This window comes from Pseudofrancisella aestuarii, assembly GCF_003574475.2.
In the GTDB taxonomy this organism is placed as follows: Bacteria; Pseudomonadota; Gammaproteobacteria; order Francisellales; family Francisellaceae; genus Francisella; species Francisella aestuarii.
This window is the reverse complement of sequence record NZ_QLIS02000003.1, coordinates 344883-402219: the sequence shown is the minus strand read 5'-3', so window position 1 is coordinate 402219 and position 57337 is coordinate 344883. Positions and strand designations below refer to the sequence as shown.

Genomic DNA, 57337 nt, shown 5'->3' with positions numbered 1-57337 from the left:
TTTTATTGTTTCTGATGTCTTATCTATTAACTCGGTTAAAAGATCTTCTAAGAAGTCGGCTGCACTAACTGGCCCAGCACCTTGCTTTAAATTTTCTAATATATTGTTAATACTTGATAAATTCCTTCTCTGAACACTTATAATAATGTTATTTTTCATCCATAATCTCACTGAGATCATATCTTCTGGTGCAGATTTTTTATTTAAATTTATGCCTCGAAAAGTTGCCAATAAAGCATCTTTATAAACTAATACCCTAGGCCTTGTTTCAAGTGCTGACAATGAATCTTTTACAAAGTCTGGCTCATCTGGAAGAAATTTTTCGAAGAAAGGTTTCACCTCTCTAGGAGTTAATCTTATCCATATTAAATCTTTAATTTCAGCTAAATTAGTATCATCAATAATACTATCCTTAAGCCCTCCTTGCTGATCCAGACAATAGCAATGCTTACTCATAATATCGTTTACTAAAGACTTTGAATCCTTTCTTCCTTGCATTTCTAGTAAAGCTTAAATGTGGGGGTTTTAATAAATTATAATCATTTTTAAAAACTAATTGTTAATTATATACTCCAATGTTTATCTATTATTTTCTAATAATCCAAACGGTATCAACTAATCTTTAGAGCTCTTCATTTATAATAAAGATTAGATATTGATTTTCAGATGTAGTAAAATTTTCTTAAAATTCGTTTAGGTTGTTTTAAAAAAATGAGCTCTTTAGATAGAATAAATCAACACTTTGAAGATAGCATCCAAGCTAAAATTGAAACTGCCAATATATTACCTCCAGCAATTGTACAAGCAGCTAAAGCAATGGTTTCTTGCTTAGAGAATGGTGGTAAAATCCTTGTTTGTGGAAATGGTGGGTCAGCCGCTGATGCTCAACACTTTTCTGCAGAATTACTAAACCGCTTCGAAATGGAGAGGCCTCCTCTTCCAGCTATTGCCTTAACCACTGATACATCAACGATTACATCAATTGGTAATGACTATGACTATTCACAAATATTTTCTAAACAAGTAGCTGCTCTTGGTAATGAAGGTGACATTTTATTTGCTATTTCAACTAGTGGAAACTCAAGCAATATTGTTAAAGCAATAGAAGAAGCCCATGACTTAGATATGCAAATAGTTGCTATGACAGGAAAAGATGGTGGAGTTATGCGCACTATGTATAAAGATGGAGATATTGAGTTACGAGTTCCTTCTGATGTTACTGCGAGAATTCAAGAAAACCATATACTAATAATTCACTGCCTTTGTGATATTATCGACCAAAAGCTATTTGCTGGCTTAGAAGATTAATAAATAAATATGAAGAAAAAATATTTTATTATATCTCTTTTAGCAGGAACTCTAACGCTATCTTTAAGTAGTTGTTCATGGATCCCTGCCTACACAGCCCCTGTTTCTCAAGGTAAAGAGTTTGATAATGATAAAATGCTGGAAATTAAGCCAAACATGACTAAAGATGAAGTCAAGTATTTGCTTGGATCACCAGATATAATCGATACTTTTAATCCAAATCAATTTATCTATGTAAGTACATATAAAGGACGTATGCAATATACCGAATTTAATGAATTAAAGCTTATTCTAACTTTCAACAATCAAGATAGACTAGTTGGAATTTCAGGAAACTATGCTCCTCCTACGAAAGAGCCAGTATTCTAATTGAAAATATAAATAAATTAAGCTGCTGCAGAAAGAGCTTTGATTTTAGCGTTTAAACGAGCTTTATGTCTAGCAGCTTTATTTTTATGAATAAGGCCTTTAGCAGCATATCTATCTAATAAAGGAACCGCTTTTGCAAAGTTCTCTTTTGCCACTTCTAAATTTCCATTCTCAATAGCGTATGCTGTTTTCTTCAAAAAAGTTCTCATCATAGAACGACGAGCAACATTATGCTGACGATTTTTTTCAGCTTGAACTATTCTTTTTTTTGCTTGTTTTGAGTTAGCCAATTTTCTTCTCCAATTTATTCTTAAATATTTAATTCTATATATCGTTTCTTGGGGAATATATAACAAGAAACTAATTTTTATTATAAATAGCTCCACTATTTTGCATATAATCTCTTTTTTTGTCAACAATAAATACTCAAATGTGTATAAGTTAAAGCCTCTATAAAGTCATAAGTTTCCTTTTTATAGGAGAAAGCTTAAATGAAACAAGTGAGAAAATAATGATTGCCAAACCAATATAGAGAAAAAAGTTTGTATAATTTATCAAAGACATTTGTTGTGTCATTACAGCAACTTTACTTTTATCTACTGCTGTTAGTTGAGCTATTAATCCACCAAGTATTGAAGCAAATGCTAAGAAAACCCACCATACGCCTATCATAAAACCATTAAATTTTGCAGGTGCCAATCTTGCGAACATAGATAGCCCTATTGCTGATATTAAAAGCTCACCTAAAGACTGAAAACCATAGCTTGCTATCAACCAGTAAGCTGATACAACTCCATCTACAGCTGCAAATTTTGAAGCATATAATAAAACATATGAAAACCCTATCAAAAATAATCCCGTAGAAAACTTACTATATAAAGTTAAGCCAAATTTAGTTTCATTTGAACGAACATAGTAAAAAGCCAATAAAGGACTTAATATAAATATCCATAAAGGGTTAAGTGCCTGAAATGTCTCTGGCGCAATAGAAATACCAAAAACAGAATGACTAGCATTTTTAATCGTAAATAGATTTATAGATGAAGCCATTTGTATATATGAAATCTTATAAACGATAGCCTCTCCCATTAATATCAAAGCCAACATCATTTTATAGAAGAAACCTTCTTTCTTATATAAAAAGGCTATATATAAATAAACTAACAAACATATAAGAAATGTTATAGTGACAATCAATTTAGCAACAATTAAATAGCCTAATAAATATTTAGTGATGCATATCATTATTACCACGCCAACTACTACCCAAAACAAATATTTATAATTTAACTTTTTACTTCCGGCATGCGTGGAAAGATTACTCATTGTATAATAGAAGCCCACAAAGGTAGTTATAGCAAGAACAAGAGCTAATGCTATAACGATAAAACTTGTTGAATAACCAAAGCTCTTAGCTAAATTTGGAATAAGTATTATCCCAAGTAATGAACCTATATTAATAGACATATAAAATAGAGTAAACGCATTACTAATCATGCCATAGTCGCAACCATGGTAACACTTTGATAGTAAGCTTGTAGGATTAGATTTAAAAAGTCCTGTACCAATACAAATAAATGATAACCCCCAAAAAGTTGCTTCTTGAGTTTGTAATATTAATAAAAGGTAACCACATAAAAGTAGAATAAGTCCAAAAACTATAGTCCTTTTGGCTCCAAGTACTAAATCACCGATATAACCGCCTATTACAATAAATGCATACACTAAAGCAGCAAACGTTGCATAAGTCGCTATTGCCTGACTTTCACTTAATTGAATGTTGCCAGTTTGAAGATATACTACTAATATGGAGATTAAAGCTTGATAGCCAAATCTTTCCCATATTTCTAGCATAAAAATAGTATAGAAAGCTTTTGGTTGATTAAAAAAATTTAACATGATTTTTTATACAAATTAAAAACACATTTGATTATTATATAACTTTTTTCTAAAGCTTGGTATTTCTCTATTTAAACATCAGAATATAACCATTATTCACTTAACTTATAAAGCCTAGTTTATATATTTTTATCCTAATTCATTAATCACTTTATTTTATTAAAGCTTAGCACCTACATTTTAATTACGATTTATAGCATAATAGATAACTAATTAGTTATCAGACTACATATAAAATTTATACATAATGAAAAATATTAGAAACTTCTCAATTATTGCACATATTGACCATGGCAAATCTACACTTTCTGATAGGTTTATACAGGTATGTAATGGACTTTCAGAAAGAGAGATGAAAGAGCAAGTTCTTGACTCTATGGATATAGAAAGAGAAAGAGGTATTACAATAAAAGCCCAATCAGTGACCCTGGATTACCTTGCAAAAAATGGTGAAACATATCAATTAAATTTTATTGATACTCCTGGTCATGTAGACTTTTCTTATGAAGTATCTAGATCTTTGGCTGCTTGCGAAGGAGCTCTTCTAGTAGTCGATGCTGCTCAAGGTGTAGAGGCTCAAACAGTTGCTAACTGTTATACAGCAATAGAGCAAAATTTAGAGGTCATTCCTATATTAAATAAAATAGACCTCCCATCAGCAGATCCTGATAAGGTTTGTGAAGAAATAGAAGAAATAATAGGTATTGAAGCAACTGGTGCTACAACATGTAGTGCTAAAACAGGACTTGGTGTTGAGGATGTTTTAGAAACTATTGTTGCAAAAGTGCCCCCACCTCAAGGTGATGTAAATGCAAAATTACAGGCTCTTATTATCGACTCATGGTTCGATAACTACTTAGGAGTAGTATCATTAGTTAGAATTAAAAATGGCACACTAAGAGCTGGCGATAAGATAAAGGTTATGTCAACTGGTGTTTCTCATCAAGTTGATAGAGTCGGAGTTTTTACTCCTAAAATGAAGGACTTAGATCATTTAAAGGCTGGTGAAGTTGGTTTTATCGTAGCTGGAATAAAAGATATTCATGGGGCACCGGTTGGAGATACTTTGACTTTAACACATAACCCAACAGATAAACCGGTGCCAGGATTTAAAAAAGTCCAACCTCAAGTATATGCTGGCATGTTTACTATAAGTTCAGATGACTATCCTGCTTTCCGTGAGGCTTTAGAGAAACTTAGCTTAAATGATGCTTCTTTATTTTTTGAACCAGAAACATCTCAAGCGTTAGGTTTTGGATTTAGATGTGGCTTCTTAGGAATGCTTCATATGGAGATTATTCAAGAAAGACTTGAAAGAGAATATGACTTAGACCTTATAACATCTGCTCCAACCGTTGTTTATAAAGCCGTTAAGAAAGATGGTGAAGTTATCCAGGTTGATAACCCATCAAAACTTCCTGATCCAGGATCAATTGATGAAATTCAAGAACCTATCGTTCGAGCTAATATTCTTGTTCCTAAAGATCAGGTAGGAAGCGTTATAACTCTTTGTATAGAGAAAAGAGGTATACAAGTTGATATGAACTATGTGGGTAGCCAAGTATCTATTACTTATGATCTTCCTATGATTGAAGTAGTTTCAGACTTTTTTGATACTTTAAAATCTGTAACAAAAGGTTATGGTTCTTTAGACTATGAATTACATCGTTATGAGCCAGCAAACATGGTGAGGCTAGATGTACTTATTAATGGAGATAAGGTTGATGCTTTGGCTAGTATTGTTCATAAAGATCAAGCTAAATACAAAGGCAGAGAGTTAGTAGAAAGGCTTAAAGAGCTAATCCCAAGGCAAATGTTTGAAGTTGCTATACAAGCTGCCATCGGAGGCACAGTTGTCGCAAGAAGTACTGTAAAAGCGCTTAGAAAAAACGTACTTGCAAAATGCTATGGTGGAGATGTTTCTCGTAAAAGAAAACTTTTAGAGAAGCAAAAAGCAGGTAAAAAGAGAATGAAGAATATTGGTTCTGTAGAGATTCCTCAAGAGGCTTTCTTATCTGTTTTAAAGAAATAAGTTATAAATATAAAGTTTTGCTATTATCATAAATCTATTTAATAATTAGCTTTTTTATTATATTTATATATTTTAGTATCGTTGTTAGCTATGTAAAAGTTTGTAGTCAATCAATTTAATAGTGTTTTTATTATAGCTTATATTTTCTATATTATATTTAATGTCTGCTTTCGGCTTGCCATCAACAGAGATTATAGCTTTACATACCCTAGTATCTTTAGAAAAGCTAATCTGAGAATAACCTGAAAAGCTAAATAAATGCTTAACTCATTGGTAACCCAATAATGATAATTACTATAATGATTGAACCAATACTTTCCCAAAGTCTTGGTCTTTTAAGTCTTAATTTTTTAATAATCCCTTTTTGTAGCTCATTAAGCGCTAAAATAATACCAGCATAAAGAATGCCAAAAGCATTGCTAGCAATAAGAAGACTATTACAAATTTAATTGTTTTTAAGCGATTCTTTTTTATTGATTCCGTAGCATTCTCCATTTAATAGGACCTCCTACATAATTTACTAATGTATAAATTTTAATATATAATCTTACACAATAAATTTTTATAAATATTAACTAATGTCAAAAAAAGTAATCGTAGGAATTTCTGGGGGCGTAGATTCTTCCGTTTCAGCACTTTTATTAAAACAGCAAGGTTACGATGTAACTGGTGTTTTTATGAAAAATTGGGAAGAAGATGATACAGATGAGTTTTGCTCAGCCTCAGAAGATATAAAAGATGCTGAAGCTGTTTGTAATTCTATCGGCATTCCTTTCAAGAAAATAAATTTTGCTGCTGAATATTGGGATAATGTATTTGAGCATTTCCTAACTGAATATAAAGCTGGTAGAACTCCAAACCCAGATATCTTATGTAATAAAGAAATCAAATTTAAAGCATTTTTAAGTTACGTGAAACTACTTGGTGGAGACTATATTGCTACTGGACATTACGCAAGATGTCAAAAAGCAGAAGATGGAACTTATCAATTAGTAAAAGGGCTTGATGACAATAAAGATCAAACCTACTTTTTATACACTCTAGGACAAGAGCAACTTTCTCAAACATTATTTCCTATTGGCGAGATATGTAAGGATAAAGTTAGAGAAATTGCTAAAGAGAATAGCCTAGTTACTTTCGACAAAAAAGATAGTACTGGCATCTGTTTTATAGGTGAGAGAAAGTTTAAAGAATTTCTATCTAAATACCTTCCTGCGCAACCAGGTGAAATACATGATGAGAATGGTATCAAAATAGGTACACATGAAGGACTTATGTATTACACAATAGGTCAAAGGCAGGGATTAGGTATTGGTGGAGTCAAAAATCGCCCAGAGGTTCCGTGGTTCGCTGCAAGTAAAGATTTAAAAAACAATATTCTTATAGCTGTTCAAGGACATAATCATCCTTTACTATTTAAACAAAATTTACATGCGATTAACTTAAGCTGGGTAGCTGGTAACTCTCCAGCAAAAAGTTTTGAGTGTTCTGCAAAAATCAGATATAGACAAAAAGATCAAAAATGTACAGTTCTATTAAATACTGATAATTCTGTAAATGTTGAATTTAATGAGCCTCAAAGAGCTATTACCCCAGGTCAATCTATAGTATTTTATGATAAAGATATTTGCTTAGGTGGTGGAATAATAACTGACTAATTCAGAAAAGAGTTAAAAAATTAAGATTGAACAACCTCTTCACTACTTCCGCTAGAAACTACTTTAGTTTGTGCAGTTGAAACCTTAAGATTGGCTGCAGCTTTCTCTGACTCTGTTTCATTAGTATTTGCTGGCTTACCATCTACGATTTCTCCTAAATAGTTAGTAACTTCTTTTTTCACAACAGTATTTTTCTTCTCTATTTTTGTCTGAAGTTTTTTAACTTGCTTAACCGCTGAGTTAGTCATATGTAAATATAAATATTCTGGATCAACTATAAATGGCTCAAGAATAGTATTAGCATTACTACTCTCAGCGATAGCTGGGAAGCTGACAACATAGAATACTTTAATTTCTCTATGTCCATTAGTTGAAACTATTGTACCCACTAAGTCTGCAGCTAATTTATATTTATCCTTAACTAAAGCATATTCTTTCTCTCTATCTACAATAACCTGTTTAATAGGGGTCGCTTTAATAGTTCCTATATCAATAGACTTTCTAATAGTTGTAATACCAGCCTTATCTAAGTCATTAATTCTTTGATTACCATAACTGTCTTGGGCAAGTTTAGTATCTATATCTATCATTTTAGCTAATGCTTGCTCTCTAAATTGCTCAGCCTCTTCTAATGTAAAGGCAATACAAGTACCAGAATAGTCCCTCTCAAAACATCCATGTCTTTTATCAACCAACATAAACATCTTTCTTGTTTTATCATAATACAATTGATAATTAGGAGTATTAACCCCATGGCCAAGATATACAAACTTATCTTTGGTTAATAAGTTCCCACAAGATGTTAATCCTAACAAAAAAAGTGAGAATAATAATACTTTAAATAAATTCCTCATAAATTCACCTCTTTAAAAGTGAGACATTCCTCCTAATTCTTGCTTAGTAGAAAACAAAAGTAAAGTAAAAACCTAATTTTAAGGCAAAGAATCTCTATTATTTAAGATGAAGAATTAGTTACCATTAGTTTCTTATATTTTTTTTCTATCATTTGTCTCTTTAATGGGCCTAAATGATCAAAATATGTAATGCCATTTAAATGATCTATTTCATGCTGAATACAACGAGCTAAATAACCTTCTTTCTCTACAATATACTCTTCACCAAATTCATTTAAAGCTTTCATTTTTACTTTAGTAGCTCTTTTAACTTTTGCTGAAACGCCTGGAAAGGATAAACAACCTTCTTCATCAATTATTGTTCCTTCTTTTTCTATAATTTCTGGATTTATAGCTACAACAATATTTGGAGAATCTGTTTCTATATTATCAAGCATTATAAAAAATCTTTTCTTTATACCAACCTGAATAGCCGCTAACCCAACGCCTCTAGCATCATCCATCAATCCAGCCATCTCATTAAAAACTTCTCTTAATGAATCATTTATTTCTTCTTTTGATATAGATTCTGCAACCTCTTTCAAAAAAGGATGAGGATACTCTAAAATTTCTAAAGCCATCTTTTTCCTCTATTTTTTTATTATCTCTTCTTTTATTTTAGCCATTGTAATAGCGGCTTGTACACAGTATTTACCCTTATGTCCTTTTTTACCACCCACTCTTTCTAAAGCTTGCTCTTTATTATGAGTAGTTAAAATACCAAATATAACTGGCAGATCATACTTAAGCATGACCTCTTGAGTACCATAACTAACTTGATCACAGACATAATCATAATGGTCTGTTTCACCACGAATTACACAACCAAGTAGTACAACCGCATCATATCTACCAGTTTTTGCTAAAAGGTTTGCAACAAAAGGCAGCTCTACTGCACCAGGGACTTTTCTAACTTCAATTTGGCTATCTGCCAAGCCCTGAATTCTTGCTTCTTCTAAAGCTCCCTCTAACATTTTATCTGTAATTAAAGAATTAAACTCACTTACTACTATTGCTAATTTATTCATATCAAAGACCCTTAATTTTATGCTGCATCCTATCTATTTTCGTTTTTAGATAATTTTCATTATGTTTATTTATAAAAGATTCACTTTCTGTAAGCTCTACCGTTATACCAGCCCATTCTAAAGCTTCTTTCTTTTTGGGATTATTAGAAAGCAAACGACATCTGTCCACATTATTAAATTTTAAAACTTGGACAGCTAAATCATACTTTCTAGAATCTATAGGAAGACCCAATGCAAGATTTGCATCTATCGTATCTAAGTTCTCATGCATTTGTAAGTTATATGCTTTTAATTTATTGATTAAACCAATACCTCTTCCTTCTTGCTCAAGATATATTAAAAAACCACCCTCATTACTTATTCTTTTTAAAGCATGATGAAGCTGTGACTGACAATCACATCTTAAAGAACCAAATAAATCTCCTGTGATACAAGATGAATGCATTCTAACTAAAGGGTTATTTCCTTTATACTCTTTAGATAAAACTACTACTTCTTCTTTAGTATATTTATCTTTATAAACAGACATCTCTAAATCACCAACATCTTTTAAAGGAATTGTTGATGAAGCTTCTTTTTCAACAAAAATCTCTGTTGCTAATCTGTACTGATATAGCTCCTCTATGGTTAATAGTGGTAGATCATACTTCTTAGCAAACTCTATTAGTTGTTCACCTTTCATCATGGTACCATCTCTATTCATTAGCTCACATAGAACACCGGCACTATTAAAACCACTTAGTCTCATTAAATCTACAGTTGCCTCAGTATGTCCATTTCTGCCAAGCACTCCTTTATCATTAGCTATAAGAGGAAAAATATGGCCAGGTCTTGCCAACTCTTCTGCTTTAGCATTTACTTTTGAAGCTACCTGTATGGTATGAGCTCTATCTTTAGCAGATACTCCTGTTGTAACCCCTTCTTTAGCTTCTATAGTAACTGTAAAAGGTGTAGTAAAAGTACTATTGTTTTGATCTGCAGCAACCATAGGAGTTAAGTTTAATTTCTTTGCATGAGTAGAGTCCATCGCCAAGCAAACAATACCGCTAGTATGCTCCAACATGAAAGCAATATTTTCAGCTGTTGCCATTTGCCCAGGAAATATCATATCTCCTTCATTTTCTCTATCATAATCATCTAGCACAACTATAGGCTTACCTACCTTTAGTGCACCTATGGCTTTTTCTACATTTTGTTTTATTTGATTAAACATTTTTTAATCCTTTAACATATTTATAAATATATTTACCTGTCGCATCCGCTTCCAAATTCACAGAAGAATCTTTCTTATAGTTTTTTGCTATAGTTACCTCAACAGTATGGGGAATTAAAGTCACAGTAAAGCTATCTTTCAACACATCGACAACTGTAATACTCATACCATCAATACTTACAAACCCTTTAGGTATAAGATAGTTTATGAAGTCTTTGGAAGCAGATATCTCAACTATCCACGCACCGCCAACATCTTGTATATTTTTTATAATACCTTTTTCATCAACATGGCCTTGCATCATATGGCCACCAACAAGATCTCCGTATCTAATAGCTGTTTCTGTGTTTACTAAACTACCAATCTCTAAACTATCTAAATTTGTTTTTATTAACGTTTCTGGTACAGCATCAAAACTTGCCATTGAATGATCTGCATTAAAGTCAGTCACTGTAAGACATGTACCATTTATAGCAACACTATCACCAATACTACACTTATGACAATTTTCAAAAGCTATATACAAAGTCTTAACCTTATCTTTAATATTTATCTTTTTTACTGTTCCTAATCCCTGAACAATACCACTAAACATTAATTATCTCCCTTCACTTTAGCATTTACTAAAATATCTTTATCAAGCCTACTAACAGAATCAAAAGATAACTTTTGCTTATTTTCAAAATCTGCTATTAGAACAGGTGATATGTATACCATAAATTCATCAACCAATTTTTGGTTTATAAAATCATTTAGAAGTCCTTTGCCGCCTTCAACTAAGATACTTGAAATTCCTACTAACCCTGCTTTTTCCAGAAACTTTTCTAGATATACTTTCCTACTGTCTTCAGCTGCTGGCAATAGCCAGAAATCAATATTTAAAGAGCTTAGTTTTTCCTCTGCTTCACTAGAAATATCCGTACATACGAATATGGTCTTAGCTACTTTTTGATCTAATACATGCCAATTGGAATCTATTTCATTTAGTTTAGAAAAAACTATAAATCTAATCGGGTTTAAAATATCTAAAACCCCAACTCTTACATCAAGCTTAGGGTTATCTCTTAATAAAGTATTTTTACCTATTACTATTGCATCACAAATATTACGGGTCTGATGTGTATATTCTCGAGATTTTTCTGAACTTATTTGCTTACAATCATTGAATTTAACTGATATTTTTCCATCTAAAGACATTGCCCACTTAGCAAAGACATATGGTTTTCTAGTTTGCTGGTAGTGAAAGAATATTTTATTCAAGTGCTTAGCTTGTTCTGCAAGCACTCCTACCTCCACTACTATTCCAGCATCCGTAAGCTTAAAGACTCCTTTTCCTGCAACTTTAGGATTGGGGTCAAGAGTTGCTATAACTATTCTTTTAACTTTTGCAGCAATTAAAGCATCAGTACATGGACCAGTTCTACCTGTATGACAACACGGCTCTAATGTTACATAAACCGTTGCACCATGAGCTTTCTCTCCTGCCATCTTGATAGCATAAATCTCAGCATGCGGCTGACCTGCTTTTTGATGCCAACCCTCTCCTACTATTTGACCATTCTTTACAATAATGCAGCCAACCATAGGATTTGGAGAAACAGTTAGTCTACCTCGGCCTGCAAGTATTAAAGCTTGATGCATATAATAAAGATCTATATTCTTCATTTATCCTCTTAATAGCTACAAAAATTTTTCAGGAAAATAGAAGGAATAAAAACAATAGACATAATTTGCCACAAAATAGCAAAATACATAAAAACTATTATTAAAACAACCTTCTTCCATCCAGACTATACTGTCGGCTTTGGATTCTCACCAAATCTGCTGACCTTTTTGAGTTAACAAAAAGCGCTCGCGGGCTTCTATAAGAATAGTTACCGCCGGTAGGGAATTTCGCCCTGCCCTGAAGATTGTTAAAATTATAGCATATTAGTTTTTTTGAAACAGTATTTGTAAAAAATATTAGTGAGTCGTAGGCTTTTTCTCATTAAACTTCTTTTGCCAATCACTCGCTGCATTAAGTTTAATCACTCCTGTTTTAGTATCTATAATATAATTTCACTATAAGAAAGTTGATACCTGCCAACCATCCGCTATTACTAGAGTTGGAATATAACAAAGCGTTAAACAAACTATACTTATTTTAATTTTCTTACTTAACATAGATATCAACCATACATTTCTTTAAGATGTTTATTAAAGAATTCTAATGTATCAGAATAATCATATTTTCCAGTTATAACCTCTATATAAACACCACTTGTATGCTCTCTAGCTTTTTTCAATGCTTCAGCTAATTCTTCACCTGTTTTAACTTTTATAGTTAGCCAGTCATTGCACCCAAAGGCTTTTGGCAAATCTTTATAGTTTAATTGAGCAAGATCATCGTAACTTGGATCAGGATCTATCTCTAAAGCCCTTTCAACCATAAATCCATCATTATTTATACATAAAATAATAGGATTTACTTTATATCTTCCCATTACTCCTAACTCATTAAGTGTAAGCTGATGTGACCCTTCGCCTGTTATCAATATAGTTCTAGAATCTGGATTAGCTAGTGCCACCCCAAAGGCAGCAGGAGTAGCCCAACCAATAGAGCCCCATAAAGTTTGATTATAATACTTCACACCTTCTGGCAATGGTAGCTTCGGCATATTAAGTGATGAAGAACCAGTTTCTACTACAAGGCTGTCTGTACTTTTTAAGAATTTTAAAACTTGGTTATAAAATACTCTTAAAGTTAGGTTTTCTTTTGTTACTGGTAAATCTTGTATCTTCATTTGAGAAATATTTGGCTTATAATTTACACTTCCAACTTTTTCCAATAGAGCATCAAGTAATTCTGATAAGTAAACATCTGCTAAATAAGATTTTTTATCCTCAACAAATAAAGGCGCTAAATTTAATACTTTGTTTATATCTAAATTATTAGTAAATCCAGACGTGTTAAAATCTGACCATAGAGCATCTCCTAAATTAATAACTAGATCTGCTCCTTCTACTATTTCAGCAGTGTTTGGATCAGATAATAAACCAGCATAAAAACCTACATAATTAGGGTGAGTTTCAGATATGACACTCTTATCATGAGGCATAATAGCAAAAGGTATATTTAATTTTTCTATAAGCTTGATAGCCTTTTCAGTCACTCCAAACCTATCTAATTTTACAGCCGGTATAGCTACAACTTTTTTAGTTTTATTTAAATGCTCTAGTACTAGGTTTACAGCCAATTCAAGCTGATGTGAATTACTCTTTAAATAACTACAGTCTATATCATCTGGAGTTATATCTGTTACAGGACGATTTCCACCATCTAAAGATACACTTATATAAGCTGGTTTACGATATTTGAATGCTTCAGCTATAACCCTATTCATCTCTCTACGAGCGTTTTCTGGCGTAATGATGGCTGAAACACAAGCTGCTGAGGCTGATAATTCAAAAAAATTTCCAAAGACTCCATCACCCAAAGTATGATGAACTTGCTTCTTCTTTCCTACTGCTCCATCACTTGGGCTACCAACTAAATGAAAAACAACTAAGTTTTCTGCTTTTGATCCCATAACTCCATTTAATGCACTTAACTCGCCCACAGCATAAGTAGTACACAGAATAGATGCTCCATTAACCCTTGCATAACCATCTGCAGCATAACTAGCGTTAAGCTCATTAGCATTTACTATATTATTAAGTTTTCGATTGTTAATAAGAGCATGATCTAATGCAAAGGCAAAATCTCCAGGTACTGAAAAAGAATGATCTATTCCCAAATCTACCAATCTCGAAACTACATATTCTGCCACAGTTGATGCATTACTTACAGTATCAAAGATTTTTTTACCATCTATATTTTTTTTCACCACTTCTTCCTCTTTTGTTAACGACTACTTATTTATATGTCTACTTACCATCATCAGATCATCACAGCTTTCTATAATAAGGTCTGGTGACATTTCAACGCACTTACTGCTATCTCCATATCCATATTTAACAAATATAGAATTTGCTCCACAATTTTTAGCAAAAATAATATCTGTTTCTGTATCACCTATTATATATGTTTTTCCAAGGGTTGCATGCTTATATATAGTCTTTATATATTCATAAAGCTCTACACTTGGTTTTTTATATTTAGCTGAATCAGCTCCAAATATATCTCCGATATATTTTCTCAAACCATGAAAATTAAGGATTTTTTCAATAGCAAGAGAACCTTTATTGCTAACAATAATAATATTAACCCCATCAAAAAATAATTTCTCTAATAGATCTTTTATGCCTTTATATAAATAGGTGTTTTTATAGGCAGTTTCATTGTATATCTCTCTATATAAGAGCACTAAACTAGCAACATCTATATCTAAATTAAGTGACTCATTTATATGTATTAAAGAATTTTCTAAGGTTATACCTTTTTTAAGTGTTTCTGAAATAATCTTATCATTTACTTTTACTGAGTATTTTAAGTATGTATCTTTTATAGAATAAAAAACACTATCTTTAGTATCACAGATAGTGCCATCAAAGTCGAATATAGCTAATTTCATTTATCCCTTAGGCTTACTAAAAACATATTTTTCTACAATCTCACCTCCTATTAGGTGCTTTTGTATTATTTTTTCCAAAACCTTCGGTGTACAAGAGTGATACCAAACATTATCAGGATGAACTACAGCTATAGGCCCATCTTGACAAACTCTTAAACAATAAGTTTTTGAACGATATACATTACCATTCTGAGAAAGCTTTAATTCTTGTAATCTCTTTTTCAAATACTCCCAAGATTCTAAAGACTCTTTACCTTTACAGCACTTTTGTCTCTCTTGGTCACAACAAATAAAAATATGCCTTTTTATATTATTTAATCCAAGCTTTTCAGCTTTTTCATCTAGTGACTTACTCATTGCAAAAATCTCCGAAATATTTTGGTGTTTTTAACTAATTAAAATATTAAAATAGCTTTTAGAAATATCATAACAAAAACTCAAAAATAATGGCAGATAACATAAGCAATGAAACTTTAGAAGAATTAGCTAAAGTTCATATAAGAGATGTAAAAAGTAAAAGACGATGGAGATTGATATCTCGTATTATTATAGCTTTAGTAGTTATATTTTTTATAATATCGGCTTTTTTAAGCAAATCAGATGACCTATCTCCACATATAGCCTTAATAAAAGTTTCTGGAATAATTGCTGAAGACTCAGAAGCTAATTCATCTAGAATTATAGAAAGCCTAGATAATGCTTATAAAAACAGTAATGTAAAAGGAGTTATCGTTCAAATAAATAGCCCTGGAGGATCGCCTGTTGAGTCCGATGACATATATAACCATATGATATATTTACAAGAAAAGCATCCAGATATCCCTATGTATGCAGTCTGTACTGATTTATGTGCTAGTGGTGGTTACTATATCGCAACAGGTGCTAAAGAGATTTATACAAATAAAATGACTATAACAGGCTCTATTGGTGTTATTGGAAGTGGCTTTGGATTTACAGGTCTTATGGACAAAATAGGTGTAGAAAGAAGAACTTATACAGCTGGGAAAAATAAGGGCTTTTTAGATCCATTTACGCCTCAAAATCCTGAACAGAAGAAAGAATTTGAAAAAATATTAAAACAAACTCATCGAGTATTTATGGACGCTGTTGAAAAATCTCGAGGTGATAGATTAAAAGATAGATCTCTAGAAACAACTTTCTCTGGTGAGCCTTTTAGTGGTATAGAAGCAAAAGATTTGGGACTTATTGATGGATTTGCCTCTGTTTCAGAACTAAAAAGAAATAAGCTTGATGATTTGCCTATCATTGATTACACTCAGCCTTTAGATTTTTTCACCAACTTATCAAGTAAAATAGGTAATGGTGTATATTATAAGGCTTTGTCTGAAAGTGGTGTTAGCTTAAAATAATAAGGTAAATTCTATTGAAACACAGAAAAACATCGCTATAATCGATAGTAATATGGTTTCACTAATTAATAAACAAATAAGGAATTTAATTATGAAAAAAACTATCTTGGGTACAATAATCGCTGGTGGTTTAATGTTATCTGCAACTTCAGCTCTTGCTGGTGGCGTAGGTTTTGCTAATGTTCAAGATATTTTTGAAAAGTCTTCTTTAGGTAAAGCTAAAGTGACTGCTGATGAGCAAAAGCTTAAGCCTCAAATGGACAACCTTAAGAAAAATATTACAGCTCTTCAAGAAAAAATTAATGCTTACGAGACTGATAAAGATGCTGTAGAAGCTGATAATGCTAAAGGCGATACAAAAGATGCTCAAGCTGCTGACCAAAAAGAAGCTGCAGATAAAGCTCAAGCTAAAGCAGACTTACAAAATGCTATGAAAGATTACCAAGACTTAATGGGTCAAGTACAACAAATGGCTAGTGATGATGCTGATGCGTTTAAAGATTCTTTAACTAAAGCTTCTCAAGATGTAGCTAAAGCTAAAAACTTAGATGCTATATTACCTGCTGAAATGAGCTTATATAATGCAGATAGCCTAGATGTTACTAATGACATCATTGCTAAAATGAAATAATCTTTAATTAATCTTTCTTTTTTTCTACAATCCCTTTTAACTTTTTTTTATTCCTAAAGCTATGTATAATCTACATAGCTTTAAATATGTATATATAATAAAACATGGAAAATTTATCTTATTTTGTTTCACAAAACTTAGTTTTTTGTTTGTCATTTATTTTACTTTTGGCTATCTATATAGTTTTTGAATTAACACAGTCAAAACATAGTCAAACTAGCTTAAGTGTGCAAAATGCAGTAGCAGAAGTTAATAAACATAAAGGCGTTTACTTAGATGTTAGAGCTCCTGAGGATTATAAAAAAGCTCATGTTATCGGAGCTATAAATATACCTTCTGAGAAAATAGAAGAGAGTTTAAAGAAATTACACAAACATAAAGACAAGCCTGTGGTTATTTATGGAAATAGTCATTCAGATAAGACAAGAAATATTCTTCGTAAAGATGGCTTCGAAAAAGCATATTCTTTAAAGGGTGGCTTTAGTGCTTGGCTACAAGCTGGTTACCCCGTTAAATCTGAAGATGCAAATAAATAAGGATTAAACTATGAGTAATGATAATAATTTACCACAATTTCAAATACAAAAAGTTTACGTTAAAGATGCTTCTTTTTCAGTTCCTAATGCTGATAAAATTTGGATGTCGGAATGGAAACCTCAATTAAAGACAGACTTAAACGTTTCTGCCTCTAAACTTCCTGAAGAAAATACTTATGAAACTGTAATAACATTAGAAATTCATGTAGAAAGTAATGGAATAGAAGCTTTTAACTGTGAAGTCAAACAAGCAGGAATTTTTACAGTTCAGAATATGACAAATGAGCAATTAGAACATGCAAAAAATGCTTTCTGTCCAAATATATTATACCACTATGCAAGAGAAGCTATTTCTGACTTAGTCATTAGCGGAGGATTCCCTCAGCTTTGTCTTTCTCCTGTTAACTTTGATGCTATGTATCAAGATTCATTAAAAAAAACAGCTGATAATAAACAGCATTAATAAGGTTTAAGAATGAGTAAAGAACAAGCTTTAAAATCAGCCTTATCACAAATAGAAAAACAATTTGGTAAAGGCTCAGTAATGAGACTTGGTGATCAAGAAGCTAGCACAGATATAGAGGTAATTCCTTCTGGAATAATTAGCCTTGATGTTGCTCTTGGTATCGGCGGCTATCCTAAAGGGCGTGTTATAGAGATTTACGGTCATGAATCATCTGGGAAAACCACTTTAACATTATTAGCTATTGCCCAATGTCAAAAACAAGGTGGAACAGCTGCTTTTATAGATGCTGAACATGCTTTAGATCCTAAATATGCAGCTTTACTAGGTGTTGATATTGAAAACCTTATTGTTTCTCAACCAGATACTGGAGAACAAGCTTTAGAAATAGCTGATATGTTAGTTCGTTCTGGTGGTGTTGATGTTGTTGTTATAGATTCAGTAGCTGCACTTACTCCTAAGGCTGAAATAGAAGGTGATATGGGAGATTCTCATATGGGCCTACAAGCTAGACTTATGTCCCAAGCTTTAAGAAAGCTAACAGCTAATATTAAACGTTCAAATACTTTGGTTATGTTTATTAACCAAATAAGAATGAAAATTGGTGTAATGTTTGGCAACCCTGAAACAACTACTGGTGGTAATGCTCTAAAATTCTACTCTTCTGTAAGATTAGAGGTGAGAAAAGGCAGCCCTATCAAAGATGGTACTGAAGTATCTGGAAATGAAATAAAGGTCAAAGTAGTAAAAAATAAAGTTGCTCCCCCATTCAAACAAGCTGAGTTTGAGTTAGTTTATGGAGAGGGTATATCTCTAGAAGCAGAGCTTGTTGACCTTGGTGCAAAACACGATATTATTGAAAAATCTGGCGCCTGGTATAGTTATAAAGGTAAAAAGATCGGTCAAGGTAAAGAAAAAACTAAAGACTATCTAAAAGAGCATACTGATGAAAGAGATGAGATAGAGAAAGCAGTCCTTGAACTACTTTTACCTCAAAAGTATGCAAAAAAAGACTCAAATAAAAAAGAAAATAACTCTCAAGATGAGCTTATCTAAAGAAAGACAATATATACTTTATCTCCTATCTAAACAAGATTATTCTCGAAAGCAACTCACTGATAAACTCTATAAAAGAGCTAATATTTCAAATCAAGAAATAGAGGATTTATTAAATGATTTTGAAAATAGAAAATGGCTTTCTGATGAAAGATTTATTCACTCTTTTATCCAAAGTGAAGTAGCAAAACTCAGAGGAAAAAAAAGAATAGTAAATACAGCAATATATCAAAAAGGTCTATCTGCAGAGCTAGTAGAGGAATATTTAAACACTCTTGAGATTAACTGGTTTGATCAGTGTCAAAAATGTTTAAATAAAAAATATAAAAATGTCCCTAAACTTCAGAAAGATCTAAAACTTAAACAAAAAGCTATTAATTACCTTGTCTATAACGGATTTAATTTTGATGAAATAAATGGGGCTTTGGCTTTTTTATAGTTTGACTTCATATTTTATAGTAGATAGACTATGTCTACCCAAATGGGGGCGAATATGGTTTCGACATGAATGTCAAAGTCCTAGGTGCATGTCGAGGAAGTACAGTACCTCGTAAATAACAGTACAAATGCCAATAATAACTGGCAATAAAAAAGCAAATCGCGTAGTAGCTAACGACAGCAACTTTGCTGCTGTTGCAAAAGCTGCTTAATCTAGCTTAATAACCTAGATACGCACAGATATGATAAGTTATCTTATGGACTTATCTATACATCTGTTCATATTTTGCATAAGACGGTTTTTGCTTCCGTCTGAGAGTAAGAGCTGTATATATCAGACTCGCTTACCTCTACCCTGACTAACTGGGGAGAGGTCAAGTCAAACTTTTAAATAAGTTAGTCTAAGCATGTAGATCCAAAGATAGAGAGTTTATGGACGCGGGTTCAAATCCCGCCGCCTCCACCAAACTTAAATCCCAACTCATCCCAAATAGACCCACAAAGCCAATAAAATAGAACCTCTTAGAAGATTTATTGTCCCAAGTAGTCCTAAATCATGTCATGAAATCCCGCATAAAAGTGTATACAAAACTGTATACGAGATATAAAATTTAGTTAATTTCTCACTCTCGTATACACCTATATGGCTGGAAAACTTACTACATCAAAGTTACAGAGCTTAAAAGCAACTGGCAAAGATTATAAATTATGTGATGGTAATGGCTTATATATTAGAGTCGATACTAAAGGAAACAAGACTTGGCAATTTAGATATAAGAATAAATGGGAGCCTCTAGGTAGTTATCCTACAATATCTTTAAAAGCTGCTAGAGAAGAAGCATTTAGAGCTAAACAACTACTATCCAATGGTAAAGACCCTAAAATAGAAAGAGAGAAACAAAAATATCAAGATGAGTATATATTCTTAAACCTAGCTACTAAGGCTATAGAAAGTAGACACCCTACTCAACCTTATGGCTGGGATAGTGAAGAAGTATACAAAAGAAACCTATCTATACTTAATAGACTAATACTACCTAAGCTTAAGACTCTAAATATTAAAGATATAGAGCCATATCAAATAGCTAAAGTATTAGAGGGTAATACTCCTAGTAATCAAAACAAGATGAAGAACTTATTTAACCTCATATTTAACTATGCTATTGGTAAAGGATTAATTAAATACAATGTAGCTAGAGATATAAAAGTAGATAAGGCTGATACTAAGGGCTTTGAATTTATAGACCCTGTAGAAGACAAATATCATTTTAGTGAACTACTAAGAGATATAGATACTTATAAAGGACAATATAATATATCTATGGCTTTAAGATTAGCTGTACTAGTAGGCTTTAGACCTAGAAACATAGTAGAGTTAAAATGGGAAAACATTAAGTCAGTTAAACAAGATGGTCAAGAAATCAACTTTATATCTATTAAAGCAGAAGATATGAAGATGAAGAGAGATTTTAGACAACCATTAAGTAAACAAGCTTATGACTTACTAATGGAAATAAAAGAATACAATGGTGGTCATGCTCATGTGTTCCATTCTACTAACTCTAACACTAGATATATATCTAAAGAGAGCTTATCTAAGGCACTAAGAGAAACTCTAGGCTACAATGGAAATAGTAAACCTAAACAGCATACTCATGGCTTTAGAAAGTCAGCTAGGACCTATATAAGTAGCATCAGAAGTAAATACAACTGGTGTGATGATGCTGTAAGAATGATATTAAGCCATTCAAAAGCTAACTCTATTGATGAGATATACGACAAGAACGACTTCTTAATAGAGAGGGCTGAAATGCTACAGCTATGGGCTGATTATGTAGATCATATAAGGGTTAATTCTAATGTTACTAAGATAGATAATGTGGGTTAGTTTTTAGATTTTTCTTGTTCTTGCTTCTCTTTTTCTTCCCTTTCTCTTCTTATTTCATCTATAAAAGATGCCCCTATTAAACCACTTGGTATTGCAAATACACCTATACCAAGAATAGCTAGCCCAGAGGCTACTAATTTACCTAATAGTGTAATTGGATACATGTCACCATAACCAACCGTTGTTAGAGTTGCTATACCCCACCATAGTGTATTAGATATACTTGAGAATACTTCTGGCTGTGCATCATGTTCTGCATAAAACATTATCACACAAGATATTACTAATATTACGAACATTAAACTGAAAGATACAAGAATCTCTAAGTATACTTTTTTTAATACCCTTACTATTCTATTGAGTATAGTTGTGTTCTGGAATATCTTAAATATTCTTAACAATCTTAGAACTATTAGCTGTTGAGAGTTAACTCCAAATATATCTAGGATTAGAGGTATAAATATAGCTATGAAATCAATAATGTTATAAAAACTAAAAACGAATTTTATTTTACTCTTTGAGGCTATCAGTCTGATACTGTACTCAGTACAAAACAGTAAAGAGAAAGATACATTTATATAATGAAGAAATAGCGTATTTCCAATATCTATTTGAGCTATAAGCGTCACAGTATTTAGCATTACTAATGAAACAATAATGAACTGATAAATTCTCTCTTTATTCATATGCCAGCCTCCAAAACATAGTTAATATGTATATTTAGAAAATATAATCTAATAATACTTAAAATAGGCGCTCGAGTTAATTAAAATAATTATCCCAGCAGCAACAAAACCCTCTTCTACAAATTAAATCTCTATAGTGCTATTATTAAATAATTAAGCACAGTCTAGGCTCGCTACCGAAAGACATATCCCAAGTGTTTGGCTGTGTTTAAGTTATTGGGAACACTGTGGGGGTGTAGTTTGGATAAGAAGAAACTGATCTTATTGAAAGAAGAAATTAATCTTGATGAAATTATACATTTCTTTGGAGATCTTGACTTTCATGATATTTTAGAGGAAATTTTTTACCATCAAAAAAAGGGAAACTTAAAACTGTATATTTCTGATGTACAATATATACATCTGGATAATTTCCCTGAGGGCTACTTTGAAAGTAAAGACTATCATCTTAAATTTAAAGATGAAGAGGTTTTTTGGAATAAATATGCAGAAAGTCGCTATCTAGAAAATGATTCCTCAAAAGAGCTAATCCCATATGATAGTATTGAGGAACAGAGTTTAGAGCTTTATGAAATTTATTTGCTAAGATGCTACAAAATTCCTAAAATTGCATGTCATAAAGTTATCTACAATAATCAGCTTCATACTATTGCGATGAAAAATTTTCATGGCGATAATGAACTATTTTATATTAATCCTTTTGAAGAGTTTGCTGCAAAGTATCCTCTTATAGAGGAATTTGGATGCGTCTATGTTAAAAGTTCTGAATTTATATCCTTATTTAAGGATGCATTAAATTTAGAGCCTTATATAACTAAAAATCATATTGAAATAACTGATAAACAATTAAATGATGACTATCAATTGAGCAGATCTCTAAATCTATACAATGATATCATTTTAGCTTTTAATAACAGTGAAGATTACAAAAAATACGGAGAAGCTACACAATCTATCAAGCACATACAACCATGGCTTAAAGAAAATTATTTAGATAAGAAAATAATCAATACTGACGACTTTAGAGTATTAATCAAGTTCATTAAGAGTCACTATAATATAAAATAGTGGCATATCTTTAAGCCTTATAATTCAATACATACAGATAGCATGGCATATAGTGGCATATAAAACATGGCACTATTGGCATATTTTTTATTTCTAGTTTAGCTCTTATATTTATCCTACCAGCAACTCCTATATAGTCCTAAATCCTACTATTTAGGCTGATGCTAAAGTTAATTGTCGACAATTTTAAATAATAACCCTAGCTAGGTTTACAGTTAACAAGGAATAAATTATGGGTAATAAATATAAAATAATGAGAATTGGTGAAGTTATAGAACTTACAGGAACATCTGAAAGCACAATCTGGCGATGGGTTAGTGAAGGTAACTTCGTTAAGCCTATAAAACTCACACCTAAAACTACTGGCTGGATATCCACAGAAGTCGAAGCATGGCTAGATTCTAAAATACAAGCTAGAAATATGGGGGTGTAGGTATGGAGCTAGTAAACTTTAATTTTAAAGATAAAGAAGTTAGGACCATTAATCAAAATGGTGAACCTTGGTTTATAGCTAAAGATGTAACAGATATTTTAGGATATAAAAATACTACAGACGCATTAAGTAAACATGTCCTAGAGGGTGAACGGGCTAGCGTTTCGCTAGGGCGTCAGGGTAATACTAATATCATTAATGAAAGTGGTATGTATGCACTTGTATTAAAATCTCGCAAGAAAGAAGCTATTTCTTTTAGACAGTGGGTTACTTGCGAAGTATTACCAGACATTAGAAAGCATGGCTTGTATGCTACCAATGATGTAATTAACAAAACTCTTAATGATCCTGATCTTATGATTAGCCTACTTACTGAATATAAGGAAGCAAAATTACAGCTACAACAAGCTCAACCATTAATAGAATTTGCTAACTCTATAGGCACTAGTGCTAAATCAATATCTTTTGATACTTATGCAAAACTATTAGCTAATGATGGGATTGATATAGGTAGAAACAGGTTATTTGCCTTATTAAGAAAGCATGATTATTTAATAAAATCTGGTGAAGACAAAAACAACCCAAAACAGAAGTATATAGAACAAGGATTATTTGAGGTTAAAGAAAGCGTGACAGAAACGGTTAAAGGAATTATTCCCACCAAGAAGACTCTTATAACTGGTAAAGGACAAATCTATTTCTTAAATAAAATCAAAGAGCTTCTAGTTATTGAATCTGCGGAGGTAGCTCAATCATGACTTTACAAAATACTACTAATCTTTTATTATCACATTTGTTGAAGGGCGTGGAAACCCAAATACAGAGTAGTGATATTGCCACTAACAAAAGCAATGATAGTGTGTATTTAAATAATAGCCACGATTGTATAGCTAGAGCTGTATCTATCGTTAGCGAGGCTTATTATGCACATTTAAGATATGTTATTCAATATATCTATCACAACATGGTAAAACTCTTTCGTTTTATCGGGAGGCATGAGGAATACAATAGCTACTTCGGTAGTAAATACTCATGGCTAGGCTCTGTACTAGTTTCCAACCGCCCCGATATATTTTGGAAAACAAAAACAGAAGAGGTAACTAACCATGTCAATTAATTTTAATAAAGATGCTTTCGCATTAGAAATAAGAAGTATTCATATGTCTAATTCTAGCCATGAAAAGAATTTAGATATAGGAGATATTGTCTACTTTGATCCTAAGCTACCTATACAAACTGGTAGAGTCGCAGTCATTAAAAATATGAATGATGAATATAACATAGTGTTGCTGCAAGAAGGCTCTAATAGTGAGTTTATAGGTAAGTATATTCATGAGTATTTTAGTAATAGAGAAATAGCTATTAAAGAAGTCGTAGCAATAGCATTTCGTAGAACTAGAGTAACAGATTTTGAGAATATTAGAGTATTTTAAGAGGTAGGCATTATGAATAATTTAACCCCACAAGTGGTGGATGATAAAGTAGAACATCTGCTTAGCACTCTTAATCTTAATTATACCACGTACTCAGAAGATGAGACTATTAAGTGGAATGTTGAGCGACTAAACAAACAGGCTAAGTTATATGAGCAAGGCAAGATAACACAAGCTAGGTTTGATGATATAAAGAGTAGTGCTTTAAAAGAGATAAATGCTTTCATTATAGAGAGAACTAAGAAGCAGTTTACTCAAGAGCAACAAGAGAAAATAGAAGAAATACATCAATCTATAGATATATTCACTTTAGGTGAGATGGTTTATAACGTTAGAAAAAATATAGGTGAGTTTATTCCTGGTGAGGCTATAAAGTCTATTAGCTGGAAAGAGCTTGATTGTATGGACTTAAGACCAAAGAACCCTATATTAGATCCAGTTATTAAAGAGAAAGACTTAACTATGTTATATGCAGAGCGTGGTGTAGGTAAGACTCATGTTAGCTTAGGTATTGCATGGGCTGTATCGACTGGTACAAGCTTTTTTAATTGGATAGCTACCAAACCATTAAAGACACTATTTGTTGATGGGGAAATGCCCTTACAGACTATAAGAGAAAGATTAAGGCTTATATCTAGAGGAAGTATAACCAATGATAACCTACAGATCATTAGTAATGACATCTTAGCTGATAATGGACAAGCTATGCCAGACCTTGCAACTATAGAAGGACAAGAGGCATTGCAGCAACATACAGATGAGGCTGATTTCATTATTTTAGATAATCTAGCTACCTTATGTCGTACAGGTAAAGAAAACACAGCAGAGAGCTGGAAAGTCACCCAGCAATGGCTATTACAACTTAGAGCTAGAGGTAAGACAGTATTAGTAGTAGATCATGCAGGTAAGAATGGTACCAATAGAGGCTCTAGTGCTAAACAAGATACATTAGATACTGTTATTAAGTTAAGTAAGCCCGGAGATTATGAATCAGAACAAGGAGCTAGGTTTATTGTTAGCTATGAGAAACATCGTAACTTCTATGGTGATGAAGCTAATAGTATAGAAGCACATTTAGTTAATGGAGAGTGGAATATAACCGATGCTAAACAATCTCTAAATCAAATGATTATTTCTTTAAGTGAAGAAGGACTTAGTCAAAGAGATATAGCAGAGGATGTTAACTGTAGTTTGGGTAAAGTTAATAAAGTATTGAGAGCTCATAAAGAACAACAAAGTTATTTGAAAAAATAGTAGTGTTCATTTTTTTTGTACCTAGACACCGTGAACAGTGAACATTTGCAGAACATGAGAGTGAACAGATATTGAACATTGTTTAGTTGCTACAATATAAACCCTTATAAATAAAGGTTTTAACAGCTTTAAATAGTGAACACAATATTGAACAAACCATGAACAGAGGTGTTCATTTATGCGTTCATAAGGGGTGTACAAAATGATATAGCGTGAACACTTTGTTTCATTAATTAAATGGAGATTGAACATGATTACAAACAAGGTATTAATAGATGAAATATTAAATGATATTGAATTAAGTTTTTTAGATTACAAATTTATAAATGCAATGATCTACTTTAAAACTACTAAAGAGAAAAGAGAGATTTTAAGCAAGTATAGGGATATATATTTTGAAACCTATAACCAAACACCACTAGAGTATCAAAAGGACAATAGAGGGCGGTTTAGGGCTAATTGTTGGTTGAGGGAGATTGTAGAAATATGAAATAAACTAGCTTTTAACCAAGGTACTGAGAAAATCTCGCTATAATATATAGGAGGAGTATCCTCTTCTCAAATATAAAAACCAAATAAAATTAAACAGGGGAAAATATGGATATTTTTAAAATAGAAGAGAATAATGAATATTTTATTATTTGTGATGATTATTCAAATTGTAAACTTATACAAAAAGATGATTTTTCTAAAATTCCAGAAAACTTCAATGGTATTGTAAAGAGAGTAGAAATATCAGAAGATAATTACGAATTTCAACTTAATGAGAATGATTGTTTATTTAATGTCAGCAATAAAGATATGTATTTTACTGGTCATTGGAAGTATAATGTACCTTGTCCATTATCAAAAAGACCTACTTTGGAGAAGAATCGGTACATATCTCCTTCTCAAGATGGATATGTATTTAATTTCCAAAAGAATATAGGAAAAGAAATTTACTTATGTATCTCTTAATTAGCGATATTATTATGATATTTAAAATAAGTTTTTACATACTTATATTTATTACCATATTTTTTGCTATCCCAACGTTATATATATGTCATAAATCAAATAACAAAAACTACTTAAAAGTTCTTAACAAAGTAATAAAAAATAACTTACTAATTAGCATATTCGTCATATTTGTAACATATTGCTCTATACAACAATATACTGATAAAGAAAATAAAGAGAATCATCATCAATATGTAGAAATAGAAAAAAATAAGGTAATTTTTGATCTATTACTTCATGGCGTGCAAAGCCAAAAGAACTATACTGAGCAATATAACATTGATATAAAACAAAAACTCTTTAATCTACAAGATGATAAAAATAAATGTTTTAATCAAGCTAATATGGCTAAATGCTTAATTACTCATAATACATTTGATACTCAGACTATAAGTTTCATGAAGGAACAAGCAATTTTATTAACTGTACAACTTATTAATTCTGAATCAATGATTAATCTATATAAACAGCTAGGTTTTAATGATGAGTTAGATAAATTGACTACAGAGTATTTAATTGATCTTAATAATCTTAGTAATATAGATGATTTAAATTTAATAGCAAAACAGTATGCTGAAAGATATGATGATAAAATTAATTATAATGAAGCTTATGGCGATCAAAAGGAAATGTTTAAAGCTAACGTAGCTATAAATATGAATCTAAAGACTATAAATTATATCTATACAAAAGCATTAATGAGATATCTTAAAAGAATAAACGATATCATGTATTAATAAATCTCAAAATCCCACCAATCCCCTCGTTATATAATTACCTCTAACATTACATGATTAACAAAATGTAATACGCTTAATAGCAATCAATATACAAAAAATAAGGATAAAGTAAAAGATCAGGTCCTTATAAACACAGCATTAGAGAATGAAAGTGAAAGGCAAGTAAAAGCTTTTACCAATGAGGTAAATGATCAATTAAGAAGAATGAATAGTCTTGAAATAGAAGAACGCATATTTGCATTTTGCTCATACCTTATAAGAGTCAGTTTACTACTCAAAATCCCACCAATTCAGCTCATTATATAATTACAAATAAAGTTACATAACATTCATTTTGTATGTTGTGTAAAGCTATATGTAATACAAATAACTACTTACCTCCCTTTTTACCACCACTAGTTTCAATCTTTTCCTCTGATCTAAAATTGCCACTTGTTATAGTATTAGCATCTCTAATCTTTACAGTTCCAAAAACCACGCCTATAGGATCTAAAACGTTAGCTTTAGGTATAGAATCCTGCTCTATAGACTCCGCAGCTTTTGCTTTTCTCGTATTTCTCTTATTTATAACAGACGATATTGCCGCTGTAACAAAAGCAAATGCAAGTGAATAAAGTAAAGTATCTAAACCAAACATTTTATAACCTTAATATAAATGAATATAAATAAATTATATTACGTATATTGAAAGTAAGATTTTTCTACCATTTCTAATACTATAGAGACAAAAATCCCACTAAATTCATATCACATATAATTACCTATATGGAATGTTTAATACCACAAACTATACACAGCCATACACTAAATATAGGGGTTAATATGGGTAATATTAGACAAATTGCATGGGAGAATGGTTATCAACTACCTACTAATGCAGAGACTCAAAGAATAGCTTTATATAACTGGTTTGAGAAGTCTAAATATGTAGTAAAGACAGATGACAATACTTATATATTTGGAGACTCAAGAACTGGAGCTAGATATAAAGTATCTAATGGTAAATTGATAGATCAACATTTAGGGGTAGTAAGATGAGAGAACAAAATCATAATTTAGACTTTAAGACTAAGACAGTTCCAATAACTCTAAGAATTGATGAAAACGAACTACAACAATTAAAGAATATATCCAAAGAGAATGGCATACCTTATGCAACACTTATTAAGTCATTGATCTTTAGGTTTAATAGAAATCTTATTAACTTTATGTAGGTGGAAGTATGACAGAGGAAAAGAAGATTGAGTTAGCTAATAAAATGCTAGAGCAATCAGTAGAATTATTTAATAACCATTTCCTTAATCTGAGTAAGAACTCTACTAAAGACTGCATAATAAACATTAAAAATCTTAGCCATGCTACAGGTAAGAAAGTAAAGCTCTATATAGATAGTGGAGATGATGAATAATGAAAACAGATCTAACAGCTAAGCAATTAGAATTTTGTAAGTGGGTGTTGCAAGGACATGATTATACTTATGCTTACGAACAGGTATATGATACTAGTAAAATGAAGAAGTCTACTATCAATAATGAAGCCAGTTTATTGATGAAGAATGAGAAAGTTTTAGCATTTATAGAAAGTGTACAACAAAGAGAGATGCTAGGAGTATTTAATACTAGGCAAAAATACTTAGATAAGCTAGATGATATTATTGATAGTAAAAGTAGTACTATGACTGAAAAGATACAGGCAATAAATACAGTAGCTAAACTTAAACAATGGGATAAAAGACAAGCTGGCTTACAAGTGGATTATCAAGAAGAAAATGATATACAAGCAGTAAAGTATGCTCGTGAAACAGTTATAGGCTGGAATGAAGTACCCCAAAAAGATATTTAATACCATTAGATTACCATTAGGGTTTCTGCGTCTTATAAGTAAGTGAAAATAAATGCAGATTAATTTTAATATGGTAAGGTTTTGGAAAGGGTTTTAACACACTATAATAAAGGGAGATTAAGTGTCAATATACATGAGTTTTGGCGTCTTATAATAAAAGGAAATCAAACGCCAATATACATGAGTTTTTAGCCATTATAAGTATAGGTGTAATTAAAGCTCTTTATAATGAGTTTGTAAAAGATATAAATCTAGTTGCTCAGTAATAATAAAACAGATCAAAAATAGAGGGTACTTTGCAAAAAGTGTATACGAAAATGTATACGAAAACTTATTTGTAAAAACAAAATCTTTATGTATCAATAGTTACAAGCCATAGTTCCGAGTTCGCCGCCCACCAAACTTAAATCCCAACTTATCCCAAACAGACCCACAAAGCCAATAAAATCAAACATAAGAGAAAAGAGAGATTTTAAGCAAGTATAGGGACATATTTTGAAACCTATAACCAAATCAAAAGGACAATAGAGGGAGGTTTAGGGCTAATTGTTGGCTGAGGGAAAGCCTAATTCTAGAATAAAATTGCTTCAAGTTGGTTTAAATGCATCTCAAAGAGATAATGATAAGTATAGAAGAATTAATTAATGAATCTCAAGGGGAAATATGGATGTTTTTAAAATAGAAGATAATAACGAATATTTTATAATTCGTAAGGGCTTAAGGTGTAAGCTTATACAAAAAGATGAGTTGCCTAAAATGCCAGAAAACTTCAATGGTATTGCAAAGAAAATAATAATATCAGAAAGTAATCATGAGTTTAGACTTAATAAGGATGATTGTTTATTTAATGTCAGCAATGAAGATATGAGTTTTACTGGTCATTGGAATAATAAAGTACCTTGTCCATTATCAAATAAACCAACTCTTAAAAAAAATTGGTACATATCTCCCTCTGAAGATGGTTATGTATTTGATTTTAAAAAAAGTATAGGGAAAGAGGTTTATTTATATAAAAGAAAATAAGCTGTAAATATTTTCTATTGAGAAGTAATATTATATAAAAAAACTATCTATCACTTATTGCTATGAAAAACTCAGTATCTTATATAAAAGGCTTTATTTCAACCATAGTCTTTATTGCTTTTATATGTTTTATAATTGTATTTTTTGCAGGGTCGGCTATAGAAATAACAAAAGCTAGCTTGGGTTATATTTTAACTTCCGTTTCAATTATGATAGGATTCTTTGCTAGCTCATTAATAATAGCATTAAAAGATAATGAAATAATAAAAGCCCATAAGTCGGACTTTATTATAATTTTCTTTGTCTTATTGTCGCAGATAATTTTAATACTTTGGTCTTCAATAATGGTTTTATTAAGTGATGATACATTTAAACTCTTTGCATCCCTTTTCTTTATTAAGTTCTTTATACTGTTTGTTGTATTCAGCTCATGTATATCAATATTTACAGCCATTTTCTTTTTAGTTAAGTCTAAATAACCTCTTTATAAATCCTGCTTTTAAAATATGATATAAAATTTTTTACTAAATACTTGAAGGTATATCATACTTACATTTACAAACAGGTTTGTCACAGTTTGCTAATGGTAGTATAGGGATATCTGCAAGTTTAAAACTCTGCCCCTCTAACTTTTTAGCACAAGAGCAAGAATCTTTACTTGTTGACACACATATTAACTCTTCAGAAGAAGCTAAAAGCTGTTTTATGCTAGCCTTTCTCTTCTTCATATAATCACTAGATGAGTATAAGTTACTAATTGATTCATTAATTTCATCAGCTCTATTTATATGCTCATCTTTTATAAGATTTATAAAATCCCATCCATATTTCTTTCTGACATTTAGCCCAAATTTTTTCTTTTGATCCGCAGTAAGTAATTTACCATCACCTTTCTTTATTCTTTTTTTAGTATCAGGATAAGGCGCTTTTAAAAAAGCTAAGCTATCTATTTCCTTTTTTATATCTATTGTAGGCATTAACTCAATAAATTCTTCTACACTTTTTGTTGGTTTAGTATTTAAAGTTTCTCTCTCTTCTTTTTGCTTAGATATCTGGCATGCTTCACGTGCTTTTTTTGCTAAGTTATCAACTTCGTTAATAGGAGCTGGCTCTACTTTAAGTAGACCAAATCTTACTGCCAATGATTTTAAAAAATTTAACATAATGCCTGTTTACAGCTTAAGTATAAATTTATGATACCTGAAATATATGCTTGAGTTAATTAAAAAATTCCCTATAAAACAAATCTCCTTCTATAAAGATATCTCTCAACTATAAATAATATGGCTTATATCCATAAACTTAGCCACATTCGCTGGTTAAATTGTGATTGTTCTAGTGGAATACCTAATTGAATGGGTAACCAATAAATAAAAGAAGCTAATATACAAACAAATATAAATATGGCGATGAGTTTTAAACTCTTAGCTTTTGCAGATGATAAATAAGCTATATACCAAGCTAAAATAAATATTCCAAATGTCGCTGCTGATTGATAATGATAAAGAAAGAGACACCGTTTCACTAACACCCAAGGTAAAAAATTAGCAAAATATCCCGCTAATAAAAGTGACATTACCATAAATGCTCGTGTCATAACGCCATTTAAAAACCAATTTCTAAATAGCACAAGCCAATGTATCACCATACAAATAATAGCAATAGCTGAAAACCAAGCAATAGCAGGATTAGGAAATAAATGAACATCTGTATAAATAATACTCTTTTGCCCAAGTGCATTATAAATAGTTTCAGTACTAAAACTATAGCCAATTGGTCGAATCATAAATGGCCATGTATACCATTTTGAACAATATGGATGCTCATTAGAACCAACAAGACTTTGATGGTACGCCATAATTTGTTGATGTATACCTATAAAGCTATATTCAGTATTAAATAGTCGATCAGGAATCCAAACCAAACAGTAGACGATAAAAGGTAAAATTAATAAATAAACCAACATTTCCCAAATCGCTACATTAAATTTTAAAACAGAATTATGAGTTGATGGTTGTTGTAAAACTGGACGGTATTTATCACATAAAAAAAGCACTTTATATAAGATTAAAAACATTAATATAGCTAATAAATAGCCTGAGCCATTCCACTTTACTGAAATAGTTAAGCCAATAAATATGCCACATAGAATAAACCAAATATGTCTATTTTTAGCTTGCAATGCTTTTGACAAAAATAAGATTGAACAAAGCCCAAATAAGACTATATATATATTATTCATCCCATGACGAGAATCTACTAATAATGATCCATCTATACTTATTAAGAAAAAAACTATTAATGCGAACCATTTTTTTTGGCTTACAATATAAGCTGTTAACCACGCAACCAAAGTTAAAACGACTCCCATAAATGCATTAATCCAGCGATAACTCATTGCTGGAATTTGCTCATAAGGAATAGTATGAAAATCTGTTGCCGAAACCCAAGGAAAATGATAATACAGCCAAATACTACTAGCAAAAATATAATTAGCCAAAGGTGGATGTACATGAAAAAATGTTTTACCAACAAGATAATCATATCCATACAACGGAAAGTATACCTCATCAAAAACAGGTCCTAGTATAGTATCTAGATGCCAAAATCTTAAAAAAATTGAAAGTATAAGTATCAAACTAAATAAGGATAAATAAATAAGATTTTTACTTAAAATAAACTTAAGTTTAGACATAGATAAAAATTATAGTTTGAATTGTTGGTATTATTATAGATAAGCTCGTTCTTTATTAAAATGGGTTTCTAGCCAATACCTGTGCAGATTATATGAGTTATAGTTCGGTATTATTTACATGAAATAAAATAAGTATCTTTATTATTTTTTTTGTAGTACTCTTCCTTGTGTAGATTTATCTCTTTATTTAAATTCTTTTTTAATCATCCTGAGTGATCATAAAATTTAAAATATTATTTTTCTAACTAAGTATATCTGCAAAATATTAATCAATAAAAAAGAGAGTAATAATGAGTAATGAATTAACAGGAACAGTTAAGTTCTTTAGTGATGAAAAAGGGTTTGGTTTTATTAGTTGTACATCTTTAAGTAAAGATGTATTTGTACATGCTTTAAATATTAGAGCAGGTAGTCTTTCCAGTAATCAACAGGTTAAATTTAAAGTTAGAGAAGGAAATAAAGGTAAAGAAGCATACGATGTTATGGCTATTTAATACCTCATCTTATAATTAATTCTATCTATACCTGTCAACAGACAGACTTTATATCTAAAATTAAAAAAGCATAAGTAAAGAATTCTTAGGATAACTTTACCTTAAAAATATTTAACTATCAGCAATATCATAACTAGGTAGTTTTATATCTTCTTTAAACATACTTCCTATTATAAATTTTGATAATATTGGTACTTTAGTCATTTTTAGAAATATACTAGCTAAATATTTATGAAAATTATTTCTAGGTGCAAAAAATGCCAAATTGGTTAAAGCAGCTTTTTGCTTATTCTCTATAAACTTTTTCAATATCAGTTCATAATTATCAAAAGCTACTTTATAGTCTCCTTTAGCCTTATATAGCTCTCCTGCTAACACATATGCTTCCATTATGGCAAACATGCTTCCTTGGCCTGCTAGAAGCGAAGGACAAGCTGCTGCATCTCCTATAAGAGCAACCCTATCAGAGCTCCAACTTTCCATACGTATTTGGCAAACTTTATCAAAATAAACATCTTCTGCATCATCAAGACGCTCCAATATATTAGGAACTTCCCACTCCATATCCTTAAATACCGAACGAAGAACTTCTTTTCTTTCCTCTAATGAGGTTGGTATTTTTTCAACCAATTCAGATCTGAATGTAAATAAAAATAAAGTTTTATTATCTTCTATCGCAGCCTTAGCTACTTGTTTTTTAGAATCTATAGATACAACATAAGCATTTTCTTCTCTAGGCTCATAATCTGATAGCGTTAATGCTACAACATATGTATCTAAATCAAATTCCTCATATGAGCTATTTTTAAAAGCTAATGTTCTAATTTGAGAGTGTAATCCATCAGCGCCAACTATAAGATCAAACTTTTCTTTTTTACCATTAGATAAATGTGCAATAACTCCATCTTTAGCTTTTTCTATGGAACTAATATAACATCCAAACCTTACATCCATATTTCCACAAGCATTATAAATAACCTCTGAAATATCACTACGTTTTAGACTTAAGAATCGACCAAAGGTCTCTTTACTCATAGCCTCCATATCTATATTTGATGAGTTTTTACCCTTTCCATTAAAACATTTCAAAGTATTAATATTATAAGATTTAGATTCTAAGTCTGGTAAGATTCCCATCTTTTCTACTATATCGTAACCTGATCCCCAAAAATCTACTATGTAACCACCTTTTCTTAGCTCACTAGCTTTTTCAAATAATACTGGTTCATACCCAAATCTTTTTAACCACCAAGCAAGAGTTGGTCCAGCTATCCCTACACCGTTTATAGCTATTCTCATATAGTCTCCAAATAGTTTTTAAAAACCTTGTATTTAAATTTTACTCTTTTATGAGACTTATAAAAATATTTATACTCTTATAATTTATATAAATTAAGATTCTCAATAAATTAATCTAAAAAATCTAACTGTCATTTTAAAGATTTTTAAATGCTTTTTTATACCACAATAACAAAACTATAGCGGCACTAAATTTTGCAATACAAGGAAATACACAATACACAATTTTAATTGTAACTTCTAAATTCGATGTAGAGGATGAGTTTATCTGTGTATTTAATATTGGTAATGCAATTATTGTTGCTAAAGCAAAGCAAAACTTACCAATAAACGCAAGAATTGCATAATAGCCATTACCAAGTTCCCTGCGTTTAGGATTATCTATCCATTTTGCTAGTAATATATTTGGTAATATTAACTCAGATGCAAATCCTCCACCTGATAAAAAACTAATTATTGAGAAGTAAAAAATATCTCCAGACTTCAGAAAAAATGCAAATATAAATACTATTACACAAAATATTAGTGCATAACTCCAAGTCTTAATAATACCAATTTTTATGGCTATCTTTCTTACTAATGGTATAAAAAGAATTGCTCCTAAAAAGTATAGAAATATATACAACCCTGTAAAATCAGTTGTTTCTAATACATATCTACTAAAAAAAACTAAAGTCACGGCTGGTATAGCTGATCCTAAAGCACTTAACGAGTATGCTAAAAATAGAAATAAGCTATTTTTATCAAATGCTTTAAAATAATCATAAATCTTAATATGATCTGTTACTTTTTTATCAATATTTACTTTATCTAGCCAATTTAAGAAAAAAATACTTGCAACAATAATCAAAAAAATTGCTATAACAGAGTATATTAAATAACTTTGTTTCTGTGGAAAATATAATAAAAATACAAATGGTAGTATTGAGGCTATTAAAACTCCAATAATATTAAAAACTTCCCTAACACTAATTACTAAAGAGCGACTTTCATCATTATCTAACCACAAAGCTCCTCTAGTATAAATAAATATAGTTGTATAACTAAATGCTAAAGTTGCTAAAAAAACACCTATAAATAAATTAACTACTTTATTAGAGAATATTGGTGAGCATGTTATATACATACCCAATATGAAACAAATAATGATTATTATAAAACTAACTTTATTAAGCTTATAAAAACGATCACAATACCAACCTATTATAGGATCAAAAATAGCATCTAAAATACGTAAACTAAAAAGTATAATACTTAATGCTGTAAGATCAACACCGTAACTAGTGTAGTAATAATCTGGTAAAAAAATATATATGGGAACACTGGCAAAAGCTATTGGCATTGCTATAAAAGAGTAACTAAAAATTTCAAACTTTTTTATTGTCATTAATTTATCTTAATAACTTCAAATATCAACTTTATTATACATGAAATCTAACAATAATAATGTCTATAGAAAGTCATCGCCATTAGTTATTCTTATTAGAGTTATACGTTTAGATATTTATCAAAAATAGAAAAGCTTTTAATAAAAGTATAGATTAAAAGAACAGTAAAAATATTATTTACTAAATTAAATTTTCATTGGCATTATTATGAATAAACTATTATCTTTTTCATCTTTTACTAATGCGCTCATATTAGGATTATCAAGATATATATCTATAGTATCTTCATCTATAACATTGATAATATCTAATAAATATTTATAGTTAAAACATATCTCCATAGAGTCGTCATTGTATGAAACTTCTACTCTATCTTCAGCCTTCTCATTATCTGGATTATTTGCTGATAAAAGCATTTGTCCAGGAGAAACATGTAAACGAATTCCCTTATATTTATCATTAGCTAATATAGAAGTTCTTAATAAAGAATTTTTAAGAACTCTCTTATCTATAGTTAAAAGTTTAGTATTATTCTTTGGTACAACTTTTTGATAGTCTGGGTATCTACCATCTATTAATTTAGAAATAAATGCATAATTTCCAAACTCTGCTTTTAAATAGTTCTTACCTAACTGTATTCTTATTATATCTTCAGATCTTCCTACTATTTTTTTAAGTTCTAAAACAGATTTTTTAGGTATTATAGCCTGTGATGTACTATCTATAACCTTACTATCTATTATAGATTCTGTTATAGACATTCTATGACCATCTGTAGATACAGCTCTTAATAAATTGGCATTTATATCCCAAAACATTCCGTTAAGAAAATATCTAGTATCATCATTAGCCATAGAGAAATCAACTTTTGATATGATATTGTGAAAATCTTGTTGAGACATATCAAAACTAGATTCTTCATTTATATTACTATCAATCAATGGAAAATTATCAGGATTTAAAGATATAAGATTAAATGTACTATTATTAGAAACTAATGTAATTTTATTTCCATCTACTTTAAAGTCTAACATAGCATTTTCAGTAAGACTTCTTACAATGTTATAAATTTTGTCAGCATTTAAAGCTATTCTGACTCCGCTGTTACAACTAACAGGTATTTCACAAGATATTTCCGTATCTAAATCAGATGCTGTTACTGTTAATACATTATTTTTTATATCAAACAAAATGCAAGATAATAATGGCATTGTACTTTTACTATTTGCAACAGATAACATAGATTGTAAAGGTTTTAGTAAGTCATCTCTATTTAACACAAAATTCATATAAACCCCTTCTCTTCCTTTAATTTTTAACGTGAAATTTTATCTAAAAGCAAATCATAATCGTCTGATATTGATGTATTGCTCTGTCTTAATTTTGTTATTGCTTTTACAGCATGCATAACTGTTGTATGGTCTCTACCACCAAAAGCCGAACCAATCTCAGGTAAGCTATGAGATGTCAATTCTCTTGATAAGCTCATAGCCATTTGTCTAGGTCTAGCAATATTGCGACTTCTTTGATTAGATAATAAATCTTTTACTCTAATTCTATAAAACTCAGCTACAACCTTCTGAATATTTTCTATTTTTACTTTCTTTTCTTGTATCTTTATTACATCTTTTAAGCAAGCTTGAGCAACCTCAACTGTTGGATCTTTATGATTAAACCTTGATGTTGTTAAGACTCTATTTAATGCCCCTTCTAACTCTCGAACATTTGTACGAACATTCTCAGCTATAAAAGTAGCCGTTTCATTTGGTAATTTCTGCCCTAAATCATGTGCTTTTTTAAGTAATATGGCTATTCTCGTTTCTAAATCAGGCATATCTACTGATACTGTTAATCCATATCCAAATCGTGATACAAGCCTTTCTTCTAATCCTTCTATTTCATTAGGATATTTATCACTTGTTAAAATAATTTGCTTTCCATTTTCATATAAAGCATTAAATGTATGGAAAAACTCTTGAGCTGTTCCTTCTTTACCTGCTATAAATTGAATATCATCTATAAGTAATATATCTGCTGATCTATAAACGCGCTGGAATTCATCTTGATCCTGTAAGCGTATTGAATTTACATAGTCTTTAATAAACTGTTCGGAGTTTGTATATATGATTCTAGCATTTGGATTTACATCTTTCGCATGATTTCCTATTGCCTGCATAAGATGTGTTTTACCAAGTCCGCTACCTCCATAAATAAATAAAGGATTATGTAATTTACCTGGATTAATAGATACTTGCATTGCTGCTGCCCTTGCTATTTTATTAGCATCTCCAACAACAAAACTATCAAAAATATATTTATCTTTTAAAGGCAAGCCAAAAGAGTATTCTTCACCTTCTTTAGCTGTTATAAGCATTGCTTCATCAAAACCAAATAATTCTTGTGATGATTTCTTTGAAATTTGCTTTTTTATACTTTTAGGTGTTTCTTCTACTTCTATTGTATCATCCTTTACTTCTACATTTTTAGTATTGAAAAAATTAGCTTGTGGCCCGACAGTTATTTCAGAATAATTATCATTATTAGATTCAAACTTTTTGTTAGAATACTCAACAACTAAATCTCCATCATGGCACTCTTCTAATATAGATAGTATAAGGTTTCCATATTTACCTTTAATATGTTTTTTAAAATATTCATTATTACAATATACTGTGAATAAATTGCTTTTCTGATCAACATAAATAGGCTTTATCCAAGTTTTATATTCAAAACTTGAAAGTTCCTTTTTAAGTTTTTTTAAACATTTATCCCAGGTGGCCATGAACAATAGATCCTTGAAAGCCTTTTCATTAAAAGGTTTTAAAGCTTTTAAAAACTAATTATATAACATGGTTAAGATTTTATGGTAAATAAAAAGAATAAGCAATCTGTTTAGTTCAACTTTGTGGATAACTCTGTTAATTAAATTGTTTATTTTTTGTTTATTTCCTTGTTTATTAAGTTATTCACAAATATGTTAATAAAGGTGTTGATGTTTTTAGACTTTTTTTATTAACATTTTTATTAACACTCTTTACATATACAAACAACATCTTTTTATTTATCTTTTTACACAAGTAAAACTCTTGATATTACAAGCTCTTATAAAGTTATCAACAGTTTTTACAAAACCAATAGATAATAATATAAGAAAGAAAAAGAAAAAATATATATTAATAGGTTATATAAAAAACAAAAGAAAAATATAAAATAAAAAAATCTATATAATAAGATGTTAATAAAAGAAGAAGTTAAAAATATTTTTATGGATAAGTTAATTACAGATATATTTTTAAATATAAACAATTATGAAAATCGTATAGCCATAAAAGAAAATAATATCTTAAAAGAAATATATATTGAAAGAGATAATCAAAAAAGAATTGTTGGAAATATTTATAAGGGTAAAATTATAAGAGTTTTACCAGGTATGCAAGCAGCTTTTGTTGACATAGGTTTAGAAAAAGCAGGGTTTTTACATTTATCTGAAGTTTTACCTTTAGAAAAAGAAGAAACTGATGGAGAAAACATAAAGTTAAATAAGCTTTCTAATGAAGATATAAATAAATGGTTAAGAGAAGGTCAAGAAGTATTAGTACAAGTTGTAAAAGAAAGTATAGGTAATAAAGGAGTTAAATTAACTTTACATTTATCTGTATCTTCTAGATTTTTAGTTTTTTTACCAGACTTAGATCATGTAGGTATATCTTTAAAAATATCTAATCAAGAAGAAAAAGATAGACTCTTAAATAATATAAAAATAATAACTAAAAGTGAAAATCCTCGGGGTTATATATTAAGAACAGCTGCCGAAGATGCAAGTTTAGAAGAATTAACTAATGATATAAAGTTTTTGAATAATTTATGGCAAGACATCATTGATACAGCAAGCACTATTATAAAACCAGGTGTAGTTTATGAAGATTTTAGTTTAGTTATAAAAACAATAAATATTTATGCTAATGACAAATTAAATAGAATATTAGTAGATGATATAGATACATATAGTGAAATATGTCATTTTGCAGATAAATATATACCTGGTCTTAGAGAGAAAGTAGAACTATATCAAAAACATAATCTTTTTGAAGAATATGATATAGATAAAGAAATAGAAAAAGCTCTAGAGAAAAATGTTTATTTAAAGTCAGGTGGATATCTTATTATAGAGCAAACAGAAGCTATGATAACTATTGATATAAATACTGGTGCTTTTATAGGTTCTAAAAATTTGGAAGAAACTATATTTAAAACAAATTTAGAAGCAACAAAAGAAATAGCTAGACAACTAAGACTTAGAAACTTAGGTGGAATTATAATAATAGATTTCATAGATATGTTTGATGAAAATCATAAAGAACAAGTTTTAGAAGCTCTAAAAAAAGAATTAGAAACAGATAAAGCAAAAACTAATGTTAGTCAGATTTCATCATTAGGTTTAGTAGAAATGACTAGAAAAAGAGTACATGAAAGTTTATCAAGAATTTTATGTGAGCCTTGTAAATATTGTCAAGGTAAAGGGGTAGTTAAAACGTTACAAACAATATGTTATGAGATTTTTAGAGAAATTAAATCAGAATTTGGAAATTATCCAAATTATAATGGATTTCTATTAATATCATCAGAAGAAATAATAGAGTATTTAGAAAGAGAAGAATCTATTTGGCTAGCAGAACTTGAATTATGTATAGGTAAAAATATCCATTTAAAAGCTGAGCCTACTCAATTATTTAATCATTATGATGTCATCCCAATAAATTAATTTATTTTTATAAAATGATGTTGACAGCTTAACAAAAGAGTTTATAATATCATTTCATGAGTTTGCCGACATGGCTCAACTGGTAGAGCAGCCGACTTGTAATCGGCAGGTTCCGGGTTCAAGTCCTGGTGTCGGCACCATGTAGGAGTGGTAGTTCAGTTGGTTAGAATACCTGCCTGTCACGCAGGGGGTCGCGGGTTCGAGTCCCGTCCATTCCGCCAGTATTTAAACCGTAATTTATTACGGTTAACCTTATTAAGGTTTGATTTTTAATATTATATTCAGTTTTCCCCTTTTTTATATCTGATTTTATTGGTCAAACCTTAATACTTTAAATAAATTTTGCTTATTTTATAAATATTTTTTATTCTATATTTTTGTTATTATCTATTAATATTTTTATTAACTTTCATTTAGGTTTATTAGTGTTTAAGTTCGAAAAAAAATATTTAAATTCAAAAGTTTACAATATAGATTATTCTGCTGATTTAAATGATGTTTTTTATAAAGTTTGTAATAGTAAAAAAAATACTATCCTTTTAGAATCAGCAGAAATATCAACAAAAGATAAATTAAAAAGTATTTTAGTTGTAGATAATGCTGTAAGAATTTCTTGTATAGGAAATAAAGTCATTTTTAAAGCATTATCTAAAAATGGTGAATTTTTATTAAAATCTTTAGAATTTAATATAAGCAAAAATATTAAATATAAATTAGATAAAGAAGAGTTAGTTTTAGAATTTGCTAAAAACAACTCTAAATTAGATGAATATTCTAAATTAAAGGAACAGTCTGTTTTTGATGCTTTAAGGTTAGTTAGAGATAGTTTTGAATTAACTAATGAATATTCTGTATTTTTAGCAGGATTATTTGCTTATGATTTGGTTGGTACTTTTGAAGATATAAATAAAGTTGAGAGAAAAAATAAATGTCCAGATTACATTTTTTATGTAGCTGAAACATTATTAGTTACGGATCATCAAAAAAAAGAATCTTTTATTCAAACAAATTTATTCAATAGAAATATAGAAAAAACTATTGAAGATAGAGTAGATTTATTAAAAATAGATTTAAATAAAAAAATAGAAGAAGAAAAAGTAAATAAAATAAAAAATTTAGATGTTTCTATATCATTATCTGATAAAGAATATTGTCAAATAGTAGATAAACTAAAAACAAATATAATAAATGGAGATATCTTCCAAATAGTTCCATCAAGAAGTTTTTATTTGCCATGTCAAAATTCTTTATCAGTATACAAAGAACTAAAAAGAACTAATCCAAGCCCTTATATGTTTTATATGCAAGATGAGGATTTTATTTTATTTGGAGCATCTCCAGAAAGTGCTGTTAAATATACTAAAGATACTAATCAAGTAGAGGTATATCCTATAGCAGGGACTCGTCGTAGAGGTAAAAACTTAGATGGTAGTATAAATTTAGATTTAGATAGTCGTATAGAATTAGAACTTAGACTAGATGCTAAAGAAAATGCTGAACATATGATGTTAGTTGACTTAGCTAGGAATGATGTAGCTAGAATATCTAAAACAGGTACAAGACATGTAGCAGATTTATTAAAAGTTGATAGATATAGTCATGTTATGCACCTAGTTTCTAGAGTTGTTGGGCAATTAGCCGATGATTTAGATGCTTTACATGCATATCAAGTTAACATGAATATGGGGACATTAACTGGAGCACCAAAAATAAAAGCTATGCAACTTATAAGTGATGTTGAAAAGAAAACTCGTGGCAGTTACGGTGGGGCTATAGGTTATATTAATGGTTTTGGAGATTTAGATAGTTGTATTGTTATTCGTTCAGCATACGTAGAAAATGAAATAGCTGAAATACAAGCTGGTGGTGGGGTGGTTTTAGATTCTATACCTATAGCAGAAGCTGATGAAACAAGAACAAAAGCTCAAGCTGTAATATCAGCTATTAAAAATGTTCATGGAGAATAATTATGGCTAATATTATATTTATAGATAATTTTGATTCTTTTTCTTATAACTTAGTAGATGAAATTAAAGCTTTAGGAAATAAAGTTTCTGTTTATAGAAATAACATAGATTTATATTATTTATTAGAAGAAATAAATAATATCAAAGATCCAGTAGTTGTTATATCTCCAGGTCCAGGTAGTCCAATCGAAGCGGGTATTATTATTGATCTTATAAAAGAAATAAGAGGAAAAGTACCTGTTATAGGTATTTGTTTAGGCCATCAAGCAATAGTCGAAGCTTATGGTGGTATAGTTTCTCATGCTAACGAAATAGTTCATGGCAAAGTTGCTAGAGTAAAACATAATTCTCATAAAATTTTTAAAGGGTTAGATTCACCTATGTCTGTAGCAAGATACCATTCATTAGTAGCAATTAAAGTGCCTAAAGATTTGAATGTAATAGCAGATGTAAATGATTTGGTGATGGCTGTTATAAGTGATGAAGATAAAGTTTGTGGCTTTCAATTTCATCCAGAATCTATAATGACAACAAATGGCTCTAAGCTTCTAGAAAACACAATAAATTGGGTTTTAGAAAAATGATCAGTTTAGATGATATTATTAAAAAACTTTATAATTTAGAAGATTTAACCTCAAAAGAAAGTTATCGGCTTTTCACATGTTTTGTAAAAGGAGAAATTCCATTAGCTTTACAAACCAGCATATTAACAGCTTTAAAACTAAAAAAAGAAACACCAATAGAAATAGCAGCATCAGCGGAAGCATTAATAAATAATGCTAAATCTTTTCCAAATATAGATTATGAGTTTGCAGATATAGTTGGTACAGGCGGAGATGGGTTAAATACTATTAATATATCAACGACAGCAGCTTTTGTAGCGGCTACATGTGGTTTAAAAATAGCTAAACATGGTAATAGGAGCATCTCTAGTAAATCAGGATCGTCAGATCTTTTAGAATCTTTTGGTATAAATTTAAACTTATCTCCAGAGAAGACTAAAAACTCAATAGATAAAAATAATTTAGGTTTTTTATTTGCACCAAATTATAACGATGGTCTTAAGTATGTTAGAGATGCTAGAAAAATAATGAAAACTAGAACAATCTTTAATATTTTAGGCCCTCTTATTAATCCAGCTAAACCAAAAATAATACTAGTAGGCGTTTATTCTAAAGAGCTAATTTTGCCAATGGCAAAAACTTTAGCAAAAATGGATATTAAAAGAGCTGCTGTTGTGTATGGAAGTGGCTTAGATGAGGTTGCTATACATGATGTAACATATGTTGCAGAAGTTAATGGGTTAGATATAAAAGAGTATGTTTTATCTCCTTCTGATTTTGGTATAAAAACTTATAAAATAAGTGAAATACAAGGAGGGTTACCTGAAGAAAATAGAGAAATAACAAAGAAGATACTTCAAGGTAAAGGAACAGATGCTCAAAATAGTGCCGTAGCAGTTAATGTAGCATTGTTAATGAAATTATTTGGTAGAGATAATATTGTAGATAATACAAAAGAAATATTATGTGTCTTAAAGTCTGGAAAATGTTATAAAACATTACAACAAATAGTTGATCAAAAATAAACTTTCTAATGCTATATAAATAAAGAAGATAAAATCTATAATCTATAAAATAAGAAAAGATAAACCTTTTCTTTATTAGTATGAAAAATCTTGATAAAAAAATAATACCAATTTCCTTTTTTTTGATGTTCTTATTTATAAGTGGATGTAGTAACTCGAGTGAAAGTAATGATAAAAAGAATTTTGGAAAAATAGGTGTTTTTTTTATAAATGGGAAAAGAGTTTACTCTCCATATTCAGATAATAGAAAAGAACCTTTTCCGACTGAAAGAAAAACAACAGTTAATGGACAAGCTGAAATAACCTATCTAATACCACCAAAAAAAGATGGACCTAATATTGTTTTGGTTCCTGGATTTGGTTTATCTTCATCTATTTATCTAACAACTCCAGATGAAAGAGATGGCTGGGCACAAACATTTTATGAAAAAGGTTACCCTATATATGTGATGACTCCGCCAGATAGAGCAGGATCAATAAGAGTAGATATGGTAAATGCTTGCTTAAAAGATAGTAAAAAGTATGATTGTGATAGTTTTTATGCGCAACTTGGCTATACTTCACTAGAAAATCCATGGCAAACATGGGGATTTGGTCCAAAATTTGGAGAAACTTTTTCTGATTCAAAATTTCCAGCCATTCCTTTAAAAGAGAATTATATAGAACAGTTTGGAGCATCTTTCGTAGTTTATCAAGGCCCGAGTAACTTGACTATGACAGAAGCAGAAGCAATGAATAAAACAAGTGAAGAAGCAATAAAAGCGCTATTAGAAAAAGTTGGCCCATCTGTATTAGTATTACATTCGGCATCAGGAACAGCAGGATATAAGGTGGCTGAAGAAAACCCATCATTAGTTAAAGCCATTGTGGCAATAGAGACTACAGAATGTCCTTCTAATAATAAAGAAGGAAATAGCCCTTTAGGAAATATACCTTTTCTTGGTATATGGGGAGATCATATATATGAACGAGGAGAAGAAGGTAATCATCCAGCTCGATTAAAATCTTGTAAAGAAATGGTTAAGGCTATAAAAAAAGAAGGTAAAGTCCCTGCTGAATTGATATCTCTTCCGGAAAGTTTAGAGATATATGGTAACTCTCATATTATGATGCAAGATAGCAATAACAAAGAAATAGCTAATATAATATCTTCTTGGTTAAAGAGAAATAATATTAATTAAAAATACTTTTCATTTCATTAATAAACAACTCGATCAATTTCATTTTCTCTGAATTCTTATAAAAATATGCATATAGATCAGTAGTATATTTATATTTAGGTAGAAGATGTTCTATTTCATTTTTCTTTAATAAATCACTTACTAAAAAAGTAGCAACTCTAGCGATTCCATAATTATTTTTTATTAGGTTTAGCATAATATTGCCATTATCAATCATAAAGTTTCCTGAGATTTTTATAGATTTTCCAGGGTTAAATAACCATGTATCTGGTTTAAAATCAGTTCCCCATTTTAAACATGTATGATCTTTTAAATCATCTAAGATTTTTGGTTTTCCATACTTTTTAGTATAAGCTTTAGATGCAACTAATATAAAATCTATAGATCCAATTTTTTCTTTAGTTACAGAGACCTCATTTAGGTTTTTATAAGAAAATTTAATATCATATTTTTTTAATAATAAAGATTCTGTTGAGCTATCACTGTATAAGTCGTAATTTATATTTGGATACTCTTTTATTAAGTTATTTATGGTTTTTAAGATAAATTTTTCTTGTATTAAAGGGGCTGATGCAATACTAAGATCTCCATGCCAGCTTTTATTAAAATTCTCTTCTGGAGAAAAAACTTTATTAAATTCATCTAAAAGAATTTTAAACTTTTTATAAAAAGAAATTCCTTCTTTAGTTAGAGTTAGTTTTCTTGTACTTCTATCTATTAATACTATATTAAGTTGTTGCTCTAAATAGCTAACTTGCCTACTTAAGCTAGATGGAGATATATATAAATATCGTGAGGCAGCATTAAAGCCTTTATTATCAACAACAATAATAAAATTTTTTATACATAGTAACTTATCCATTCTCTTTCCTGTATATTGCAAAAAACGCAACATAATGTTGTAAAAATACTATATTATCATTTCGTAAAGTGAAATATATACTATTTTCTAAATAATAAATATAAGGGAATAAGATGAGGAAGATAGTAATTAATAATTATTCTAAAGTTTTTCTAACTTATTTAGCTATATTAGCAACATTGGCAATAATAACTTCAGATATTTATCTGCCATCAATGCCAACGATAAAACATAATCTTGTAACAACAAATAGTTTAGTTGAATTAACAATAAGTCTATTTATGTTTGGGCTTGCTGTAGGTCAGTTAATTTATGGACCTTTATCTGATAATTTTGGTAGATATAGAATATTAAGCGCAGGACTGCTTATATTTATACTTGGAAGTATAGGTTGTTATACAAGTAATACTATTACTTTTTTATTAATTAGTAGGTTTATTCAAGCTATAGGAGCTTGTGCTGCTATGACATTATGGCAACCTATGGTTATAGATAGTTACGGAATAAAGAATGCTCATAACAAGTTAGCTTTAATTTATCCTTTTATGGGAGTTTCACCCGCTATTTCTCCAGTTATAGGAGGATATCTTCATGAGAGTTATGGATGGAGAAGTTCTTTTTTAGTTTTAGTAATACTGGGAGTTTTATTGTGTACAATAACAATAATTTTTTTAGAAAATAAACAGCCAAGTAAAAGCTCAAGAAGCGGATTTAAAAAAATAACTAAAAACTATAAAAGACTTCTTACATCAAAAAAGTTTCTTAATTTTGCAGCTTTATCTTTTTTGGGTTTTGGGGCGTATTATGCATATTTAGCATACTCTCCATTTCTATTTAAGAGTATGGGTTATAGCTCTAAAGAAATTAGCATGTTTTATTTTCCTACAACAATAGCCTATTTTATTGGAAGTTTTGCCTCTAAATATAGTGTAGGAAGCATAGGTAAAAAAAGAAGTTTAATAATTGGGATAATAATATTTTTTATTGGAGCGTTTAGTTTACTTATAATAGGACTCTTTACGAAGCCTATCTATGCAATAGAGGTAATAATACCATTTAGTTTTATAATTGTTGCAAATGGTTTTTTAATACCGATAGGTATGTCTTCAGCAATAACACTTTTTGAAGATATATCTGGCACTGCAGCAGGAGCTGTAGGATTTTTTCAGTCGATGACAGCTTTTATTTGTTCTTACATAGTCGCAAAAATAAGTGAAACAAAAGGTTTGATGGCATTTTCTATAGTTATCTGCATAATATGTATTATGGTATTGTTTGCTTTCATGTCCATTTTTTATAAAAAGTTTTTTAGAAGGCGGTTATCGAAGTATAGAATGCAATGATTAAAGAAATATTTTGTCATTGGCAAAATAAAAACAAAGTTTAACAAAGATTCTAAAAATGTTTTTTAAGTTATAAAAAATTGCTAATCTTTAATTACTAATCTTTTTATTTACTCATTCATATATGCTTAATAAAACTATAAAAATGCCTGACGCTTTGGTAATTATTTTTTTTCTGGCTTTAATGGTTGTTGTTGCTAGTTATCTTGTACCTGTTGGAAAGTTTGATGTTAAGCAAATATCTTATATCTCAGATGGGAGTACTTTAACTAAGAAAGTTCTTATAGCAGATAGTTTTCAGTTTAAGTTAGATGGAAATAGTAAACCAGAAACAAGTCCTATAAAGATATTTGCTACGGGAGATAATGACTCTCATGGATTTACAAATTTTATTTACAATGGCTTAACAGCAGGCTCTCATACGGGAGGAGCTATAAGTATAATAGCTTTCTTACTTATTATAGGGGGGTCTTTTGGAATAATTTTAAAGACAGGTGTTATAGACAACGCTATTTTAAAAGCTATTAATAAGTTAAAAGATAATAAAATTTTACTGCTACCTGTTCTTAGTTTTTTCTTTTCTTTAGGCGGAGCTGTTTTTGGAATGGGAGAAGAAACTATTCCTTTTATAATTTTATTAACTCCTATTTTTGTACTAATAGGTTACGATGCTATTACTTGTGTTTTAGTTACATATTTATCTACACAAGTAGGTTTTGCTACTTCTTGGATGAATCCTTTCTCTATAGCTATAGCTCAGGGTATAGCAGATATACCAGTACTTTCGGGAAGTGTGTTTAGAATAGTTATGTGGATGATATTTACAGCCTCTATAATGGCTTATTCACTATATTATGGAATTAAAATTCAAAAAAATCCTAAGCTTTCTAGTGTATATGAAACTGATAATTATTTTAGAGACTCATCAGATCATAAACTCAATCCTAATTATAATATGAATATATATTCTTGGCTAATTCTTCTTACATTAGTAGGAGGCATGTTTTGGTTAGTTTATGGTGTTGTTGAGCTTGGGTATTATATTCCTGAAATAGCCACCTTGTTTTTTATATTGGGTTTGATAGCAACAGTTTTAGCTATTTTAGGAGAAGTTAATTATATGACTGTGAATACAGCAGCAGAAGCTTTTAAAGAAGGAGCAAAAGATCTTCTGCCAGCATGTATAGTGGTTGGGATGGCGTATGGTTTAGTTATATTAATGGGAGGCTCAAACCCTACTGATTATACAATGCTAAACACAATACTTCATTATTCTGCTAATGCTGTAAGTGGTATGAATGAGTATTTTTCTGCCATTTTTATGTTTTTATTTCAGGCAATTTTTAATTTTTTTGTAACATCAGGTTCTGGTCAAGCAGCTTTAACAATGCCAATTATGTCACCATTAGCTGATTTAAATGGTATAAGTAGACAGATTGCAGTATTGGCTTTTCAGTTAGGAGATGGATGGACTCATTGTTTAATGCCAACTTCCGCATTATTAATGGCTGTACTAGGTATAGCTAAAATACCTTATGGAAAATGGTTAAAGTTTATTTTTAAATTTTATTTATATCTTATGCTTCTTAGTACTATTATGATGATTATAGCTGTAGCTATTAACTATAATTAAAGGGGTTTAATGACAGATTTACAAAAGAAAATAAGTTTTATAGAAGAGACAGATAAGCTAAAAAGTATATATCGTAGAGCATTAATAAAATGCGATAATAATCGTAGAGAAAACACGGCCGAGCATAGTTGGCAAGTAACTTTAATGGCTGTGATTTTACAAGATTATGCTAATGAAAATATAGATATAACAAAAGTCATGAAAATGTTACTAATTCACGATATTGTAGAAATATATGCTGGAGATACTTTTGCATTTGATAGCCATGCTATATTGGCAGAACAAAATGCTAAAGAACTAGATGCATTAGAAAAGATATTTTCACTTTTACCAAATAAAGATGCTAAAAAATATAAAAATCTTTGGCTAGAGTTTGAAGAAAATAAAACAGCAGAAGCAAAGTTTTCTAAAGCTATAGAGCGAGTTGTACCCCTGTTTCAAAATATGCAAAATAATGGTGGTAGTTGGACAGCCTATGGAGAGATTCCAAAAGAGAAAGTTTTAAAAAGAAACGAAGGGTTAAAAGAAATAGCTCCTAAGCTTTGGGATTATATCGTTGAGCAAATTAATATAGCTGTATCCAGAGGATGGTTAATTTAGGATAAAATAGAATATATAAATTAAACATTCAAAGTATTTTGCTTTAAAATATTCCCATAAGTTATTTTTATTTATTTGAATATATGGAAACGATTTTAGCTAAAATAGTTGAAGCAAAGAAAAAATGGGTTTTTGAGAAAAAAAGGAAGTTCCCATTAGAAATTTTTAAAAGTGAAGTAAAAAAAACTAATAAAGATTTCTATGGCGCTTTAACTTCTGACAAAGCAGTATTTATTTTAGAGTGTAAAAAAGGTTCTCCTTCTAAAGGTCTTATACGTAAGAAATTTGATTTAAAAGAGATAGCATCAGTATATAAAAACTATGCTAATGCGATATCTGTGCTAACAGATGAAGAGTTTTTTATGGGAAGTTTTGCAAATATAGGCATAGTAAAAAACTTGGTAGAACAACCTATTCTTTGTAAAGATTTTTTTATAGATGAATATCAAGTTTACCTAGCTAGATACTATCAAGCAGATGCTGTTTTACTTATGCTTTCAGTTCTTACTGATGAAGAATATAAGGGTCTTGCAAGAGTTGCTCGTAAATTAAACATGGGAATACTTACAGAAGTAAGCAACGAAGATGAGTTGCAAAGAGCTATTAAGTTGAAAGCTAGAGTTATGGGTATAAATAACCGTAATTTGAGAGACTTAACTGTAGATCTTAATACAACTAAATTATTAGCACCAAAGATTCCTAAAGATACAATAGTTATATCCGAATCAGGAATATATAAAAATCAGCAAGTTAGAGACTTAAGAGAGTATGCAAACGGCTTTTTAATAGGAAGCTCTTTAATGGCAGAGAAGAATCTTGAGCTAGCAATTAGAAAAATAGTTTATGGTTTTAATAAAGTTTGTGGCCTCACTTCTATAGATAACGCCCAAAAAGCATATAATGCTGGAGCTGTATACGGAGGATTGATTTTTGTAGAGAGCTCTCCAAGATATGTGAATTTTGACATGGCAAAATCTATAGTTAAGAATATAAAGTTGAATTATGTTGGGGTTTTTAAGGATGAGGATTTGGATAAGGTTGTTGATTATTCTTATGGTTTAAAGCTAAGTGCTATTCAGTTGCACGGCAATGAATCACAAGAATATATAGATAAACTAAGATCCAAAATTCATAAAAATTGTCAAATATGGAAAGCTTATGGTGTAGATAAATATCAACCTGAGTTTCTAGAAAATGTTGATTATCATGTTTTAGATACTAAAGTTGGTGATCAAGTTGGAGGTTCTGGAAAAAGCTTTGATTGGGACTTAATAAAGGATAAAAACAATATTGTTTTAGCTGGAGGGCTAAGCTCTAAAAATATAGCAGAGGCTATAAAACTAGAATGCTCTGCGTTAGATATAAACTCTGGTGTGGAATCTAAGCCTGGTGAAAAAGATGAAAGAAAGCTAAAAGAAGTTTTTGGAATTATTAGAGACTATTAAGTTTGAGTAAATATTTATATGATTAATTATGTTATAGCTTTTTTAGTGGCGACAATTATATATCTAATAGTTATTGGATATATTAAGAATTTGTTTCCAATTAGCAAGTTTCTAAAATTTGTAATTTATATGTGTATTTCTACAGTATCTTTACCTGCCGTAAATCATATTATGCAATACTTTGGTGAGAATAATACTGAGTATACAAGTGAAGAATTTTCTAATGATCAACCACAAACTATTATTGTCGAAAGAGATGGTACAATAGTTAATGAATAATGTTAAAAGAAGATAGTGAATTGTTGAGAAAATTATCCTACAACACTTATGTCAACTGATGGACGTAATGTTGAACATACAGCTAAAGCCGCATGTACTGGGTGATTAGCAAATTTTTCAAAAGGAGCGCCAGCACCAGCTTTTTTATTAATACATGGGATAGCTTGTTGCATTAAGTTATAGTCAAATCTAGGTGCCCATTTACGAGAACCAAGTCTAGCTGTTGTTGAACAGTTATCAACCATAAAAGCAACGCCTTTGTAGTGCATATATGGGTTTAATGAATCAACCGCTTCGATAATAGATTCATTTACGATTTCAGAATAAGCATGACCTTTTTGAGCTAAAACATCAGACTGAGTCATAATACAAGCGATGTAAACACCTGCTGTAATGGGATCGATAGGAGTTTTATGATTAGCACGTTCTGCTCTTACTTTTTCACCAACTTTCCATAGCTCAGTTTTATCAATTTTACCCATAGGTAAACGATCATGACGAGCACCAGCCATTACAACTGAACGAATCTCGTTACCGCTTTCAACATCTTCATAACACTCTATTAGGATGTCAAATAAAGGAGTGTATGCAGCGTTATAAGCATTTTCAAACTTTTGTTTATCTTCAGCTGTTTCTAAGCTGTCATAAACTTTTTTCATACCTTGAGTTGATATGATTTTAGATATAGGTCCAGTGATAGCTTCAGCTGTGCGACGAAAAGCTTCTTCTTTATCCATACCATTTTCTGTAAAGTAGCGATAAAGAACTTCGATAATTCCGTGTACACCACCTAGTAAAACACCTCTTTCACCAAAGATATCTGAACGATATTCCATTTCCATAGTTGTTGGGAAAACGAATGGAGCCCCACAAGCTATAGCCCATGCTAGAGCTTGCTCAGTTGCTTTACCATTAACATCTTGGTAAACACCAATACTACTGTTGATACCAGCACCATTTACTGTTTTACCTTGTTCATATAAACGACGAACAGAAGGCCCCATACCTTTAGGACACATTGCAATAATGTTTATATCATCTCTGATTTTATAATTAATGCTTTCAACGAAACCGATTAAGAAACCATGAGAGAAACCTAAAGTTGCACCAGGCTTAACAGCTGTAAAGATTTTATCGTAAAGCTTAGCTTGAGCAGCATCTGAAATTAATATGATAGCCATATCTGACTCTCTTAATACTTCAAACATTTCCCCAAGAGTTCCATTTGCTTTAGTGAAACCAGCAGCTTCCGCTTCTTTCTCTGAGCTTGAACCAGCACGTAGACCAACTTTAACTTTAATACCCATTCCATCTAAAGAGTCACGTAAATTTTGTGCTTGAGCAGGTCCTTGAGATCCCCAGCCAATTACACCAATTTGTTTAATACCTTCAAACGCTTCAGGTAATTTTTCAAATAAATGACGACCGCCTGCAACGATAGTTTCGTTATGTCCGCCTAAATTGTATTCTTTAACTTCAAAAATTTTGCTTTGAATTTTCATAATATTCTCCGATATTTCGTTTTTATTAATTAAATTGAATTGAATTAAGCGTATTTTTACATAGATTACTATTTGAAATAAAGTGAAATATTTGCAATCATATATTGCATATTGTGCAATATTATGGTCGACATGATTGATAAAAGAGAGTTGCTATCATTTAAAATATTGGCAGAAACTTTGCATTTTGGAAAAGCGAGTGAAAAATGTTTTTTAACTCCTTCTGCGTTAACTCGCCTTATTCAAAGAATTGAGCAAGAGCTCGGGACAATACTTTTTGAAAGAGATAATCGAAATATTAGATTAACGGATGCTGGTAAAATCTACTATGAATTTGCTAAAGAAGTATTGCAAAAATATGAGGATCTGAGCTGTATATTACATCCTGAAAAAGGCCAAATAACTGGAGATATTCGTTTGTATTGTACAGTAACTGCATCATATGTGGTTTTACCTGATATTATTCGAAAATTACACATCAGTTACCCTGGAATAAAAATTCAGCTGACTACTGGATCAATAAAAAACTGTACAAGTCAGTTAGAGGAAGATACGGCAGATGCTATTATTGCAATTCTTTCAAAAGACATCCCAAATAATTTTTGTGTTAAGGAAGTGGTATCTACAAAAATGGTGATGATAGCTCCTGCGTCAAATAAAATAAAGAATTTAAAACAAGCTGTTAATGATTTGCCTTTTATTAGACCAGCACACTATATTGGTAACAGTAATTTAGATAAGTGGTTTTTAAAGCAAAACATAACACCAGAAATATATAGTGATGTTGATGGCAATGAAGCTATATTGTCACTAGTATCAGCAGGGATAGGTATTTCTATATTACCCGAAGTGGTACTCAAACATAGTCATTTATCTAAATTTGTCAATGTAATCAAAGCCGATGGGTTACCAGAGTTATCAATAGGAATAGTTATGAGAAGAGGAGCTTTAACTTCTCCTGTTAAAAGAACGTTTTGGGAACTTTGTGCAAGTTTGGAGATAATTAAAGCTTAAAAATAGCCCTCTTTACTTTAAAAGAAGTTGTGTTTATTTGTTAATACAGTTTTTAATTGGTTTATTTAGATATAAAATTAATACTCAAGTTATATGAGAATTAGATAATTTAAAAAAGGTTTTGTAATGGGAAAGTTAAATCCTTATTTTGGCGAGTTTGGAGGTCAATTTGTACCACAAATATTAGTGCCAGCTTTAGAGCAGTTAGAGCAAGAGTTTATAAAGTCTCAGGATGATGAGGACTTTAAAAAACAATTTACGGAGTTACTTCAAGAGTATGCAGGGCGTCCAACCCCTTTGACATTGACAAAAAATATAGTTAAAGGAACAAAGACAAGGCTTTACTTAAAAAGAGAAGATCTTCTACATGGAGGGGCTCATAAAACCAATCAAGTTTTAGGTCAGGCACTACTTGCTAAAAGAATGGGTAAAAAAGAAATAATTGCTGAAACTGGTGCTGGTCAGCATGGTGTTGCAACAGCGATAGCTTGCGCCCTATTAGATCTAAAATGTAGAGTTTACATGGGCGCTAAAGATGTAGAAAGACAAAGCCCAAATGTTTTTAGAATGAAACTAATGGGTGCTGAAGTTATCCCTGTGCATTCTGGTTCAGCAACTCTAAAAGATGCTTGCAATGAGGCTTTAAGAGATTGGTCTGCTAACTATAATAATGCCCATTATTTATTAGGTACAGCTGCAGGGCCTCACCCTTTCCCTACAATTGTTAGGGAATTTCAAAAAATGATAGGTGAAGAAGCTAAGAAACAAGTTTTAAAAAAAGAAAATAGATTACCTGATGCAGTTATTGCATGTGTTGGTGGTGGTTCAAATGCAATTGGAATGTTTGCTGACTTTATAGATGAGAAGTCTGTCAGATTAATAGGAGTGGAACCAGCTGGTAAAGGTATAGAAACAGGCGAGCATGGAGCACCTCTTAAACATGGTAGAGTTGGAATATTTTTTGGAATGAAATCTCCACTAATGCAAGATAAAGATGGACAAATAGAAGAGTCCTATTCTATTTCTGCTGGTTTAGACTTTCCTTCTGTAGGACCGCAGCATGCATATTTAAATTCCATTGGTAGAGCTGAATATGTTTCAATAACTGATGAAGAGGCATTAGATGCATTTCAATTATTATGTAAAAAAGAAGGAATTCTTCCTGCGCTAGAGTCGGCTCATGCCTTATCGTATGGATTAAAAATGGCTTTTGAGAATCCAGAAAAAGAACAGGTAATTATAGTGAACTTATCTGGTCGAGGAGATAAAGATATTTTTACAGTACATAAGATTCTAGAACAAAAAGGAGTTATATAAATGGATAGGTATAAAAAACTTTTTGATAGTCTAGAAGCTAAAAACGAAGGCGCTTTTGTGCCATTTGTAACTGTTGGAGATCCAAATAAAGAATTATCTTTAGCTATAATGGATACTTTAGTAAATTCTGGAGCGGATGCTTTAGAGTTGGGTATACCATTTTCTGACCCTTTGGCAGATGGACCAACTATACAGGAAGCTAATATTAGAGCATTGAATAATCGCATAACGCCAAGCGATTGTTTTGAGATTATTGCAGAGATTAGAAGAAAATATCCAAACATTCCAATAGGATTATTACTGTACGCAAATCTGGTTTATTCTAATGGCATAGAAAATTTTTATAAAAAATGTATAGATGCTGGCGTTGATTCAATACTTATAGCTGATGTACCCTTACATGAATCAAAACCGTTTTTAGAAGTTGCGAATAAGACTGGAATTAGGCAAATATTTATAGCTCCTCCAGATGCCTCTATAGATTTATTAGAGCAAATATCAAAGTTCGGTAGTGGTTATACTTATCTTTTATCAAGAGTTGGTGTTACAGGAGCTGAAACAGCAGCAAATATGCCAGTAGAGGAAGTGCTATCTAAATTAAAAGAGCTTAATGCTCCAAAGCCTATATTAGGATTTGGTATTTCTAAACCTGAACAAGTAAAAGAAGCTATTAAAGCAGGAGCATCTGGAGCTATTTCTGGCTCAGCAACTGTGAAAATAATACAAGATAATATAGACGATACTGAAAAAATGCTTTCTAAATTAAGTATTTTTGTTAAAGAAATGAAAGCTTCAACACACAAAAACATTTAAAAACATACTAAAAACACATAAAAAGCATGGATTAGTTAATTTTTTCAATTGAAATCAATTTTACCTTTTTATAAAACCATTAAAATTATGTATCATTAAATCATGTAGATAGCTTTTATCTATTTTACTTTAATCATAAATAGTAACTAACGGGTAGGTTTATTATGGCTTTAAAAGTAGTAATTTCTCACAAGACTCAATATAAGTATGATAGAAAAGTTGCGTTATCTCCTCATATAATAAGGTTAAGACCTGCTCCTCATAGTAGGACTCCTATTGAGGCGTACTCACTTAAAATCAAACCAGAAAACCATTTTCTTAACTGGCAACAAGATCCTTTTG

Annotated in this window: 62 protein-coding genes, 2 tRNA genes, 1 other RNA gene and 1 riboswitch (2 of these 66 only partly in view); of the genes, 43 read left to right on the top strand and 22 right to left on the bottom strand. The window is 30.5% G+C overall.

All coding sequences use genetic code 11. From position 1 onward, the window contains the following. Positions 1–498: the 5' portion of a CorA family divalent cation transporter gene (locus DNK87_RS08850; protein ID WP_119331194.1), read on the bottom strand. The gene continues 495 nt to the left of window position 1, outside the view; 498 of the gene's 993 nt are visible here — the first part of the coding sequence; it begins with the start codon at positions 496–498; its stop codon lies off the left edge, out of view. Positions 499–711: 213 nt separating this feature from the next. Between DNK87_RS08850 and DNK87_RS08845 the strand changes: the two genes are divergently transcribed. Together DNK87_RS08845 and DNK87_RS08840 are read left to right on the top strand one after the other, a co-directional pair. After that, a complete protein-coding gene (locus DNK87_RS08845; RefSeq protein WP_071663391.1) occupies positions 712–1308 on the top strand; it encodes a phosphoheptose isomerase in 597 nt (198 codons plus the stop codon). Positions 1309–1317: 9 nt separating this feature from the next. Then, positions 1318–1677: an outer membrane protein assembly factor BamE gene (locus DNK87_RS08840; RefSeq protein WP_119331193.1), complete on the top strand. Its 360-nt coding sequence runs from the start codon at positions 1318–1320 to the stop codon at positions 1675–1677. 17 nt (positions 1678–1694) lie between these two features. Here the strand turns inward: DNK87_RS08840 and rpsT are convergent, their stop codons facing one another. After that, the gene (rpsT, locus tag DNK87_RS08835; protein WP_119331227.1) at positions 1695–1967 is read right to left on the bottom strand and encodes a 30S ribosomal protein S20; all 273 of its coding nucleotides are present in this window, start codon (positions 1965–1967) and stop codon (positions 1695–1697) included. Between the two features lie 160 nt (positions 1968–2127). After that, a complete protein-coding gene (locus DNK87_RS08830) occupies positions 2128–3576 on the bottom strand; it encodes an oligopeptide:H+ symporter (protein WP_119331192.1) in 1449 nt (482 codons plus the stop codon). A 247-nt stretch (positions 3577–3823) separates the two neighbouring features. Between DNK87_RS08830 and lepA the strand changes: the two genes are divergently transcribed. Further along, complete coding sequence (gene lepA / locus DNK87_RS08825) at positions 3824–5608, top strand: translation elongation factor 4 (protein WP_119331191.1); 1785 nt, start codon at positions 3824–3826, stop codon at positions 5606–5608. Positions 5609–6186: 578 nt separating this feature from the next. After that, entirely contained in the window at positions 6187–7266 is a 1080-nt protein-coding gene (gene mnmA / locus DNK87_RS08820) for a tRNA 2-thiouridine(34) synthase MnmA (RefSeq protein WP_119331190.1), read from the top strand. 20 nt (positions 7267–7286) lie between these two features. Here the strand turns inward: mnmA and DNK87_RS08815 are convergent, their stop codons facing one another. The 9 genes from DNK87_RS08815 to DNK87_RS08775 form a co-directional block, all read right to left on the bottom strand. Further along, a complete protein-coding gene (locus tag DNK87_RS08815) occupies positions 7287–8120 on the bottom strand; it encodes an FTN_0109 family protein (RefSeq protein ID WP_119331189.1) in 834 nt (277 codons plus the stop codon). A 101-nt stretch (positions 8121–8221) separates the two neighbouring features. Continuing rightward, positions 8222–8740 (bottom strand): peptide deformylase, encoded by a 519-nt coding sequence (gene def / locus DNK87_RS08810; protein WP_119331188.1) that lies wholly within the window; start codon positions 8738–8740, stop codon positions 8222–8224. A 9-nt stretch (positions 8741–8749) separates the two neighbouring features. Next, positions 8750–9187 (bottom strand): 6,7-dimethyl-8-ribityllumazine synthase, encoded by a 438-nt coding sequence (gene ribH, locus DNK87_RS08805; protein ID WP_119331187.1) that lies wholly within the window; start codon positions 9185–9187, stop codon positions 8750–8752. Position 9188: 1 nt separating this feature from the next. After that, a complete protein-coding gene (gene ribB / locus DNK87_RS08800; protein WP_119331186.1) occupies positions 9189–10400 on the bottom strand; it encodes a 3,4-dihydroxy-2-butanone-4-phosphate synthase in 1212 nt (403 codons plus the stop codon). Further along, a complete protein-coding gene (locus tag DNK87_RS08795; RefSeq protein ID WP_119331185.1) occupies positions 10393–10995 on the bottom strand; it encodes a riboflavin synthase in 603 nt (200 codons plus the stop codon). The genes ribB and DNK87_RS08795 overlap by 8 nt, the downstream gene beginning before the upstream one ends. Next, complete coding sequence (gene ribD / locus DNK87_RS08790; RefSeq protein ID WP_119331184.1) at positions 10995–12065, bottom strand: bifunctional diaminohydroxyphosphoribosylaminopyrimidine deaminase/5-amino-6-(5-phosphoribosylamino)uracil reductase RibD; 1071 nt, start codon at positions 12063–12065, stop codon at positions 10995–10997. Before ribD ends, DNK87_RS08795 begins: the two co-directional genes overlap by 1 nt. A 104-nt stretch (positions 12066–12169) precedes the next feature. Continuing rightward, a riboswitch (FMN riboswitch) is annotated at positions 12170–12315 on the bottom strand. Between the two features lie 253 nt (positions 12316–12568). Then, on the bottom strand, positions 12569–14266 hold the full coding sequence (locus tag DNK87_RS08785; protein ID WP_119331183.1) for an alpha-keto acid decarboxylase family protein: 1698 nt from the start codon (positions 14264–14266) through the stop codon (positions 12569–12571). 24 nt (positions 14267–14290) lie between these two features. After that, positions 14291–14953, bottom strand: coding sequence for an HAD family hydrolase (locus tag DNK87_RS08780; protein ID WP_119331182.1), 663 nt, complete (start codon positions 14951–14953; stop codon positions 14291–14293). Further along, positions 14954–15310, bottom strand: a complete 357-nt coding sequence (locus tag DNK87_RS08775) for a (2Fe-2S) ferredoxin domain-containing protein (protein WP_119331181.1) — start codon at positions 15308–15310, stop codon at positions 14954–14956. Positions 15311–15399: 89 nt separating this feature from the next. Between DNK87_RS08775 and DNK87_RS08770 the strand changes: the two genes are divergently transcribed. The 8 genes from DNK87_RS08770 (at position 15400) to DNK87_RS08735 (ending at position 21335) form a co-directional block, all read left to right on the top strand. Continuing rightward, positions 15400–16323: a S49 family peptidase gene (locus tag DNK87_RS08770; protein WP_119331180.1), complete on the top strand. Its 924-nt coding sequence runs from the start codon at positions 15400–15402 to the stop codon at positions 16321–16323. Positions 16324–16414: 91 nt separating this feature from the next. Next, positions 16415–16954 carry an OmpH/Skp family outer membrane protein gene (locus tag DNK87_RS08765; RefSeq protein ID WP_162523395.1) on the top strand — a complete coding sequence of 180 codons (540 nt, stop codon included), beginning with the start codon at positions 16415–16417 and terminating at the stop codon, positions 16952–16954. A 104-nt stretch (positions 16955–17058) separates the two neighbouring features. After that, entirely contained in the window at positions 17059–17490 is a 432-nt protein-coding gene (locus DNK87_RS08760) for a rhodanese-like domain-containing protein (RefSeq protein ID WP_119331178.1), read from the top strand. A gap of 10 nt (positions 17491–17500) precedes the next feature. Then, a complete protein-coding gene (gene secB, locus DNK87_RS08755; protein WP_119331177.1) occupies positions 17501–17953 on the top strand; it encodes a protein-export chaperone SecB in 453 nt (150 codons plus the stop codon). Between the two features lie 12 nt (positions 17954–17965). Next, positions 17966–19009, top strand: coding sequence for a recombinase RecA (gene recA, locus DNK87_RS08750; RefSeq protein WP_119331176.1), 1044 nt, complete (start codon positions 17966–17968; stop codon positions 19007–19009). Beyond that, positions 18996–19448, top strand: coding sequence for a regulatory protein RecX (locus tag DNK87_RS08745; RefSeq protein WP_119331226.1), 453 nt, complete (start codon positions 18996–18998; stop codon positions 19446–19448). The genes recA and DNK87_RS08745 overlap by 14 nt, the downstream gene beginning before the upstream one ends. 44 nt (positions 19449–19492) lie before the next feature. Continuing rightward, positions 19493–19913: a transfer-messenger RNA gene (gene ssrA, locus DNK87_RS08740) on the top strand. A gap of 177 nt (positions 19914–20090) precedes the next feature. Further along, positions 20091–21335, top strand: coding sequence for a tyrosine-type recombinase/integrase (locus tag DNK87_RS08735; RefSeq protein ID WP_119331175.1), 1245 nt, complete (start codon positions 20091–20093; stop codon positions 21333–21335). On the opposite strand, the gene DNK87_RS08730 is transcribed toward DNK87_RS08735, so the two are convergent. After that, positions 21332–22021 (bottom strand): ion transporter, encoded by a 690-nt coding sequence (locus DNK87_RS08730; protein WP_119331174.1) that lies wholly within the window; start codon positions 22019–22021, stop codon positions 21332–21334. The two genes, DNK87_RS08735 and DNK87_RS08730, sit on opposite strands and share 4 nt — an antisense overlap. 240 nt (positions 22022–22261) lie before the next feature. Between DNK87_RS08730 and DNK87_RS08725 the strand changes: the two genes are divergently transcribed. The 8 genes from DNK87_RS08725 (at position 22262) to DNK87_RS08690 (ending at position 27945) form a co-directional block, all read left to right on the top strand. Beyond that, on the top strand, positions 22262–23089 hold the full coding sequence (locus tag DNK87_RS08725) for a hypothetical protein (protein ID WP_159240258.1): 828 nt from the start codon (positions 22262–22264) through the stop codon (positions 23087–23089). Positions 23090–23321: 232 nt separating this feature from the next. Then, positions 23322–23522, top strand: a complete 201-nt coding sequence (locus DNK87_RS08720) for a helix-turn-helix transcriptional regulator (RefSeq protein ID WP_119331172.1) — start codon at positions 23322–23324, stop codon at positions 23520–23522. Between the two features lie 2 nt (positions 23523–23524). Next, positions 23525–24280, top strand: coding sequence for a phage antirepressor (locus DNK87_RS08715; protein ID WP_119331171.1), 756 nt, complete (start codon positions 23525–23527; stop codon positions 24278–24280). Between the two features lie 348 nt (positions 24281–24628). Then, positions 24629–24955 carry a hypothetical protein gene (locus tag DNK87_RS08710; protein WP_119331169.1) on the top strand — a complete coding sequence of 109 codons (327 nt, stop codon included), beginning with the start codon at positions 24629–24631 and terminating at the stop codon, positions 24953–24955. A 12-nt stretch (positions 24956–24967) separates the two neighbouring features. Beyond that, the gene (locus DNK87_RS08705) at positions 24968–26209 is read left to right on the top strand and encodes an AAA family ATPase (protein ID WP_244614644.1); all 1242 of its coding nucleotides are present in this window, start codon (positions 24968–24970) and stop codon (positions 26207–26209) included. A gap of 250 nt (positions 26210–26459) precedes the next feature. Next, positions 26460–26699: a hypothetical protein gene (locus DNK87_RS08700; protein WP_119331168.1), complete on the top strand. Its 240-nt coding sequence runs from the start codon at positions 26460–26462 to the stop codon at positions 26697–26699. A 107-nt stretch (positions 26700–26806) separates the two neighbouring features. Further along, the gene (locus DNK87_RS08695) at positions 26807–27166 is read left to right on the top strand and encodes a hypothetical protein (protein ID WP_119331167.1); all 360 of its coding nucleotides are present in this window, start codon (positions 26807–26809) and stop codon (positions 27164–27166) included. Positions 27167–27180: 14 nt separating this feature from the next. Continuing rightward, entirely contained in the window at positions 27181–27945 is a 765-nt protein-coding gene (locus DNK87_RS08690) for a hypothetical protein (protein ID WP_154401855.1), read from the top strand. Positions 27946–28318: 373 nt separating this feature from the next. On the opposite strand, the gene DNK87_RS08685 is transcribed toward DNK87_RS08690, so the two are convergent. After that, a complete protein-coding gene (locus DNK87_RS08685; protein ID WP_119331165.1) occupies positions 28319–28585 on the bottom strand; it encodes a hypothetical protein in 267 nt (88 codons plus the stop codon). Between the two features lie 185 nt (positions 28586–28770). Between DNK87_RS08685 and DNK87_RS08680 the strand changes: the two genes are divergently transcribed. The 6 genes from DNK87_RS08680 to DNK87_RS08655 all read left to right on the top strand — a co-directional run bounded on the left by DNK87_RS08680 (position 28771) and on the right by DNK87_RS08655 (position 31292). Continuing rightward, the gene (locus tag DNK87_RS08680; protein WP_119331164.1) at positions 28771–28986 is read left to right on the top strand and encodes a hypothetical protein; all 216 of its coding nucleotides are present in this window, start codon (positions 28771–28773) and stop codon (positions 28984–28986) included. Further along, a complete protein-coding gene (locus DNK87_RS08675; protein WP_119331163.1) occupies positions 28983–29162 on the top strand; it encodes a CopG family antitoxin in 180 nt (59 codons plus the stop codon). Before DNK87_RS08680 ends, DNK87_RS08675 begins: the two co-directional genes overlap by 4 nt. 8 nt (positions 29163–29170) lie before the next feature. After that, positions 29171–29356 carry a hypothetical protein gene (locus DNK87_RS08670; protein ID WP_119331162.1) on the top strand — a complete coding sequence of 62 codons (186 nt, stop codon included), beginning with the start codon at positions 29171–29173 and terminating at the stop codon, positions 29354–29356. After that, positions 29356–29790 carry a terminase small subunit gene (locus tag DNK87_RS08665; protein WP_244614643.1) on the top strand — a complete coding sequence of 145 codons (435 nt, stop codon included), beginning with the start codon at positions 29356–29358 and terminating at the stop codon, positions 29788–29790. Before DNK87_RS08670 ends, DNK87_RS08665 begins: the two co-directional genes overlap by 1 nt. Before the next feature lie 663 nt (positions 29791–30453). After that, on the top strand, positions 30454–30813 hold the full coding sequence (locus DNK87_RS08660; RefSeq protein ID WP_119331161.1) for a hypothetical protein: 360 nt from the start codon (positions 30454–30456) through the stop codon (positions 30811–30813). Between the two features lie 62 nt (positions 30814–30875). Further along, the gene (locus DNK87_RS08655) at positions 30876–31292 is read left to right on the top strand and encodes a hypothetical protein (protein ID WP_154401854.1); all 417 of its coding nucleotides are present in this window, start codon (positions 30876–30878) and stop codon (positions 31290–31292) included. 45 nt (positions 31293–31337) lie between these two features. Here DNK87_RS08655 and DNK87_RS08650 read toward each other — a convergent pair whose 3' ends face one another. Both DNK87_RS08650 and DNK87_RS08645 read right to left on the bottom strand, forming a co-directional pair. Next, on the bottom strand, positions 31338–31976 hold the full coding sequence (locus DNK87_RS08650) for a hypothetical protein (RefSeq protein ID WP_119331159.1): 639 nt from the start codon (positions 31974–31976) through the stop codon (positions 31338–31340). Between the two features lie 125 nt (positions 31977–32101). Next, a complete protein-coding gene (locus DNK87_RS08645; RefSeq protein WP_119331158.1) occupies positions 32102–33508 on the bottom strand; it encodes a phospholipid carrier-dependent glycosyltransferase in 1407 nt (468 codons plus the stop codon). A 290-nt stretch (positions 33509–33798) separates the two neighbouring features. Here DNK87_RS08645 and DNK87_RS08640 point away from each other — a divergent pair, with 290 nt between their 5' ends. After that, complete coding sequence (locus DNK87_RS08640) at positions 33799–34002, top strand: cold-shock protein (protein WP_119331157.1); 204 nt, start codon at positions 33799–33801, stop codon at positions 34000–34002. A gap of 111 nt (positions 34003–34113) precedes the next feature. Here the strand turns inward: DNK87_RS08640 and DNK87_RS08635 are convergent, their stop codons facing one another. The 4 genes from DNK87_RS08635 to dnaA form a co-directional block, all read right to left on the bottom strand. Then, on the bottom strand, positions 34114–35301 hold the full coding sequence (locus DNK87_RS08635; RefSeq protein WP_119331156.1) for an FAD-binding domain: 1188 nt from the start codon (positions 35299–35301) through the stop codon (positions 34114–34116). A gap of 136 nt (positions 35302–35437) precedes the next feature. Beyond that, positions 35438–36688 carry an MFS transporter gene (locus DNK87_RS08630; RefSeq protein WP_119331155.1) on the bottom strand — a complete coding sequence of 417 codons (1251 nt, stop codon included), beginning with the start codon at positions 36686–36688 and terminating at the stop codon, positions 35438–35440. A gap of 186 nt (positions 36689–36874) precedes the next feature. After that, entirely contained in the window at positions 36875–37978 is a 1104-nt protein-coding gene (gene dnaN, locus DNK87_RS08625) for a DNA polymerase III subunit beta (RefSeq protein ID WP_119331154.1), read from the bottom strand. A gap of 26 nt (positions 37979–38004) precedes the next feature. Next, the gene (dnaA, locus tag DNK87_RS08620) at positions 38005–39471 is read right to left on the bottom strand and encodes a chromosomal replication initiator protein DnaA (protein WP_119331153.1); all 1467 of its coding nucleotides are present in this window, start codon (positions 39469–39471) and stop codon (positions 38005–38007) included. 450 nt (positions 39472–39921) lie between these two features. Here dnaA and DNK87_RS08615 point away from each other — a divergent pair, with 450 nt between their 5' ends. The 7 genes from DNK87_RS08615 (at position 39922) to DNK87_RS08585 (ending at position 46187) form a co-directional block, all read left to right on the top strand. Further along, entirely contained in the window at positions 39922–41451 is a 1530-nt protein-coding gene (locus DNK87_RS08615; RefSeq protein ID WP_244614642.1) for an Rne/Rng family ribonuclease, read from the top strand. A gap of 64 nt (positions 41452–41515) precedes the next feature. Then, a tRNA-Thr gene (locus tag DNK87_RS08610) sits at positions 41516–41591 on the top strand. A gap of 4 nt (positions 41592–41595) precedes the next feature. Beyond that, positions 41596–41672 (top strand) — tRNA-Asp (locus tag DNK87_RS08605). Positions 41673–41876: 204 nt separating this feature from the next. Next, entirely contained in the window at positions 41877–43418 is a 1542-nt protein-coding gene (locus DNK87_RS08600; RefSeq protein WP_119331152.1) for an anthranilate synthase component 1, read from the top strand. A 2-nt stretch (positions 43419–43420) separates the two neighbouring features. Then, the gene (locus DNK87_RS08595; protein WP_119331151.1) at positions 43421–44002 is read left to right on the top strand and encodes an aminodeoxychorismate/anthranilate synthase component II; all 582 of its coding nucleotides are present in this window, start codon (positions 43421–43423) and stop codon (positions 44000–44002) included. After that, positions 43999–45006: an anthranilate phosphoribosyltransferase gene (gene trpD, locus DNK87_RS08590; protein WP_119331150.1), complete on the top strand. Its 1008-nt coding sequence runs from the start codon at positions 43999–44001 to the stop codon at positions 45004–45006. Before DNK87_RS08595 ends, trpD begins: the two co-directional genes overlap by 4 nt. A gap of 80 nt (positions 45007–45086) precedes the next feature. After that, entirely contained in the window at positions 45087–46187 is a 1101-nt protein-coding gene (locus DNK87_RS08585; protein WP_119331149.1) for an alpha/beta hydrolase family protein, read from the top strand. On the opposite strand, the gene DNK87_RS08580 is transcribed toward DNK87_RS08585, so the two are convergent. Further along, positions 46180–47049 (bottom strand): LysR family transcriptional regulator, encoded by an 870-nt coding sequence (locus tag DNK87_RS08580; protein ID WP_159240256.1) that lies wholly within the window; start codon positions 47047–47049, stop codon positions 46180–46182. The two genes, DNK87_RS08585 and DNK87_RS08580, sit on opposite strands and share 8 nt — an antisense overlap. 113 nt (positions 47050–47162) lie before the next feature. On the opposite strand from DNK87_RS08580, the gene DNK87_RS08575 reads away from it, so the two are divergent. From DNK87_RS08575 to DNK87_RS08555, 5 genes are all read left to right on the top strand, one after another. Further along, positions 47163–48392: a Bcr/CflA family efflux MFS transporter gene (locus tag DNK87_RS08575; protein ID WP_119331147.1), complete on the top strand. Its 1230-nt coding sequence runs from the start codon at positions 47163–47165 to the stop codon at positions 48390–48392. Between the two features lie 124 nt (positions 48393–48516). Next, complete coding sequence (gene yfcC / locus DNK87_RS08570) at positions 48517–50025, top strand: putative basic amino acid antiporter YfcC (protein ID WP_119331146.1); 1509 nt, start codon at positions 48517–48519, stop codon at positions 50023–50025. A 9-nt stretch (positions 50026–50034) separates the two neighbouring features. Beyond that, the gene (locus DNK87_RS08565; protein WP_119331145.1) at positions 50035–50625 is read left to right on the top strand and encodes an HD domain-containing protein; all 591 of its coding nucleotides are present in this window, start codon (positions 50035–50037) and stop codon (positions 50623–50625) included. An 83-nt stretch (positions 50626–50708) separates the two neighbouring features. Next, complete coding sequence (trpCF, locus tag DNK87_RS08560; protein WP_119331144.1) at positions 50709–52070, top strand: bifunctional indole-3-glycerol-phosphate synthase TrpC/phosphoribosylanthranilate isomerase TrpF; 1362 nt, start codon at positions 50709–50711, stop codon at positions 52068–52070. A gap of 18 nt (positions 52071–52088) precedes the next feature. Next, positions 52089–52349: a hypothetical protein gene (locus DNK87_RS08555; RefSeq protein WP_119331143.1), complete on the top strand. Its 261-nt coding sequence runs from the start codon at positions 52089–52091 to the stop codon at positions 52347–52349. 32 nt (positions 52350–52381) lie between these two features. Here DNK87_RS08555 and DNK87_RS08550 read toward each other — a convergent pair whose 3' ends face one another. Further along, positions 52382–53851: a ketol-acid reductoisomerase gene (locus tag DNK87_RS08550; protein WP_211360962.1), complete on the bottom strand. Its 1470-nt coding sequence runs from the start codon at positions 53849–53851 to the stop codon at positions 52382–52384. 132 nt (positions 53852–53983) lie between these two features. Here DNK87_RS08550 and ilvY point away from each other — a divergent pair, with 132 nt between their 5' ends. The 4 genes from ilvY to DNK87_RS08530 all read left to right on the top strand — a co-directional run. Then, positions 53984–54865 carry an HTH-type transcriptional activator IlvY gene (gene ilvY, locus DNK87_RS08545; protein WP_159240254.1) on the top strand — a complete coding sequence of 294 codons (882 nt, stop codon included), beginning with the start codon at positions 53984–53986 and terminating at the stop codon, positions 54863–54865. Positions 54866–54991: 126 nt separating this feature from the next. Continuing rightward, positions 54992–56182, top strand: coding sequence for a tryptophan synthase subunit beta (gene trpB, locus DNK87_RS08540; RefSeq protein ID WP_119331140.1), 1191 nt, complete (start codon positions 54992–54994; stop codon positions 56180–56182). Next, complete coding sequence (trpA, locus tag DNK87_RS08535; RefSeq protein WP_119331139.1) at positions 56183–56995, top strand: tryptophan synthase subunit alpha; 813 nt, start codon at positions 56183–56185, stop codon at positions 56993–56995. It begins immediately after the preceding gene. A gap of 164 nt (positions 56996–57159) precedes the next feature. Continuing rightward, positions 57160–57337, top strand: the 5' end (the start) of a protein-coding gene (locus DNK87_RS08530) for a transglutaminase family protein (protein WP_119331138.1). The gene runs 3194 nt beyond the window's last position; only the first 178 of its 3372 coding nucleotides appear in the window; it begins with the start codon at positions 57160–57162; its stop codon lies off the right edge, out of view.

What these genes read in the sequence shown, in the direction of transcription:
- mnmA (WP_119331190.1), top strand. Translation starts at nt 6,187, where the DNA reads ATGTCAAAAAAAGTAATCGTAGGAATTTCTGGGGGCGTAGATTCTTCC.
- def (WP_119331188.1), bottom strand. Translation starts at nt 8,740, where the DNA reads ATGGCTTTAGAAATTTTAGAGTATCCTCATCCTTTTTTGAAAGAGGTT.
- DNK87_RS08705 (WP_244614644.1), top strand. Translation starts at nt 24,968, where the DNA reads ATGAATAATTTAACCCCACAAGTGGTGGATGATAAAGTAGAACATCTG.
- DNK87_RS08765 (WP_162523395.1), top strand. Translation starts at nt 16,415, where the DNA reads ATGAAAAAAACTATCTTGGGTACAATAATCGCTGGTGGTTTAATGTTA.
- DNK87_RS08770 (WP_119331180.1), top strand. Translation starts at nt 15,400, where the DNA reads ATGGCAGATAACATAAGCAATGAAACTTTAGAAGAATTAGCTAAAGTT.
- DNK87_RS08675 (WP_119331163.1), top strand. Translation starts at nt 28,983, where the DNA reads ATGAGAGAACAAAATCATAATTTAGACTTTAAGACTAAGACAGTTCCA.
- DNK87_RS08730 (WP_119331174.1), bottom strand. Translation starts at nt 22,021, where the DNA reads ATGAATAAAGAGAGAATTTATCAGTTCATTATTGTTTCATTAGTAATG.
- DNK87_RS08690 (WP_154401855.1), top strand. Translation starts at nt 27,181, where the DNA reads ATGATATTTAAAATAAGTTTTTACATACTTATATTTATTACCATATTT.
- DNK87_RS08780 (WP_119331182.1), bottom strand. Translation starts at nt 14,953, where the DNA reads ATGAAATTAGCTATATTCGACTTTGATGGCACTATCTGTGATACTAAA.
- DNK87_RS08630 (WP_119331155.1), bottom strand. Translation starts at nt 36,688, where the DNA reads ATGACAATAAAAAAGTTTGAAATTTTTAGTTACTCTTTTATAGCAATG.
- DNK87_RS08655 (WP_154401854.1), top strand. Translation starts at nt 30,876, where the DNA reads ATGAAAAACTCAGTATCTTATATAAAAGGCTTTATTTCAACCATAGTC.
- DNK87_RS08685 (WP_119331165.1), bottom strand. Translation starts at nt 28,585, where the DNA reads ATGTTTGGTTTAGATACTTTACTTTATTCACTTGCATTTGCTTTTGTT.
- DNK87_RS08760 (WP_119331178.1), top strand. Translation starts at nt 17,059, where the DNA reads ATGGAAAATTTATCTTATTTTGTTTCACAAAACTTAGTTTTTTGTTTG.
- dnaN (WP_119331154.1), bottom strand. Translation starts at nt 37,978, where the DNA reads ATGAATTTTGTGTTAAATAGAGATGACTTACTAAAACCTTTACAATCT.
- DNK87_RS08555 (WP_119331143.1), top strand. Translation starts at nt 52,089, where the DNA reads ATGATTAATTATGTTATAGCTTTTTTAGTGGCGACAATTATATATCTA.
- DNK87_RS08745 (WP_119331226.1), top strand. Translation starts at nt 18,996, where the DNA reads ATGAGCTTATCTAAAGAAAGACAATATATACTTTATCTCCTATCTAAA.
- DNK87_RS08795 (WP_119331185.1), bottom strand. Translation starts at nt 10,995, where the DNA reads ATGTTTAGTGGTATTGTTCAGGGATTAGGAACAGTAAAAAAGATAAAT.
- trpB (WP_119331140.1), top strand. Translation starts at nt 54,992, where the DNA reads ATGGGAAAGTTAAATCCTTATTTTGGCGAGTTTGGAGGTCAATTTGTA.
- DNK87_RS08645 (WP_119331158.1), bottom strand. Translation starts at nt 33,508, where the DNA reads ATGTCTAAACTTAAGTTTATTTTAAGTAAAAATCTTATTTATTTATCC.
- DNK87_RS08575 (WP_119331147.1), top strand. Translation starts at nt 47,163, where the DNA reads ATGAGGAAGATAGTAATTAATAATTATTCTAAAGTTTTTCTAACTTAT.
- recA (WP_119331176.1), top strand. Translation starts at nt 17,966, where the DNA reads ATGAGTAAAGAACAAGCTTTAAAATCAGCCTTATCACAAATAGAAAAA.
- trpCF (WP_119331144.1), top strand. Translation starts at nt 50,709, where the DNA reads ATGGAAACGATTTTAGCTAAAATAGTTGAAGCAAAGAAAAAATGGGTT.
- DNK87_RS08660 (WP_119331161.1), top strand. Translation starts at nt 30,454, where the DNA reads ATGGATGTTTTTAAAATAGAAGATAATAACGAATATTTTATAATTCGT.
- DNK87_RS08640 (WP_119331157.1), top strand. Translation starts at nt 33,799, where the DNA reads ATGAGTAATGAATTAACAGGAACAGTTAAGTTCTTTAGTGATGAAAAA.
- DNK87_RS08845 (WP_071663391.1), top strand. Translation starts at nt 712, where the DNA reads ATGAGCTCTTTAGATAGAATAAATCAACACTTTGAAGATAGCATCCAA.
- DNK87_RS08670 (WP_119331162.1), top strand. Translation starts at nt 29,171, where the DNA reads ATGACAGAGGAAAAGAAGATTGAGTTAGCTAATAAAATGCTAGAGCAA.
- DNK87_RS08720 (WP_119331172.1), top strand. Translation starts at nt 23,322, where the DNA reads ATGGGTAATAAATATAAAATAATGAGAATTGGTGAAGTTATAGAACTT.
- lepA (WP_119331191.1), top strand. Translation starts at nt 3,824, where the DNA reads ATGAAAAATATTAGAAACTTCTCAATTATTGCACATATTGACCATGGC.
- DNK87_RS08775 (WP_119331181.1), bottom strand. Translation starts at nt 15,310, where the DNA reads ATGAGTAAGTCACTAGATGAAAAAGCTGAAAAGCTTGGATTAAATAAT.
- ilvY (WP_159240254.1), top strand. Translation starts at nt 53,984, where the DNA reads ATGATTGATAAAAGAGAGTTGCTATCATTTAAAATATTGGCAGAAACT.
- DNK87_RS08815 (WP_119331189.1), bottom strand. Translation starts at nt 8,120, where the DNA reads ATGAGGAATTTATTTAAAGTATTATTATTCTCACTTTTTTTGTTAGGA.
- yfcC (WP_119331146.1), top strand. Translation starts at nt 48,517, where the DNA reads ATGCTTAATAAAACTATAAAAATGCCTGACGCTTTGGTAATTATTTTT.
- trpA (WP_119331139.1), top strand. Translation starts at nt 56,183, where the DNA reads ATGGATAGGTATAAAAAACTTTTTGATAGTCTAGAAGCTAAAAACGAA.
- DNK87_RS08830 (WP_119331192.1), bottom strand. Translation starts at nt 3,576, where the DNA reads ATGTTAAATTTTTTTAATCAACCAAAAGCTTTCTATACTATTTTTATG.
- DNK87_RS08695 (WP_119331167.1), top strand. Translation starts at nt 26,807, where the DNA reads ATGGATATTTTTAAAATAGAAGAGAATAATGAATATTTTATTATTTGT.
- ribD (WP_119331184.1), bottom strand. Translation starts at nt 12,065, where the DNA reads ATGAAGAATATAGATCTTTATTATATGCATCAAGCTTTAATACTTGCA.
- DNK87_RS08615 (WP_244614642.1), top strand. Translation starts at nt 39,922, where the DNA reads ATGTTAATAAAAGAAGAAGTTAAAAATATTTTTATGGATAAGTTAATT.
- DNK87_RS08635 (WP_119331156.1), bottom strand. Translation starts at nt 35,301, where the DNA reads ATGAGAATAGCTATAAACGGTGTAGGGATAGCTGGACCAACTCTTGCT.
- DNK87_RS08580 (WP_159240256.1), bottom strand. Translation starts at nt 47,049, where the DNA reads ATGGATAAGTTACTATGTATAAAAAATTTTATTATTGTTGTTGATAAT.
- DNK87_RS08650 (WP_119331159.1), bottom strand. Translation starts at nt 31,976, where the DNA reads ATGTTAAATTTTTTAAAATCATTGGCAGTAAGATTTGGTCTACTTAAA.
- secB (WP_119331177.1), top strand. Translation starts at nt 17,501, where the DNA reads ATGAGTAATGATAATAATTTACCACAATTTCAAATACAAAAAGTTTAC.
- DNK87_RS08595 (WP_119331151.1), top strand. Translation starts at nt 43,421, where the DNA reads ATGGCTAATATTATATTTATAGATAATTTTGATTCTTTTTCTTATAAC.
- DNK87_RS08550 (WP_211360962.1), bottom strand. Translation starts at nt 53,851, where the DNA reads ATGAAAATTCAAAGCAAAATTTTTGAAGTTAAAGAATACAATTTAGGC.
- DNK87_RS08700 (WP_119331168.1), top strand. Translation starts at nt 26,460, where the DNA reads ATGATTACAAACAAGGTATTAATAGATGAAATATTAAATGATATTGAA.
- DNK87_RS08840 (WP_119331193.1), top strand. Translation starts at nt 1,318, where the DNA reads ATGAAGAAAAAATATTTTATTATATCTCTTTTAGCAGGAACTCTAACG.
- ribB (WP_119331186.1), bottom strand. Translation starts at nt 10,400, where the DNA reads ATGTTTAATCAAATAAAACAAAATGTAGAAAAAGCCATAGGTGCACTA.
- DNK87_RS08710 (WP_119331169.1), top strand. Translation starts at nt 24,629, where the DNA reads ATGTCAATTAATTTTAATAAAGATGCTTTCGCATTAGAAATAAGAAGT.
- DNK87_RS08735 (WP_119331175.1), top strand. Translation starts at nt 20,091, where the DNA reads ATGGCTGGAAAACTTACTACATCAAAGTTACAGAGCTTAAAAGCAACT.
- DNK87_RS08585 (WP_119331149.1), top strand. Translation starts at nt 45,087, where the DNA reads ATGAAAAATCTTGATAAAAAAATAATACCAATTTCCTTTTTTTTGATG.
- DNK87_RS08680 (WP_119331164.1), top strand. Translation starts at nt 28,771, where the DNA reads ATGGGTAATATTAGACAAATTGCATGGGAGAATGGTTATCAACTACCT.
- dnaA (WP_119331153.1), bottom strand. Translation starts at nt 39,471, where the DNA reads ATGGCCACCTGGGATAAATGTTTAAAAAAACTTAAAAAGGAACTTTCA.
- ribH (WP_119331187.1), bottom strand. Translation starts at nt 9,187, where the DNA reads ATGAATAAATTAGCAATAGTAGTAAGTGAGTTTAATTCTTTAATTACA.
- DNK87_RS08565 (WP_119331145.1), top strand. Translation starts at nt 50,035, where the DNA reads ATGACAGATTTACAAAAGAAAATAAGTTTTATAGAAGAGACAGATAAG.
- DNK87_RS08715 (WP_119331171.1), top strand. Translation starts at nt 23,525, where the DNA reads ATGGAGCTAGTAAACTTTAATTTTAAAGATAAAGAAGTTAGGACCATT.
- trpD (WP_119331150.1), top strand. Translation starts at nt 43,999, where the DNA reads ATGATCAGTTTAGATGATATTATTAAAAAACTTTATAATTTAGAAGAT.
- DNK87_RS08665 (WP_244614643.1), top strand. Translation starts at nt 29,356, where the DNA reads ATGAAAACAGATCTAACAGCTAAGCAATTAGAATTTTGTAAGTGGGTG.